Annotated in this window: 56 protein-coding genes (2 of these 56 cut by a window edge); 41 read left to right on the top strand and 15 right to left on the bottom strand. The window is 52.2% G+C overall.

Annotated features, from left to right (window positions below; translation table 11 throughout):
* Positions 1-257, bottom strand: partial view of a hypothetical protein gene (locus AAIG11_RS09750; RefSeq protein ID WP_343186057.1) — the start only. 337 nt of this gene lie to the left of the window's left edge; the window shows 257 of its 594 coding nt (coding positions 1-257); it begins with the start codon at positions 255-257; its stop codon lies beyond the left edge, outside the window.
* Between the two features lie 549 nt (positions 258-806).
* Between AAIG11_RS09750 and AAIG11_RS09745 the strand changes: the two genes are divergently transcribed.
* The 9 genes from AAIG11_RS09745 (at position 807) to AAIG11_RS09705 (ending at position 6,247) form a co-directional block, all read left to right on the top strand.
* Positions 807-2,234: an ATP-binding protein gene (locus AAIG11_RS09745; RefSeq protein WP_343186056.1), complete on the top strand. Its 1,428-nt coding sequence runs from the start codon at positions 807-809 to the stop codon at positions 2,232-2,234.
* Complete coding sequence (locus AAIG11_RS09740) at positions 2,231-2,386, top strand: hypothetical protein (RefSeq protein ID WP_343186055.1); 156 nt, start codon at positions 2,231-2,233, stop codon at positions 2,384-2,386. Before AAIG11_RS09745 ends, AAIG11_RS09740 begins: the two co-directional genes overlap by 4 nt.
* 4 nt (positions 2,387-2,390) lie before the next feature.
* Positions 2,391-2,615, top strand: a complete 225-nt coding sequence (locus AAIG11_RS09735; protein ID WP_343186054.1) for a DUF1659 domain-containing protein — start codon at positions 2,391-2,393, stop codon at positions 2,613-2,615.
* Between the two features lie 47 nt (positions 2,616-2,662).
* Positions 2,663-2,884, top strand: a complete 222-nt coding sequence (locus tag AAIG11_RS09730; protein ID WP_343186053.1) for a DUF2922 domain-containing protein — start codon at positions 2,663-2,665, stop codon at positions 2,882-2,884.
* 28 nt (positions 2,885-2,912) lie between these two features.
* Positions 2,913-3,065 carry a YvrJ family protein gene (locus AAIG11_RS09725; protein ID WP_343186052.1) on the top strand — a complete coding sequence of 51 codons (153 nt, stop codon included), beginning with the start codon at positions 2,913-2,915 and terminating at the stop codon, positions 3,063-3,065.
* A 99-nt stretch (positions 3,066-3,164) separates the two neighbouring features.
* On the top strand, positions 3,165-3,389 hold the full coding sequence (locus tag AAIG11_RS09720; RefSeq protein WP_343186051.1) for a hypothetical protein: 225 nt from the start codon (positions 3,165-3,167) through the stop codon (positions 3,387-3,389).
* Positions 3,390-3,489: 100 nt separating this feature from the next.
* On the top strand, positions 3,490-4,137 hold the full coding sequence (locus AAIG11_RS09715) for a sigma-70 family RNA polymerase sigma factor (protein ID WP_343186050.1): 648 nt from the start codon (positions 3,490-3,492) through the stop codon (positions 4,135-4,137).
* A 110-nt stretch (positions 4,138-4,247) separates the two neighbouring features.
* A complete protein-coding gene (locus AAIG11_RS09710) occupies positions 4,248-4,622 on the top strand; it encodes a YcbK family protein (protein ID WP_343186049.1) in 375 nt (124 codons plus the stop codon).
* A 137-nt stretch (positions 4,623-4,759) separates the two neighbouring features.
* A complete protein-coding gene (locus AAIG11_RS09705) occupies positions 4,760-6,247 on the top strand; it encodes a copper amine oxidase N-terminal domain-containing protein (protein WP_343186048.1) in 1,488 nt (495 codons plus the stop codon).
* A 68-nt stretch (positions 6,248-6,315) separates the two neighbouring features.
* Here the strand turns inward: AAIG11_RS09705 and AAIG11_RS09700 are convergent, their stop codons facing one another.
* Positions 6,316-6,795 carry an HAD hydrolase family protein gene (locus AAIG11_RS09700; protein WP_343186047.1) on the bottom strand — a complete coding sequence of 160 codons (480 nt, stop codon included), beginning with the start codon at positions 6,793-6,795 and terminating at the stop codon, positions 6,316-6,318.
* A gap of 352 nt (positions 6,796-7,147) precedes the next feature.
* Between AAIG11_RS09700 and AAIG11_RS09695 the strand changes: the two genes are divergently transcribed.
* The 3 genes from AAIG11_RS09695 to AAIG11_RS09685 all read left to right on the top strand — a co-directional run bounded on the left by AAIG11_RS09695 (position 7,148) and on the right by AAIG11_RS09685 (position 9,348).
* Positions 7,148-7,417 carry a type II toxin-antitoxin system RelE/ParE family toxin gene (locus AAIG11_RS09695; RefSeq protein WP_343186069.1) on the top strand — a complete coding sequence of 90 codons (270 nt, stop codon included), beginning with the start codon at positions 7,148-7,150 and terminating at the stop codon, positions 7,415-7,417.
* Positions 7,418-7,449: 32 nt separating this feature from the next.
* A complete protein-coding gene (locus tag AAIG11_RS09690) occupies positions 7,450-7,746 on the top strand; it encodes a helix-turn-helix domain-containing protein (RefSeq protein WP_343186046.1) in 297 nt (98 codons plus the stop codon).
* Positions 7,747-8,139: 393 nt separating this feature from the next.
* Complete coding sequence (locus tag AAIG11_RS09685; protein WP_343186045.1) at positions 8,140-9,348, top strand: ATP-binding protein; 1,209 nt, start codon at positions 8,140-8,142, stop codon at positions 9,346-9,348.
* 75 nt (positions 9,349-9,423) lie between these two features.
* Here the strand turns inward: AAIG11_RS09685 and AAIG11_RS09680 are convergent, their stop codons facing one another.
* The gene (locus AAIG11_RS09680) at positions 9,424-11,202 is read right to left on the bottom strand and encodes a GLUG motif-containing protein (protein ID WP_343186044.1); all 1,779 of its coding nucleotides are present in this window, start codon (positions 11,200-11,202) and stop codon (positions 9,424-9,426) included.
* Here AAIG11_RS09680 and AAIG11_RS09675 point away from each other — a divergent pair.
* Positions 11,201-11,518 (top strand): hypothetical protein, encoded by a 318-nt coding sequence (locus tag AAIG11_RS09675; protein WP_343186043.1) that lies wholly within the window; start codon positions 11,201-11,203, stop codon positions 11,516-11,518. The genes AAIG11_RS09680 and AAIG11_RS09675 overlap by 2 nt on opposite strands.
* A gap of 67 nt (positions 11,519-11,585) precedes the next feature.
* On the opposite strand, the gene AAIG11_RS09670 is transcribed toward AAIG11_RS09675, so the two are convergent.
* The 4 genes from AAIG11_RS09670 to AAIG11_RS09655 form a co-directional block, all read right to left on the bottom strand.
* A complete protein-coding gene (locus tag AAIG11_RS09670) occupies positions 11,586-12,842 on the bottom strand; it encodes a TIGR02679 domain-containing protein (RefSeq protein ID WP_343186042.1) in 1,257 nt (418 codons plus the stop codon).
* A 22-nt stretch (positions 12,843-12,864) separates the two neighbouring features.
* Positions 12,865-17,187, bottom strand: coding sequence for a TIGR02680 family protein (locus AAIG11_RS09665; protein ID WP_343186041.1), 4,323 nt, complete (start codon positions 17,185-17,187; stop codon positions 12,865-12,867).
* Between the two features lie 74 nt (positions 17,188-17,261).
* Positions 17,262-18,494: a TIGR02678 family protein gene (locus AAIG11_RS09660; protein WP_343186040.1), complete on the bottom strand. Its 1,233-nt coding sequence runs from the start codon at positions 18,492-18,494 to the stop codon at positions 17,262-17,264.
* A 133-nt stretch (positions 18,495-18,627) separates the two neighbouring features.
* Positions 18,628-20,127, bottom strand: coding sequence for a TIGR02677 family protein (locus AAIG11_RS09655; protein ID WP_343186039.1), 1,500 nt, complete (start codon positions 20,125-20,127; stop codon positions 18,628-18,630).
* A 286-nt stretch (positions 20,128-20,413) separates the two neighbouring features.
* Between AAIG11_RS09655 and AAIG11_RS09650 the strand changes: the two genes are divergently transcribed.
* From AAIG11_RS09650 to AAIG11_RS09635, 4 genes are read left to right on the top strand one after another with little or no spacing between them, the layout of a single operon-like run.
* Entirely contained in the window at positions 20,414-20,881 is a 468-nt protein-coding gene (locus AAIG11_RS09650; RefSeq protein ID WP_343186038.1) for a nucleotidyltransferase substrate binding protein, read from the top strand.
* 5 nt (positions 20,882-20,886) lie between these two features.
* Positions 20,887-21,309: a nucleotidyltransferase family protein gene (locus tag AAIG11_RS09645; protein WP_343186037.1), complete on the top strand. Its 423-nt coding sequence runs from the start codon at positions 20,887-20,889 to the stop codon at positions 21,307-21,309.
* Entirely contained in the window at positions 21,306-21,851 is a 546-nt protein-coding gene (locus AAIG11_RS09640) for a VanZ family protein (protein WP_343186036.1), read from the top strand. Before AAIG11_RS09645 ends, AAIG11_RS09640 begins: the two co-directional genes overlap by 4 nt.
* 51 nt (positions 21,852-21,902) lie before the next feature.
* Positions 21,903-24,935 (top strand): CotH kinase family protein, encoded by a 3,033-nt coding sequence (locus AAIG11_RS09635; RefSeq protein ID WP_343186035.1) that lies wholly within the window; start codon positions 21,903-21,905, stop codon positions 24,933-24,935.
* Here AAIG11_RS09635 and AAIG11_RS09630 read toward each other — a convergent pair.
* Complete coding sequence (locus AAIG11_RS09630) at positions 24,917-26,344, bottom strand: ATP-binding protein (RefSeq protein ID WP_343186034.1); 1,428 nt, start codon at positions 26,342-26,344, stop codon at positions 24,917-24,919. The genes AAIG11_RS09635 and AAIG11_RS09630 overlap by 19 nt on opposite strands.
* Before the next feature lie 313 nt (positions 26,345-26,657).
* On the opposite strand from AAIG11_RS09630, the gene AAIG11_RS09625 reads away from it, so the two are divergent.
* Positions 26,658-26,780 carry a hypothetical protein gene (locus tag AAIG11_RS09625; protein WP_343186033.1) on the top strand — a complete coding sequence of 41 codons (123 nt, stop codon included), beginning with the start codon at positions 26,658-26,660 and terminating at the stop codon, positions 26,778-26,780.
* Positions 26,781-26,921: 141 nt separating this feature from the next.
* On the opposite strand, the gene AAIG11_RS09620 is transcribed toward AAIG11_RS09625, so the two are convergent.
* The 4 genes from AAIG11_RS09620 to AAIG11_RS09605 all read right to left on the bottom strand — a co-directional run bounded on the left by AAIG11_RS09620 (position 26,922) and on the right by AAIG11_RS09605 (position 30,695).
* Positions 26,922-29,006, bottom strand: coding sequence for a CotH kinase family protein (locus tag AAIG11_RS09620; protein ID WP_343186032.1), 2,085 nt, complete (start codon positions 29,004-29,006; stop codon positions 26,922-26,924).
* A gap of 103 nt (positions 29,007-29,109) precedes the next feature.
* Positions 29,110-29,799, bottom strand: a complete 690-nt coding sequence (locus AAIG11_RS09615; RefSeq protein WP_343186031.1) for a DUF4956 domain-containing protein — start codon at positions 29,797-29,799, stop codon at positions 29,110-29,112.
* Positions 29,800-30,561: a VTC domain-containing protein gene (locus tag AAIG11_RS09610; RefSeq protein ID WP_343186030.1), complete on the bottom strand. Its 762-nt coding sequence runs from the start codon at positions 30,559-30,561 to the stop codon at positions 29,800-29,802. It abuts the gene before it with no gap.
* Positions 30,558-30,695, bottom strand: coding sequence for a hypothetical protein (locus tag AAIG11_RS09605; protein ID WP_343186029.1), 138 nt, complete (start codon positions 30,693-30,695; stop codon positions 30,558-30,560). Before AAIG11_RS09605 ends, AAIG11_RS09610 begins: the two co-directional genes overlap by 4 nt.
* Before the next feature lie 149 nt (positions 30,696-30,844).
* On the opposite strand from AAIG11_RS09605, the gene AAIG11_RS09600 reads away from it, so the two are divergent.
* The 3 genes from AAIG11_RS09600 (at position 30,845) to AAIG11_RS09590 (ending at position 33,939) form a co-directional block, all read left to right on the top strand.
* Entirely contained in the window at positions 30,845-31,651 is an 807-nt protein-coding gene (locus AAIG11_RS09600) for a DNA/RNA nuclease SfsA (protein ID WP_343186028.1), read from the top strand.
* Between the two features lie 273 nt (positions 31,652-31,924).
* Complete coding sequence (locus tag AAIG11_RS09595) at positions 31,925-33,274, top strand: hypothetical protein (protein ID WP_343186027.1); 1,350 nt, start codon at positions 31,925-31,927, stop codon at positions 33,272-33,274.
* Between the two features lie 20 nt (positions 33,275-33,294).
* Positions 33,295-33,939: an L-fuculose-phosphate aldolase gene (locus AAIG11_RS09590; protein WP_343186026.1), complete on the top strand. Its 645-nt coding sequence runs from the start codon at positions 33,295-33,297 to the stop codon at positions 33,937-33,939.
* Positions 33,940-34,204: 265 nt separating this feature from the next.
* Here the strand turns inward: AAIG11_RS09590 and AAIG11_RS09585 are convergent, their stop codons facing one another.
* Both AAIG11_RS09585 and AAIG11_RS09580 read right to left on the bottom strand, forming a co-directional pair.
* Entirely contained in the window at positions 34,205-36,673 is a 2,469-nt protein-coding gene (locus AAIG11_RS09585) for an HD domain-containing phosphohydrolase (protein WP_343186025.1), read from the bottom strand.
* 419 nt (positions 36,674-37,092) lie between these two features.
* The gene (locus tag AAIG11_RS09580; protein WP_343186024.1) at positions 37,093-38,274 is read right to left on the bottom strand and encodes a copper amine oxidase N-terminal domain-containing protein; all 1,182 of its coding nucleotides are present in this window, start codon (positions 38,272-38,274) and stop codon (positions 37,093-37,095) included.
* A gap of 463 nt (positions 38,275-38,737) precedes the next feature.
* Between AAIG11_RS09580 and pyrR the strand changes: the two genes are divergently transcribed.
* The 7 genes from pyrR (at position 38,738) to AAIG11_RS09545 (ending at position 44,312) form a co-directional block, all read left to right on the top strand.
* The gene (gene pyrR / locus AAIG11_RS09575) at positions 38,738-39,283 is read left to right on the top strand and encodes a bifunctional pyr operon transcriptional regulator/uracil phosphoribosyltransferase PyrR (protein WP_343186023.1); all 546 of its coding nucleotides are present in this window, start codon (positions 38,738-38,740) and stop codon (positions 39,281-39,283) included.
* Positions 39,284-39,603: 320 nt separating this feature from the next.
* Positions 39,604-40,359 (top strand): orotidine-5'-phosphate decarboxylase, encoded by a 756-nt coding sequence (gene pyrF, locus AAIG11_RS09570; RefSeq protein ID WP_343186022.1) that lies wholly within the window; start codon positions 39,604-39,606, stop codon positions 40,357-40,359.
* 46 nt (positions 40,360-40,405) lie between these two features.
* Positions 40,406-41,032: an orotate phosphoribosyltransferase gene (gene pyrE / locus AAIG11_RS09565; RefSeq protein ID WP_343186021.1), complete on the top strand. Its 627-nt coding sequence runs from the start codon at positions 40,406-40,408 to the stop codon at positions 41,030-41,032.
* A gap of 244 nt (positions 41,033-41,276) precedes the next feature.
* On the top strand, positions 41,277-41,888 hold the full coding sequence (locus tag AAIG11_RS09560; RefSeq protein ID WP_343186020.1) for a hypothetical protein: 612 nt from the start codon (positions 41,277-41,279) through the stop codon (positions 41,886-41,888).
* Positions 41,885-42,124 (top strand): hypothetical protein, encoded by a 240-nt coding sequence (locus AAIG11_RS09555; RefSeq protein WP_343186019.1) that lies wholly within the window; start codon positions 41,885-41,887, stop codon positions 42,122-42,124. The genes AAIG11_RS09560 and AAIG11_RS09555 overlap by 4 nt, the downstream gene beginning before the upstream one ends.
* 567 nt (positions 42,125-42,691) lie before the next feature.
* The gene (locus tag AAIG11_RS09550) at positions 42,692-43,672 is read left to right on the top strand and encodes a hypothetical protein (protein WP_343186018.1); all 981 of its coding nucleotides are present in this window, start codon (positions 42,692-42,694) and stop codon (positions 43,670-43,672) included.
* On the top strand, positions 43,665-44,312 hold the full coding sequence (locus tag AAIG11_RS09545; protein WP_343186017.1) for a response regulator: 648 nt from the start codon (positions 43,665-43,667) through the stop codon (positions 44,310-44,312). The genes AAIG11_RS09550 and AAIG11_RS09545 overlap by 8 nt, the downstream gene beginning before the upstream one ends.
* Here the strand turns inward: AAIG11_RS09545 and AAIG11_RS09540 are convergent.
* Positions 44,305-46,029, bottom strand: coding sequence for a histidine kinase N-terminal 7TM domain-containing protein (locus AAIG11_RS09540; RefSeq protein ID WP_343186016.1), 1,725 nt, complete (start codon positions 46,027-46,029; stop codon positions 44,305-44,307). The genes AAIG11_RS09545 and AAIG11_RS09540 overlap by 8 nt on opposite strands.
* Positions 46,030-46,204: 175 nt before the next feature.
* Between AAIG11_RS09540 and AAIG11_RS09535 the strand changes: the two genes are divergently transcribed.
* From AAIG11_RS09535 to AAIG11_RS09475, 13 genes are all read left to right on the top strand, one after another.
* The gene (locus AAIG11_RS09535) at positions 46,205-46,582 is read left to right on the top strand and encodes a YegP family protein (protein ID WP_343186015.1); all 378 of its coding nucleotides are present in this window, start codon (positions 46,205-46,207) and stop codon (positions 46,580-46,582) included.
* 106 nt (positions 46,583-46,688) lie between these two features.
* Entirely contained in the window at positions 46,689-47,441 is a 753-nt protein-coding gene (locus tag AAIG11_RS09530) for a LolA family protein (RefSeq protein WP_343186014.1), read from the top strand.
* 37 nt (positions 47,442-47,478) lie between these two features.
* Positions 47,479-47,838: a DUF4870 domain-containing protein gene (locus AAIG11_RS09525; RefSeq protein ID WP_343186013.1), complete on the top strand. Its 360-nt coding sequence runs from the start codon at positions 47,479-47,481 to the stop codon at positions 47,836-47,838.
* An 85-nt stretch (positions 47,839-47,923) separates the two neighbouring features.
* A complete protein-coding gene (locus AAIG11_RS09520) occupies positions 47,924-49,192 on the top strand; it encodes a copper amine oxidase N-terminal domain-containing protein (RefSeq protein WP_343186012.1) in 1,269 nt (422 codons plus the stop codon).
* Positions 49,193-49,858, top strand: a complete 666-nt coding sequence (locus tag AAIG11_RS09515; protein ID WP_343186011.1) for a COG2426 family protein — start codon at positions 49,193-49,195, stop codon at positions 49,856-49,858.
* A 55-nt stretch (positions 49,859-49,913) separates the two neighbouring features.
* Complete coding sequence (galU, locus tag AAIG11_RS09510; protein ID WP_283409144.1) at positions 49,914-50,804, top strand: UTP--glucose-1-phosphate uridylyltransferase GalU; 891 nt, start codon at positions 49,914-49,916, stop codon at positions 50,802-50,804.
* A 29-nt stretch (positions 50,805-50,833) separates the two neighbouring features.
* On the top strand, positions 50,834-52,567 hold the full coding sequence (locus tag AAIG11_RS09505) for a glycosyltransferase family 39 protein (protein WP_343186010.1): 1,734 nt from the start codon (positions 50,834-50,836) through the stop codon (positions 52,565-52,567).
* A gap of 280 nt (positions 52,568-52,847) precedes the next feature.
* On the top strand, positions 52,848-53,852 hold the full coding sequence (locus AAIG11_RS09500) for a glycosyltransferase family 2 protein (RefSeq protein WP_343186009.1): 1,005 nt from the start codon (positions 52,848-52,850) through the stop codon (positions 53,850-53,852).
* Positions 53,849-54,247 carry a GtrA family protein gene (locus AAIG11_RS09495; protein WP_343186008.1) on the top strand — a complete coding sequence of 133 codons (399 nt, stop codon included), beginning with the start codon at positions 53,849-53,851 and terminating at the stop codon, positions 54,245-54,247. The genes AAIG11_RS09500 and AAIG11_RS09495 overlap by 4 nt, the downstream gene beginning before the upstream one ends.
* 28 nt (positions 54,248-54,275) lie before the next feature.
* Positions 54,276-55,688, top strand: a complete 1,413-nt coding sequence (locus tag AAIG11_RS09490; protein ID WP_343186007.1) for a sensor histidine kinase — start codon at positions 54,276-54,278, stop codon at positions 55,686-55,688.
* A complete protein-coding gene (locus AAIG11_RS09485) occupies positions 55,688-56,395 on the top strand; it encodes a response regulator (RefSeq protein WP_425499419.1) in 708 nt (235 codons plus the stop codon). Before AAIG11_RS09490 ends, AAIG11_RS09485 begins: the two co-directional genes overlap by 1 nt.
* 151 nt (positions 56,396-56,546) lie before the next feature.
* Positions 56,547-56,993, top strand: a complete 447-nt coding sequence (locus AAIG11_RS09480; protein ID WP_343186006.1) for an NAD-binding protein — start codon at positions 56,547-56,549, stop codon at positions 56,991-56,993.
* 66 nt (positions 56,994-57,059) lie between these two features.
* Positions 57,060-57,527, top strand: the 5' portion of a protein-coding gene (locus AAIG11_RS09475) for a potassium channel family protein (RefSeq protein ID WP_343186005.1). Its footprint extends 183 nt past the window's final position; 468 of the gene's 651 nt are visible here — the first part of the coding sequence; the start codon lies at positions 57,060-57,062; the stop codon falls past the right edge of the window.

Here is a 57,527-nt window from a genome sequence, read left to right as displayed (position 1 = left end):
TAAGCGTCTGCCAGGGCATTGAGAAAAGTGGTGGTGGTCATGGGAAGCTGTTCCCGCTGGCCGCTTAAGAGGCAGACTTCCAGTGCGGTGCCCATGGCGGGCACATGCACCGGCATAAATCCGGTGATGGAATCAGGCTGTTTCAGCAAGGCTTCCAGCGGCTGTTCCTTTGACGGGCGGGCTGAACGGCGTTTCTTTCGGCCAGGGCTCAGGGTGTAAAGGGCCAATGGGTCTTTCAGTAAAGGTGTGGCTTTCAAGGGCGTCTCCTCCTTCTCGGTGGCGCAGGGTGTCATGTATAAGGGCGCCATGTAAAAGGCGCCAGGTATCAGAATCTGAATCAGAATCTGAAGCGATGCAGGAATACAAGTGGGTGGCTTTTTCATCATACCAGAACATAAGTTCGAAATCAAGGCGTCGCATGATGATTTTTGAACCACAGCGCCAGGGGCTTTTTTCGTTTCAGGGAGACTTATCAAAATCGAGTTGTGAGTAGTCTAATCATAACTCGACAAAATAGACTTACATAAGGGACGATGGTGAGAAAACCATTTTCTCCATCGTAAAGTGGAATGCCGAAACGGGATGGTCTACGTTAAGGAAGATTGGGTTGACCAGATGGAGGTGGAGCATAGGAGAGAAGATGAGTAGGAGAAATTGCATGATGGTTTTAGGGAAATTTCTTCAGTAAAATTTAAGTTGAATTTCTTAAAAACAATAAAATTTGCTTAAAAAATAGATTATTTGTATAAATTATTGATATTTGCATAAAATCATAGTATGATTGGAGGTGAGAAGGAGGGATTTCCATGTTGGAAGAGGAATTGGTTCAATTAGTCAATAAAATCACTTCTCAGAAATGTGAAAAACAGCATATAGAACTCAAGAAAGCATTAGGTGGTACACCGACTAAGCTTTATGATACGTTATCCAGCTTTTCAAATCAGATTGGCGGCGGAATTATCGTTTTTGGAATTGATGAAGATGCTGGTTATGAGGCGGTAGGTGTTTATGATGCCCAAGATCTTCAAAAAAAAGTTGTGGAACAGTCTTTGCAAATGGAGCCGGTTGTTAGGCCTTTGTTTACGGTGGCAACTGTAAAAGAGAAGATCGTCGTAAGTGCGGAGATTTCAGAATGTGACATTTACGATAAGCCCTGCTTTTATAAAGGGGCAGGAAGGCTGCGGGGGTCTTTTGTTCGTGTTGGTGATTCTGATCAGCCAATGACAGAGTACGAAATTTACAGTTACGAAGCCTTTAAAAGAAGAATTCATGACGAACTTCGCACTGTTGATCGGGCAACCATGGCTTATTTGAAAAAAGACAACATGACTGAATATCTATTAAAACTACGCAGACAAAAAAACAATCTTGCTAACCTTGAGGATCAACGAATACTCGAAACTCAAGGCATAAGTCAAGATGGTTTGCCAACTTTGGCAGGATTGATGCTTCTTGGTGAATACCCGCAAGAATTCTTTCCACAGCTAAGCGTCACTGCGATGGTGGTGCAAGGAAAAGAGATGGGGGAACTTGGTGATGATGGAGAACGATTTGTAGACAATAAACGAATCGAGGGCACCATATCTCAGATGCTTGAAAGTACATTGGCTTTTGTCCGAAGGAATATGAAAGTCAAAACCATTGTTACAGAAGAGGGGATGCGGGCAGACAAACCAGAGTTTCCCATTAAGGCAGTAAGGGAAATAATATTGAATGCATTGATTCACAGAGATTATAGTGTCCATACAGAACGTTCGCCCATAAGGTTGGTCATGTATGAGGATAGATTGGAACTGGAGAACCCCGGGGGCCTGTACGGTAGAATAACTGTCGATGATTTAGGTAAAGCAGCTGCAGATACAAGAAACCCTTATTTAGCAGGTGCATTGGAAATAATGATTGATACTGAGAATCGATTTTCTGGGATTCCGACTGTTATCGCTGAACTTAAAAAAGCTAATATGCCCGCTCCTGTATTTATCGATCGGCGAGGTGCATTCAAGGTCATTTTCTATAAAAAGACAATCGTTCAGGATAAAAGTGCTGATCTTGCACAGGAAATAATATCCTATTGCAGGACGCCAAGAACAAGAGAAGAGCTCGCTGAACAGTTTGAATTTGAAACACCCAGCTATTTTATTAAAACCTATCTATATCCATTAATTCAGGCGGGAAAAATTAAAATGTCATTACCTGATAAACCAAAGAGTAAATATCAGAAATACTTTTCATGAAGAAAAAGGATCTTCTTATCAATAAAAAAATCAAAGCCCACGGCACTGAACCCACTGCGCCAGGGGCTTTTGACGTTTCAGGAAGAATTTTATTGCAAAAATCGGGCTATGCTTTCCTGGCTGCTGCGATTTATCCAGTAGAAGGGAGGTGAGCACATGCCGATTCAAATCATCAATGAACAGGCCAGACTGCGACTGCGGTACATCGACAGCGTGGATGGCGAAGGAAACGAGAAGCTGAGCACCAGAAGCTTCAGCGGTGTTAAACCCACCGCCGCCGATGAAGAACTGCTGGAAGCGGCCCAAACCATGGCGGCCCTGCAGACGAAGCCGGTGAAGCACGTGATTCGTGCGGAAGAAAAAGAAATCATCGAAGCGTAGTCATTTCATTTGAAGAGTGACGAGGCGACAGCAAAGGAGGTGAAGGAATGAATAAGCGACTGGAACTGAACTTTCGCAAAACCGACGGTAAAACTGCCCGGATCACCCTCCAGGAACCCCGGGAGGATCTGACGGAAGCAGAAGTGGAAACGGCCATGAACAGCCTGGTGATGCAGGACGTGTTTGCCCCTGCCGGTGTTTCCCTGGCGGTGCCGGTGAGTGCCCGCATTGTCACCACTGAGTCTGAGGTCTTTGACTTCGAAGGGTAGGTAAGGTGGGGAAAAGGAGGTGCATTCCATGAACGAGCTGCTGAACCCTGTGGCTAATTTGGGGTTTCCCATTGTGCTTTCCGTTTACCTGCTGGTAAGGCTGGAAGGCAAGATCGATACCCTTTCTGCCAGCCTGCAGGACTTGGCCCGTTCCATTGAGGGGATGACAACCGGAAAGTAAAATGACAGATGGTGGTGCCAGTGGGCAGGAGAAATTGGGCAGGAGAAATTTCTCCTGCCTTTTTTAGTGCTTTTCTTTCTTGGTTACATAGGAAATGCCATGCGCAAAAAAACGGTGGATAACGTTGACGTATTGGTTTTAAGCTTTTTATTCACTATTCCCTATCACCTGTTCACTGCAAAACCCTGTCGCCTGTTCACTGAAAAACGGTTGTCGGCAGTTTTGTTCAGTTCAACGCTATTGGATGCTGAATGGAGTGATTTGGTAACTGACCCAGGGAAAACAGGTGAGCGATGGGTGGGTAGCAGCGAAAAGTGCAGCTGAATGAAAGGGAACACGTGTTCGAATTATTGTTCTGACCATGGTAAAGTGGGCTCACCGGTAAAACATGCAGGAACGCGTTCCTTGAGAAAGAGGCACAATGATGAATGATTTATCACCCACCCAACCCATGGAAAGAGAGGCGGCGGCTCAACTGGCAGAGGCGGCACGGCAGCAGCAGCCCGGCGCCCGGGAAAGCCTGCTTCAGCAGCTGTACCCTATGCTGGCGGCAGTGGTGCACCAGTACCCCAAAGTGTTTCCCAGCCGTGAGGATGCCCTGCAGGAGGGGCGGCTCATTATTCTGGAGGCGCTGTACAGCTACCGGCCTGAGCTGTCGGTTCCCTTTCTGGCCTATGTACGCCAGCGACTCTGGTACCATTTTATGAATCAGGCACGACGCAAGCAGCCCCTGCCCATTCTGGACAGTGCAGGGGGCGTGACCGGCGGCGGTTCTGGGCGAGGTGCAGGGTCGGGGGACGACAGGGAAGAAAGCTGGCTGGCCCGGCTTCCCGATGAAGGCCCCCTGCCGGAGGAAACTTTGTTGAACGAAGAGTTGCACCAGTGGCTGGCGGAAGCGGTGACCAATTTGGGAGAGGAAGATCGCCTGCTTTTTCAGGAGCACTACGGCAAGCAGAAGACCCTGCGGCAGCTGGCAGCAGAAATTGGCAGGCACCCCGTTACCCTCTCCCGGCAAAAGGCGGCCATGCTCACCAGACTGCGGCAACAGCTGCAGCCAAGAGGCAGCCGGTGATGGCTGGCAAAGAAGGGGTCCTTTCCTCGTCGTTCCATGAATGAACCCAATGGGGGAGTGAATGAAAACAGGTTAACAAGATAAAGAAGAACCAGTAGGGAGGATACACGATGACAACCATGAATCGAATCCAAATATCAGCGAATTTTCACCTTCATGAGTTTGAATGTAAAGATGGCAGCCATCAGGTGCGGCTGCATCCGCTGCTGCTGGAAAAGCTGCAGCAGCTTCGAAGCAAGGTGAAGCGACCGGTGATCATCACCAGCGGCTACCGAAACGCCAGTCATAATGCCCGGGTGGGAGGCAGTCCCACCAGCCAGCACCTGCTGGGTACGGCGGCAGATATTCGGGTGACAGGCGTCAGCATCCGGCAGCTGACCTTAACAGCTCAGGAGACGGGATTCACAGGCATCGGCATGTATGACACCTTTGTGCATGTGGATGTGCGGGCAACCCCCGCCAGTTGGGACCATCGTACAGGATGACTCGCTTTCTGATGAATGATTTTTGGCGGTTAGGAAATCCAACGGATGGGTAAACAAGTTACAGAAAATTGATTCAAGCATCGCTGCATCCCAGAGGTCTGTCCAATGGGATGCAGCAAACAGAGAGGGGTGACCACTTGAAAAAAGCACTTCACCGGAACAGCTCATTTTTGTGGGCAACACCAAATGACCAGGCAGCACCAAAAACCTTGAGTGGCAAGCTGAAAAGGGGATTACTGCTGTTGATTGTGTTGTTATTGACCATGCTGCCGCTAACCGGCTGCACCGACGACCTGCAAGGGTTGGAAGCGGCTTTTGAAGCCCTTGAAGAGCGGGCGGAAGCCGTGGAGGATCGTATTTTTGAAATTGAGTGGCATTTGGATTATGAGCAGTCACTCACCTTTGAAAGGCGCATGGAGCAGGCCATGGAGGCACTGGAAAAGTCATTTGAGTCAGAAGTGATGGCACTGCTGGGAGAAGACATGACTTACGAAAAGCTGGACAGGATGAGCGAAGCGGAAGTGCTGGCACTGCTGAATGAAGAAAGTGCGGCCAATCTCATCAACTTGCTGGATCAGCTGATTGACCGGCTTCATGTGACCATTGACGAAGTGGAGCATGCCTTGCTCCCCTACCGTAAAACCATTCGATTAACCATTAATGAGGCAGAGGGCCTTGTTAACGGCCGCATCCAGCAATTGGATCAGGCGCCTGTGATCACTGATGGCCGCACGCTGGTACCCCTTCGTTTCATTGGCGAAGCCCTGGGGGCATCGGTGGAGTGGAGTCACACAGAGCGGCGGGTGGTTTATACCCTGGGCGACCAGGTGCTTCAGCTGACCATTAACAGCAACGAGGCAACCCTCAATGGGCAGCCCATCACGCTGGAAACCGCCCCGGTGATTTCCGGCGGCCGCACCTTGGTGCCCCTACGAGTTGTCAGCGAAACCCTGGGATTTGACGTGGAGTGGATTGGCAGTAAACGCATGGTGGTGATTACCACCCCCTTTGAAGAAGCGGAGGATCCCTGGAGCCTTCCCCCTGAAACCCCTGCAGCTGTCAGCTACCTTCATGGAGTGGTAATCGATGCTTACTGGCTGGTAGAAGACCCCGCCATCACCCTGCTGGTGAAGGGTGAAGAAATGACCTTTGAAGCCCACCCCTCCACTTACTGGGATGTGGTGGAAGACTGGGACTATTACTCTCACTGGGGGCTGTTTCACGCAGGATTCAGCGAGGAAATGACACTGGTGTCCCTGGAGTATCTGGAAGGTGTCGAAGAATACATTGGCATTTTCGCTGATTATGAAGACGCGAAAACCCTGGCAGATGTGCTGGCCCTGGAAGGGAACCTGCTGACATTTATTGGTGTGGAGCACCTGCTGGACAGCGACGACCCCGACGCTTTGGCCGGCTTTGACACCATCATCAACACCCAGTTAACTCCGGCAAATGGAGAAACCATTCAACTGTCGGATGATGTGGTGGTGTATGTGGAAGGCGAAGATGGCCTGTTCCAGGTGGGAGACGTTGAAGCGGCGATGGGAGAAGCCTATGACTATGTGGAACTGTACGATCTTGACGGCGATCTGATTTACGACATGGTGATTGTGTGGCTCATTTAGAATAAGGATACGAGGAGAAGCAAGAGACCACCGGAACAGCAACCGGTGGTCTTTTTCAGTTCACTGGTTTACCTGCGCAGGGTAGCCACCAAACGATTGGGCTCCAACAGCAGCATCAGGGCATCCTCCATACGTGTCACCGCCAGATCGGCAACAGCAAGCAGCGGCCCATAGACGCCTTCGCCGCCGATGATGGCCACTGAAAGGGCGGCTTTTTCCAGCATTTTCATATCATTGGCCCCATTCCCAATGGCGATGGTCTCCTGAGCACCCAGGGATTCGACGAAGCTCTCTTTTTCCTGGGCGGTATGGGCGCCGCTGATGACTTTGACAGTGACAGCATCTCCCAGTAACTGCTGTACTTGTGGTGCTGTCTGGTGAGTATCGGCAGTGATCACATAAAGCTGTACATGAGGGGCCAGCTGGGTCAGCAACTGGTGAACAGACGGAGAGATTTCACCGCCAACGGCCAGGGTTCCGTTGAGATCAAACACAACCTGGTGGATGGTGTAGGTCTTGTCGCCGGGAATCTGTAAATGGAGGGGCATCGGCATTCTCCTGACTGTGTGGAATGTGCACCTTATCATTGGATGACACTAATGTATGCCATTGTTGGGCAAAAGGCAAGTGGGATGACACATGAAGCCCAGGAAAAAAATGATTCAGTGTCGCGTGGGAGATGAATTGAGAATCAGAATGAATCGGTTATCGTTTTGTAAGGCAATTGAATTTATAGAAAGTGGCTCAATACCTGCGATGTATAGCGATGTATAGAATTGACAGCACATCAAATATGATGTACACTAAATATACACCCAATATGATGACAGGAAGGACCCACCTAAGATGAAGGTCTATACGTATCATACGAATGGCGAGAAAGACTTAATCAGATAATTTCTGGATGATCTTCCTAAAAATGAAAGTGCCGAAGGATACTACATAATTGAACAGCTGGAAGCAAAAGGCATAGACTTCATGAGCTCTATTAATACGAGGCAGCTTGAAGGGAAATTGTGGGAAATAAAATTTCAGCGTCATAATAGGATCATGTACATATTAATAGATGAGGATCACATTTACTTACTGCATGCTTGTAAAAAACAAAAAAATAAAGCTGAAATGATTGACTTGAATAAGGCGAAAGCAAGAGCTAAAGAAATTTTATAGGATAGAGTAGATAAAGAGTTGAGGTGATTTCAATGCCATTTAAACAAATAAATGCTAAAAGAGTTATCGGGGACAAAATGCGACAGGATTCGGAGTTCGAGAGGGAATATCATAAAATCAAAGAAGAATATTTCCTTATTGATCAAGTCAAAAAAGCACGGCAGGCAAGTGGGATGACGCAGAAAGAGTTGGCAAGAAAAGTAGGGGTTAGTCAACAGGTAATCTCCAGATTTGAAAATGAGAAACATGTTCCTAAGCTGGATAACTTCCTTAAGATCTTGAATGGACTTGACTTGGAAATATCCATTAGAAAAAAAGCAGTACTGTGAAAATCCATTGGGAATCAACCATCTTTGAAATGAAAACAAAATGATAGAAAACAGCCTGAATCCACAAGAGGGATTTCAGGCTGTTTTTTACGCTTATAAGGGTGGGTAGTGTATCTTCCCGCTGAAGCGAGCCTGCAAAGATACGTAGGGGTGGATTTGCTTTTCTCGTTATAGTGTTGTCACGGTATAACGTATCAAATATATAATGATTTGTAAAGATAATCTGTTGCATGGCAGCGTTTCAAGGAAAGTTATTCCATCCCTAAATCATCGAAAATACAAGGTCTGCTTTTTAGAAAAAGAACTAAAAAAATATACTTATTGTTGATATCAAAAAAAACTTTCACAATTAAGGTGGTTATGCTATTATAAAGAAAAAAAGGGGGTGTTCCTGTGATCCCAAGAACAGCGTATTTGAACCAACTAATTGCCCATCGAAATCAAAAAATCATTAAAGTAGTTACTGGCGTCCGCCGTTGCGGTAAATCCACGTTGCTATCCCTTTATCAGGATTACCTTAAAAATAGCGGTGTAACCGATGAGCAAATCATTTCGATCAACTTGGAAGATATGATGTATGAAGAACTGCTGAATTATAAAGCGCTTTATCGCTATGTGAAAGACCGGCTTTGCGAAAACCAGTTCACCTACGTTTTCATCGACGAAGTTCAGAACTGCGAGTCTTTTGAAAAAGCCGTCGACAGTCTCTTTATTCAAGAAAAAGTAGATCTGTATATAACCGGCTCCAATGCCTATATGCTTTCTGGAGAACTGGCAACGCTGCTCTCTGGCCGTTACATCACCATTGATATGTTGCCACTATCGTTCAGGGAATACAGCCAAGCTGTTTCAGAATCTGAAAAGACGTTGCCGGAAAAGTTTAACGACTATCTACATCTGGGTTCTTTCCCTCATGTCGCTTTGTTGGAACGAAGCGTGGCCATGATCACTCCTTACATGGAAGGCATCTATAACACGATTTTGATTAAAGATGTGGCACAACGGGAGGGGATCAGGGATGTTTCTGTGCTGGAAAGCGTTATCAAAACCCTGGCCAGCGGGATTGGCAGCCCAGTCTCTATCAAGAAAATTGCAGACACCTTATCTTCCGGTGGACGAAAAATATCAGTCAATACGGTAGACAATTATGTCCGTGCGTTGACCGACAGCTTCATTTTTTATCGTGTGGATCGCTACGACATCAAGGGAAGGCAGCACCTAAAAACTCTTGGCAAATACTATATCGTTGATACCGGAATGCGCCAGATTTTACTATCTCAGGGGTCGCCGGATATTGGACATCTGATCGAGAATGTGGTGTATCTTGAACTCCGTCGTCGGGGGTACCGTGTGAACATCGGGAAGTTGGCGCAGCAGGAAGTGGATTTTGTGGCTTCCGGGCCTGAAGGTAGAATGTACTATCAGGTAGCCGCATCTGTTTTAGATGAAAGCACACTACGCCGCGAGTTAGAACCCCTTGAAAAAATCGATGACAACTATCCCAAGTTCTTACTTACCCTTGATGAAATTGGAAGCGGCAGCGATCACAGTGGCATTCGTCAGTTGAATCTTCTGGCATGGCTTTTGCAAATTAATAGATGAGGATCATAATGACAGAAAACAGCCTGAATCCACAAGAGGGATGTCAGGCTGTTTTTTTAACGCTTATAATGCTGATTAGTGCTTCTCTCCACTGAAGTGCGCCTGCATAAAGGAATTCAGCCAATACTCCTTTAGTTCCTCGACCGCAAGAAGGGCATTGGTCATCAGCGCCAGCATGGGAGAAGGAGACTGGAAGGACTGAAGGGCCAGTACTCTCCTTTCCGTTGATGAGAGGGAGCTGAAAACCAGTGGAGTGGGTTCGGTCGTCTCAAGTGAGAGGATTTCATCAGCCTTTTCCTGATGGCGGGTACCTTTGGATGTGCGGGAGCCGCGGCCTGTGTTGCCAGGGTGATCGCTGCTATCATCCCTGTCGTTGGAGTCGTTGGGTTTTTCCGGCGGAGTTCCGCTGTCATCCGGGTTTGGCTGGACATCAGGATCAGGCTCAGGAGTGGGGCTGGGCCTGGTGTCATCATCTGGTTGACCTGGGTCGGGTTCCGGGTGACTTGGATCTGGCGCAGGTGGATCAGGTTCAGGATCTTCACCTTCATCTGGATCAGGCTCAGGTACTGGCTCAGGCTCTGGATCAGGTACTGGCTCAGGCTCTGGATCAGGTACAGGCTCTGGCTCAGGTGCTGGTTCTGGAGGTGGTTCAGGCAAAGGAATCGCCTCAAGTGCCTTTAAATAAGGATAGCCGTCATTGATCAGAGAATCCAATCCCCACACAGATTCAAAGTTCCAGGAGGGCATTCCATTGGAAGTGAGAGCAGTGGTAAAAGTGGCAATACGCTTCATTTGGGTGGTGGTTCTTCCTGTTCCAAGCTCATTAAGGTACAGGCTGCGACCAGAAAAGGGCTGATCATAAAAACTGCTGATGACACTGGAAGCGCCACCCTTATGACCAACAAAACCACGAAATGTGGGGTTATCAGCAAGGATATCGGTGGAAGGTGGGAGGTGAACCACCACATAACTGCTGTTTACATGGCTGTTTTCCAGAAAGCCGACGGCACCGCCTATCCAGCGGCTGCTACCCCTCAGCGTGCCACGGCAAAATGAATCCATGATGCTTGTGTTTGCTTCAGCGTGACCTGCAATGCCTCCCAGTACATGGATGGCTTCACCGGTGACGAAGGTGCTGCACTGTGAAAGGTGCGTGTTGGAAACTAGACCGACTAAGCCGCCTGCGCTCCGCTCGCCAGCAAAGGTGACGGAAGCAGTAGAATTTTGTATCTCACCATCGATCAACTGGCCGGCCAACCCACCCACATTTCGCCGGCCTGTCACAGAGCCGCTGACCCTCACCTGAATCACTTCAACTCCAGTGCCCTTGCCCAGCAGTGCTCCCACCTGGTCGTACCCTTGAACGGTGGCATTTTCCAAATGAAGGCGCTTCAGGCTGCCGCCGGTCATGACGCCAAAAAGGCCGACGTGGCTGGTTCCTGCACCGCTGTGAATGGGCTGTTGAATGGTGAGGCCGGTGATGGGGTAATGGGCGCCATCATAGTGACCCCGAAAAGGGAAGGCGCTGTTGCCGATGGGTTCCCAGCCGACTCCTTCATTCCAGGGAGACTGGCCCAGATCGATGGGGGCAGTCTGGCGGAAATGAAGATTTTGTTGGAGTTCCAGGGATTCATCTTCGGCGGCTGCAATGACCAGTCGAATCTGAGAGAGATCTTCCGGGGTGGCGATGAGGTAGGGGCGCTCACTGGTGCCGTCACCGCCAGAAAAAGCCAGCTCATGGGAAGTAAGACGGAAGGGGGGAAATTGTCTTTGTGGGATCTCAGTTGGCCCATAAACTGCTTCAGTAACAGAGAAGTGGGGATTTTCATGGGCATAACTGAAAAAAGGAGGCATGCTGGAAGGAAGTTCAAAGAATTCAAAACAAGATGCGGAAGTGACGAATGTGAAAAAGGTAAGAAAGAGGCAGAAGGCGAAGCCGGCAATAATCCGCAGGTCCCTGAAAACAGGTGCTGCTGTCAGGAAGCGCGATAAAGACATTGAAAAAGGTGGCAGTGTGGACAGTGAAGTGTTCCAATGGGAGGGTACTGTGGTATTTCGACTGTCGGTGGATGGGTGGTGTGGCATTTGTCGCGTAAGCCTTGATGCAAACATAGCTGTCAACCTGGGTGCAATCATGGACGCCGGTCCTCCTGTCGTGGGTTCATGGTGATGTCAACGTCTGCATACGAACCATTCGACAAAAACAGTTAAAATCCTTTTGACAATTCGGATTTTTTTCATCGCATCAGCAGCTGAGGCAACAGATATTCCTGATACCCGGCCTGTCGGTGGGTGGCCAGCAGTTGTCCCATGGCCACCAGCTCAGGGTGACGAAGCTGTTCCAGCTGGTTTAATCGCTTGGGAGAAATGGTTTGCCGGGAGCGGGCCAGGTGGTAGTTTTCGGCAGTGTAGCCCACCAGCTGCAGGGTGGGATACCGGTTGAGCAGGCGCTGGGCGATGAGCAGGCCTTCCGGGTCGAAGTCGCCGGAATAGCGGAGGGTGATGCCATCGGCAGTGAGGCGGTCCAACAGCAGGTAAACCACCCAGTTGATTTGGCCGCTGGTGCACAGGGCGGCGGCCTGGGGGTGGGCCTGGGTGAAAGCATGAAAAACCGCCGGGTTCTCAGCGCAGAAAACCTGGTGATGAGGGGCGGTGATATGGGCCATTTGGGTCAGGTTCTGACGAGTGAGCACCAGGGGCTCCTGTCGCTGGTGGAAAGCCTGCCACCCCAGGGAGGCTCCCTGGGCATTAATTCCTTCCAACCCATAGGTGAGCACCGTGCGGTTGCCGATGTCGGTGAGAATGTTCCCCTGTTCCAGCAGCAGGGACTCAGCTTCTGCCGACTGGGGATAGGGGAGGTTTTCACGAAAGCTGAGATAGTAAAGGAATGCCCGGCGCAGGTAAGTGCCAGGGTCGAGGGCGTGGGGGTCTTTGGTAACTGCGGCGGCAGCTACGGGGAGCACTACGCCCTGGGGGTGGGCATGGCAGTGGGCTACCAGGGCATCCAAATGGGTCAGCAGTTGGCGCAGTCGGGAGGCGTTTTGGTGGTACAGGCTGCGCAGCCATTTGGCAGTACCGCCGGCAGGGTTGTCCAGGGCAGTTGTCAGCCATTGGGCCAGCAGGGGCTGGCGAAAAGCAGCGGTGACTTCGCTGAAAAACTGGGCTTGGGCAGTGGCGGCGGCTTCCTGCTGCTGTTGTCGGGAAACCAGGGGGCCGTCAAAGTAGCAGGCCAATAAGCCTTCCAGATCCATCCCCTGAAACCGGGTGGTCTGGAAGGCTTTTTCAAAGGCTTTCAGGGAAATAGACAGGCTTGCCTGACGAGACATGTCCTTTTTTAGGAGGCCCTGAAGAAACTCCCGCTCTTCGGGGGTGGGGTTGGTCAATACAAAGCGCCCTCCAACGGTTCCCAGAGACTGGTACCGCTGGGCCAGCCCTTCCATGATGCGCCGGGTTTCCCGGCGGCTTTTCAGATAATCACTGCAGGCCTGATTCATGGGCGGTGCCTCCTTTGATGATTCATGTGGGTGCATTGGCCGCTGCTGCCTCAGGTTGCACCAACAGGCGCTGGTGGCCGTTCCAGCGGTAGCGAAGGGTAGTGACAAAGGTGACGTTTTCCGGGCGGATCAGCTCATACACAGCCAGCTGGGGAACGGTGTCGTAGTCGCCGTAAAGCACCTGAGAGTTGGCAATGAAGCTGAGCTCCAGCTCCTGCACCAGCAGGCGGAACATATCGCGGATGTTCTTTTCATCCACTCCGGCAAAGGCTTCGTCCAGTGAAATCACCTTGGGGCAGTCGATGGCGCCTCCCTGGTATTTGGCGTAAACGGCAGAAAAGAGGGGCACGTACATGGCCATGGCTTTTTCGCCGCCGCTGAAGGTGAAAAAGGCGTTGTTGGTGAGTTCTTTCCGTTTTTCCCCTTTTTTGGTGTAGCTCAGCTGAAATTCAAACCACTTTCGATAGTCCAGCACTTCCCGCATCAGGGAGAGGAAGCCCCGGGGGTCTCCTTTTTCCTCAGACCGCACCTTGGCCTCTCTGATTTTAGACCGGAAGTGGCGAATGAGGCGGTCTTTCTGTTCCCGGGTCAGCAGGCTCTGGTCTCCCCGAAGCAGGTCCACCAGCTCCCGGGTACTCAGCTGGTCTTCGGTTTCGGCCTGGCGGGTGACCCATTTCAGATGAAAGGTGAGGCCCATGGAGGTGTCCATGTGGCTCATCAGCGTGTCGATTTTTTTCACCCAGCCTTCGCTGTGGTAGATCTTGGCGTTGATTTTTCGGCTGACAGACTTGATGAGAATTTCCTCAAAAAGCTCCCGGTCCTGCTCGCTGAGCAACTGGGCCTGCTCTTTCATTTGCGCCTGTATCCACTGGGAAAGCTGGTAAAAATGAATGGTGCGTCCTTGCACCCGGGCTGTCAGGTCGATGCGCTCCAGAAAACTCCGTTCTTCTTCTGACAGCACCTGCTCCTGCTCCTCCCTGGGGTCTTCCTGCTGGAACAGCAGGGACCCCTGCAGGTGATATTCTGCCAGCTCTCCCTGTTCTTTCAGCAGAGCAGCGGTGACAGACTCCCGGCGGCTGAAGACGGTTTTGCCTTCTTCCAGCACATTGCTCCACATCTGAAGCAGGTGTTTGGCGGTGGCTGCCATGTTGGTGCCTGCCTCGGGGTCAGGGCTGTCAGCGGCCAGGGGTTCGTGGGGGACTTCGGGTGAGCCAGATTCCTCGGTGGTCTCAGGTGTATCCACATACCCCAGGCGCCATTCGGCTGCGAAGGCGGTTTCATACAGCTGGCGCCGCCGGGTGAAGGTGTGCTGACGGCTCAACAGGGTTTCCAGTTCTTGGTGCAGCTGGTGGCCGGTGGCTTTGGCAGCGGCCAGGTCGTCACTGAGACGCTGGTACTCCTGGGGGAGGGTTTTCAAGGCCTCCCGGCAGGCGGTGAGCTGCTGGTGTATGGCCTGGAAGTCAGCGGTGGCCAACTGGGCTTCAATGGCCTGGCGGCGTTCCTGATGTTGCCGCAGCTGTTTTTCCAGCTGAAAGAGGTCGTCTCGCAGGTCATCCTGTCGGTTGCGGCAGTCTTCCAGCTGCCGGGCCAGCAGGTGCAGCTGTTGCCGGTGATGGCGGCACTGCAGGTGGTGGCGGGTGAGGGCATCGAAGTGCTGCCGGTAGGCTTCCATGGCCTCCAGGGCGGTTTCGTAGGCCTGTGTGGTGCGGGGAAGGGAAAGGCGGCTGAGACTTTGGCTCACCTGAGCCTGCAGGGTTTTCAGTTTTTGGTAATGGCTTTCAGAGACGGTTTTCAGCCGTTGTTCCTGCTCTGCCAGGTCTTGTTGCCGGCGGCGGGCGGTGATTCGGTCTTCATGGGCCACGGCCAGGTTGTCGTCGGTGGGAAACTGGCCCCATTCTTCCTTCATGAGGGAGAGGTGGTCTTCCATGGCAGCCAGTTGATTTTTAAGCTGAACTTCTTCTTCCCGCAGGGTGTGAACTACTTGGGCCTGGGCGTCGATCTGCTCCTGTAGGTAGCGGCGGCGGGAAGCTGCTCCAATGAAACGGGAAGGGGCGGTGCGGCTGGTTTTGCCCACCAGGGGACCGGTGCCATAAAGCCCTGTTTCCGGTGAAAGGTGAAAGCGGTGGTCTTCCGGGTCCAGCAAAATACTCTGAAGAATTTCCTGCACCAAATGGGGGGCAGGGGCCTGGGTATCGGGGGTGAGGCAGGCGCTGAGATTATGGCTCAGCAGGGCAGGCTGGGCAAAAAGGTACCGGTCGCTGTGGCCGGGATCCATGGCCAGCACGGTTTCCCGATGCTGGGGGTCTACCACCAGGGCGTCCAGCAGGCCCAGGGAATCCAGGGCTTCTTCCAGTGAACCCCGCAGGTCTTCAGGGAACTGGGGGTCGAAATCCAGTACCCGGTACAGGGGCTGGTGGGGAATCTGCTGCTGGGTGAGGCGCTGCCGATTGGCGGTGACTGCGGCGGTGCGGGTGGGGGTTGGTTCCTTTTGGGCTTTCAGGGCCTTCAGGGTTTCCAGGGCTTCCTGAAGCTGCTGCTGGTGCTGGGTATGGCGGCTCTGCAACAGGCTTTTTTCTGTTACCCCCTGACCGTGAGCGGCCTGAAAGGCCAGGCGGGCAGGCTCCAGAATCTGATCGAAACGGTGGGGCTCCCCATATTGAAAAGCCCGTTCGGTGACCAGATGCAGGACAGAACGTTCCATAGTCAGCCCCTTCAACTGACCGTGCCAGGTAAAGACAGCTTCAGCAAACTCTTCTTTCACCTGGTTCATTTGGCCTTCGGTGGCGCTGACCTCCCGGTCTTGCTGTTCCCGGCGGCGGGTGGCGGCCTCGGCTTCGGCCAGAGATGCCTCATAGGCGGTGGTGGCCTGATCTTGCTGTTGCAGCAGGGTGAATCCTTCTTTCACCTGCTTGGTGTATCGGCCAATGGCCTGCCGGTGGTGCTGGAAGGTTTGGTCGACGGCTGTGTCTGTAGCGGGGTCGGCTTCTCCCTTTGCGTCGGTGTCCGGGTCTCCACTTGTTGCCTGGTAAGGGGCGGGGGTTTGCTTTTCGTAGTCGGCGGCGAAAAAGGCGTGCTCGTCGAAGGCGGTGTCGTCTTCAAGGGAGGCCAAGTTTTCCAGGCTTTCGGCAATGGCTTTTTTCCCCTGGTAAAGAGCGTTTTCTTCCCGGCGCTGCTGGGCTGTCAGCTGGTGTTCTTGGCTTTTGGTTTCTTCCAGGCGGGCTTCTTTCTGCTGTAACTGCCCCTGCTTTTCGGTGATGTGGGTGGTGAGGGTGGTGTTTTCCTGGCTGAGGCGGTTCAAGTCGTGGTCTTGCAGACTGGCCAGCAGTTGTTCCTGTGAGTCTTGCTGGTGCCGGTTTTCCTGCTGTTGGTGGTGGAGGGTTTCCTGGCGGCTTTCATTTTCCCGGCGCTGCTTTTCCAGCTGTTGGTGGTGCTGTTGGTTGTGGTTTTCTTCCTCCAGGGCTTTCAAAAAACGCTGGGCCTTGGCAGCCAGCAGGTGTTGGTTGTATTTGTCGTAGTGGTGCTGAATGCGGCCCAGGGCCTTGTGGGAGGCTTTCAGGGCGTCGATTTTCAACTGAATTTCATCCATGTTTTCAATGGCCTCTGACATGGGGCGCAGGTCTTCGTCGGTGAGGGTCACCAAAGAGTTTTGCATGATTTCGTACATGGTGGTGGGCTTGAACTCTTTGGACAGCTTGGGGCTGCGAATCTGAATCAGCAACTCAATGAGCTCATCAAAATCGCTCAGGTCTTTGTAGCCAAAAAGATGTTCATTGACGGCGGCTTTGTAGTCCCGTTGGCGGGTGAAGAGCAGGTTGCCGGACCCCAGGCGGTTTTCCAGTTCCTTTTGGGTCAGGGGAATTTTATCTCCCAGGTCTTTGTAAAGGGAGAGGTCGTGGCCGGACCCCAGGCGGCGGTTGTCCAGCACCAAAAAATACCAGGTTTGCAGGGGGGCGTTGCGCCGGGCCCGCATGCCCATGCCCAAAGTGAGGTACCGACCTGCGGCGGGCTTGGTGAACTCCAGAAAAAGGTAGCCGGTGCGTTCTTCCAGATCAAGGCCGTCGCTGAGCAGGTAGCTTTCCATGCGCCGGGCTTTGGAACCAAAGGGGTCCAGTCTTTCGGGGCTTTTGTTGCCATCGAAGAGGAGGGGTACCAGGCTTTGCATGGTGACGGATTTACCGGAACCATTGGCTCCCCGCAGCAGCAGGCGGCCGTTTTCAAAGTGAAAGGTTTCTTCATCGTAGTACCAGAAGTTGATGACACCTGCCCGGTGAATCAGCCAGGATTCGGGGGCAGGGGTTTTGACGGGGTTTCCTGGAGTGCCAGTGGAATGAAGGGGTGTGGACATGGCCAGGTTCCTTTCCGGGTTTCAGATGATGGAGGGGCCATGGAGCCCATCAAGGGGTGTTCCTGTGGGTGGCTTTAGGCCTGGGCAGCTTTCCCTGAAGGGGGTGTTTCCTCGGTTTCGCCGGCTTCTGCCGTGGCGGGTTCGGTGTTGGGTTCAGTGGCGGTGGGAGGCAGGTAATCTGCCGGGTATTCTCCCGTCATTTTTCCCAGGGCAGGCAGCAGGATCACCTCTTCTTTCAGGTGACCGGTGGTGGCCATGCCGAAGCCAGTCATCATGGCCAGCACTTCGGTGGACAGCTGGCGCTGGGTGGCTTCCCGGTAGGCTTTGCTCCAGCCGCCGGCATAGCGGGTGGTGATGGCCATGAGCAGGTCTTCCCACTGGCCCCGGGAAAGGTGAATCTCATCCCGTTGGTTGGGGGTAAGGGTGCTGTCGGCCAGTTGGCGGCGTACTTCGCTTCCCAGCTGGAGAATGATGTCGCTCAGGTTTTTTCGGTTGGGAAAGCTGTCTTTCAGACTGCTTTGCTCCGGGAAAAGGACCATGGCGGTGTTTTTATGGAGGTGAAGGCTGGCCTGCAGGTGTTTTTCCAGGTCATTCTGAATGACGCTGCGCTGGTTCTTGATGTAGAGAAAATCCGGGTCGTCGTCGGATTCCTGATACACCACGGGTTCCATGACCAGTCGGCGGTACACCCGGTGGCGGCGGATCAGTCCCCGGTCGGCTTCGCTGCCCTGCCATTCCAGCTGCTGAAAGTCTTCCAGGGTTTTCAGGGGGGGGATATCAAAGGGGAATCGGCGGAGAAAGTACTTGGAGGTGCCGGTGTTTTCATACAGGACTTCCTGGGAGGCTTCTGAAGCGGCAAAAAGGGAATCGTCACCATCGCTGGTCAGAATCATGCCTTCTTCCTGTAAAAAATGCAGGACTTTGATGAGGGCCCGGCGCTGGGAGTACTGGGTCCAGTCCAGGGGTTCCGGGGATTCTTCCTGGGCGGTGTTGCCCCGCAGGTAGTCAGTGACCTGGGAAAGCACAAACTGTTCCTCTGGCTCCAGGGTTTCCAGAAACATGAGGGTGTAACAGAGAAGGACATAGCAAAAAGGGCTGTCGAAGGTGTCGATGCCCATCCAGGGGTGGCTTTTTCCCGGCACTTTTTCCACTTTGATCAGCAGGGGATTAATGATCACGCTGTACCCCAGCTTTTCCCGAAAGAAGTCCCGGTAGGTGAGGTACCGGTCTTTCAGGGTGAAATACAGGTCAGGGTCTTCTTTTTTGCGAACCCAGCGGCGGTTCAAGAGGGTGCGAATTTCTTCCATGGGCGGGCTCCTTTGGCTGAAATGACGAAAAGGCGGGTGGGTCAGGGGTCGGATGGATCAGGTGGAGCAAAGGGCTGTTGGCTGTCTGATGGTGCATGACAGATGACGGGGTTGGCGGGTAAGGGCACTGAGATCAGCCCATCCTTGTATCTTCAGCAGTCACATTAAAGTCCAGCACATAGGCGGGCATCTCCAGGCTGCCGTCAGATGATTCCAGGCGGCACCGCCGGGTTTCTCCCGGGTTGGCCAGGCGAAACTTCAGCCCGTGCTCGGTAATGGCAATGCCCCCCTGCTCCTGAAGGCCACGGGAGAGCCACGTGAGCAGACTGCGGCGGACGCTGGGGTCAATGACTCCCAAAGTCTCAAAGGCGATTTCTCCCTGCTGCAGGCAGTTCATCAGCACAGCCTGTTCCTGGCGGCGCTGGGCCAACACCTGCTCTCGCATGGCTTGCTGTTCTGCCTGGCGGTCAGGGATGGCGGTTTTCAGCATTTTTTCCCGGTACTGGCGCACCCGGGGGGTAAGGCGGTGAAAGAGGGGCGGTTCTTCGTAAACAGAGCGATGGATGCTTTCTGTCTCCCGCACCAAATCTCCGGCAAAATGCCGATAGCCTCCCAGGCCAAACACTTGAGAGGCCAGCTGATGGGCGGCATCAAGGGTGGGCTGTTGCTGAAAGAGGGTGGCGATCTTCCGGTATTCTTCCCGGCGGCTGGTGTACTGGCTGCTCATTTCAAGAATGCCGGCGGCATAACGGGTGATGCGGCGAATAATTTCGTTGGTCATGGTAAGAATGGTCTCCACTTCGCTTTCCCGGGCGGCACTGCCCTGAAAAAAACGGTGGAGGCTCTGGTATTTGCCCTGAAGGTTGGTGTACACATCTTCGGCTCGCAGCTGCTCTGCATCCACCCGGGGAATACTCATTTCATAATGGGTAAGACGCTGCCACAGGGTAGCCTGCATCTCGGGGGTGACCTGGCGCAGCAGGCCTTCGATCTCTTGGGAGTGGTGCTGCAGTTCCTTGATAAAATGGCGCAGGTAGTCCACCAGCTTTTCTTTGTATAAGAGGAAGCTCTTGGTTTTCATCAGCTCTTCTGCCCGGGCGCTTGACCAGTCTCGCAGGTAGTCCTGGTAATCCTGGTTCAGCCGTTGAAAATCATGGCTCAGTTGCTGCCACCAGCCGCCCAGTACGTTGGTGTCGCTGGTGAGCATCTCAGGCAGACGCCGCAGGGCTTCCTTGATCCGTTCCAGCAGGGTGGGGTCAAGGGAGCTGCCTTCGATAAAGAGGTTTTCCAGGCGCAGGGTCATTCGTTCAATTTCGATGGCATATTCGGTCATTTGGTACCGGTACTGTTTATTGACAAACTGCTGGTAGGTGCTGACCTTGGCAGTGTCCTGCACGGCGTTGAGGTTCCGCCATTCCCGCAGGGCTTCCAGGTCTTGAAGGCACAGCTCCAGGGTGTAGTCCTGAAAAGCGGCTTCCCGACGCAGGTGCTCGAAGACATCTTCTTTGTGAAGCCACAGGCGATATTGTTGGACAGAAATGTAGAAAAAGCGCATGATGGCCCGGTAGCGCCAGGCGTTCTCCACAGAAAGGTATTTGGTTTCGGTGATGGGTTTTAGGGTGCGCTGATCCAAGGGTGGCAACCCCCTTTCAGAATGAAACTCTATGGCTACTTTACCGCAAACCAGTGGCATTTTCAAGGCTGGCAGATGAATTGAGGCAAAAAGAAGGGTGCTGAGAGGCGAAGGCGTGTGGAAGGTGGAAAGTGGAAGGTAGAAAGTGGAAAGTGGAAAGTGGAAGGTAGAAAGTGGAAAGTGGAAAGTGGTTAGTGGAAAGAAAATCAGGAAAGGGGAAAATATGGTACAATAGTCGGTAGTAACCAGGCATCACAGGGAGAACCAAGGGGGGAGTGGATAAGCCATGTCACAGCAGGATATTCGGTGGGTCCAACGGCTGCATAGCTTTCAGAAAGCGTTGAAGCAGCTGGAAGAAGGCGTCCGGCTGCATCAGCAGCGGCCTTTAAGCCATCTTGAAAAACAGGGACTGATTCAAGCCTTTGAATTTACCCATGAGTTGGCCTGGAAAACGTTGAAAGATTTTTTGCAGGCCAGAGGAACGGTTGATATTTTTGGGTCCAGAGATGCCACTCGAGAGGCTTATGGACTGAAACTCATTGAGAATGGACAGGTGTGGATGGAGATGATTCAAAGCCGTAATTTGTCAAGTCACACCTACGATGAAGCCACTGCCGACGAAATCATTCGCCAGATCACCAGTGCATATGCCATTCAGTTCCAGCAACTTCAGGATAAAATGAATATCCTGGCCATCAGAGAAAAAGCAACAACCCACGAATCAGGCAGTGTTAAGCTAGACAATGAAGGATGAGCCCCATGCCCTACGGACTTGATGAACAAGTGATTCGACAGATGAGGCGTCTCTTCCAAAAGGAAGGGGCAGTTTGTCGTGTCATTCTTTATGGCTCAAGGGCCATGGGCACTTTCCACCAGGGGTCTGATATCGATTTGACCATTGAAGGGCCTTTGCTGGATTTCGACTTACTGCTGCGGCTGAAAGTGGAAATGGAGGAACTGAATCTTCCATATCGGGTGGATTTGTCGATTTGGGATCATCTTCAACATGAGGCGTTGAAAGAACACATTCGCCGGGTGGGTATTGTGATTTACGAAAAAGGTGACAAGATGGATAAATATAAAGATGAAGATGACTATGAAAATGAAAATGAAGGGAAAAACAAGGAAGAGCATGAAATAAAAAACCAATCTCACACATGGAAAAGTGAGCGAAAAATATGATCAAACAACGGAACATGTCCAATGTCCCCTGGCGGGCGGTGATTTCATGGGCTTTGGTCATCTCCTGGATGGCCCTTATTTTTTACCTGTCGGCTCAGCCGGCGGTGGACTCCAATGCATTGAGCACCGGGATCACCCAGCGATTGATGACAGTGCTGCAACAGGTCTTTCCCTGGTTGGTGGAGAGAATGGAGACCTGGCAGCTGAACCGGTTTGTTCGAAAAAGCGGTCATTTCTTCGCCTACATGGTGTTGGGGCTGCTGGTGAGCAATGCCCTTCATCACAGCGACCCCCAGTACACCGGCAGAAATGAAGATGCCAGGCATCCCTGGAATCGTTGGAAGCATCGGCATCTTTCACAGCCGCTGGTGGCACTCCTCATCTGCTTTCTCTATGCGGTGAGTGATGAGGTGCACCAGCTGTATGTGCCGGGGCGTGGCGGGCAGGTGTCGGATGTGGTGCTGGACACGGCAGGAGCCCTCGCGGGCATCCTATGCTACTGGCTTGGACGTTACCGGCATCGTCGTACCGCTTTCAAATAAGGTAAACAAAGAAAGACAGGGTGGAAAACACACTGTAAGGGAGAGGCATCAATGAAAGAAACAGTTTCCAAAGAAAAGCAGCATTGGCGCCACAAGGGGCGGCTGCTGCTCACCATACTGGAAGAACAAATGTATCGGATTTATCGGAAAAAACGGGCCCTTCCCCTTGCCGTTGCCCTGGGGCTGGCGGCTTTGCTGCTGGTTAGCCTGGTGCTGCTGACAGAACGGGACGGAGTGCAGGGGCATCTGTTCATCAATGAAGTGATGGCCTCCAACGGATCAGTGCTGCGGGATGAGGATGGCGATTACGCCGACTGGATTGAGCTTTACTACACTGGTCGCCAGCCCCTGGATCTCACCGGCTTTTACCTTTCCGATGATTCGCTGCATCTCATGAAATGGGAGTTTCCCCAGGGGGAAATCCAGCCCGGGGAGTATTTACTTATCTGGGCTTCCGGCAAAGATCAGGTGAGCCCGCTGGGGCAGCTGCACACCAACTTTCGCATCGGCGCATCAGGGGAAACCCTGACCCTAACTGCTCCCGACGGGGTGCGGATTATTGACCAGGCACCGGCAGCGGCCATGCTCCGGGACGTTTCCTGGGGACGGCGCACCGACGGTGGTGAAGACTGGCAGCTTTTTCAGGAAAGCACCCCTGGCAGCAGCAACGAGGCGGGGGTTTCCTACATGACCATCCTGGATCCTCCGGTGTTTTCCCACCAGGGCGGGTTTTATGAAGCAGCCTTTCAACTGAATCTCAGCCCTTCCCAGCCAGGGGTGAAGCTGTACTATACCCTGGATGGCTCGGTGCCTGACCCGGAAAATACGGGGGGCAGCATCTTTCAGGTGCGGCAGGAGTATCCCTTCGGAGAAACCCTCACGCTGGTTACCCGAACCCATCTGTACAGTGAAAAGGGCATACATATCAGAAATGCCCATGAAAACACCGGCGAATATGCCAGCGAAAACACCAGTCAGCAAACCGGCGAATATGCCAGCGAAAGCACCAGTCAGCAAACCGGCGAAATAACCGGTGAGCGAACCAGTGAGATCTTGAGGGAGGCGCCTGTTGATCAGCCGAAAGCAGCCATTTCCGGCAGCGAAGGGCTGCCGGCGGAGGGGGTTTATCTGGCAGGCATCAACACCCAGTTCATTCCCCAGCCACGACCGGTGCCGGAAGAACACTTCACCGGGCAGGTGGTGCGGGCCGTGGCGGTCACTGAAGATGGTCGGCGCAGCCCCGTGGTCACCCATACCTACTGGGTAGACCCAACCGGGTGGGAACGCTACTCTTTGCCGGTGGTGTCCGTGGTCACAGACCCGGCCCACCTTTTTGATGTGAACAGGGGAATTTACGTGGCGGGCAGTCACTATGAGACCTGGCAGGAAGCCCGCCCTGAGGCGGTTCCCGACGGTGATACCCCCGCCAACTACACCCAGCGGGGTCATGAGTGGGAGCAGCCTGCCCACGTGGCCTTCTATGAAACCGACGGCACGCTGGGCTTTGCCCAGGACATGGGCATCCGCATTCATGGGGGGTGGGGACGCAGCTACCCCCAAAAACCCCTGCGGCTGTACCCCCGGCACGACTATCATGAAAACAACCGCATTGTGTATCCCGTGTTTCCCGGCCTCACTGCCCAGGGAGATGCCAACCGGTTCATCACCGACTTCAACCGGCTGCTGCTGCGCAATGCAGGCAACGACTTTTACCGCACCTACCTGCGGGATCCCTACATGCAGCGGTTGGTGGCACACCTGAACCTGGACACCCAGGCCTACCGGCCGGTGGTTCACTTTGTCAATGGGGAGTACTGGGGCATTATCAACCTGCGGGAACGCTTTGACGCCAATTTCATTGAGAGTCATTACGGCGTGGCGCAAGAGGATGTGGTGATTCTGGGCGACGGCGCCCAGGTGGATGAAGGCCGTGCCGGTGACCGGGTGGCTTTTTTGGCCCTGCGCCAGTTTATTCGCAATGAAGACATGACCCGTGATGCCAACATGGCCCATGTGGCGGCCCGCATGGATCTGGAAAACTTCCGAGACTACTATATCAGTCAGATTTTCTTTCGAAATACCGACTGGCCCCTTCAGAATGTGCGCATCTGGCGGAAACGCACTGAACCCATTGGTGCCAGTGATGGTGAAGCAACTGAAGCAACTGAAGCTACTGAAGCCAATCAGGTTGATGGAGCCGATCAAGGCCATCTTCCCGTTGGTCACGATGGGCGATGGCGGTGGATGCTTTACGACACCGATCACGGTTTTGGCTTTGCCGGCGGCCTTCAGGCTTACACCCACAACACCCTGGCCTATGCCATGGGGCTGGAAGGTCATGAAGAATGGAGCAATCCGGAATGGAGCACGGTGATGTTCCGTAAGCTCCTGGAAAATGAAGGTTTTCGTCAGGACTTCATCAACACCTTTGCCCACCACCTGAACACCACCTTTCATCCCCGGCGGACGCTGGAGATGCTGGCGGAAATGCAGGCAGTCATCATGCCTGAAATGGCGGAACACCGCCAGCGCTGGGGCTTTGGTGGCGTGGGCTACAATGTGATGGAAACCTTCGCCCGGCAGCGTCCCAACGATGTGCGCCAGCATGTGATGGAAACCTTTGAGCTGCCAGGGCTGACCCGGGTGACGGTGGTGCTTCCAGAGGAAGGGCATATCACTCTTGGAGGCCATCCCCTTACCCGTGAAACGCCGGGAGCGATGGCCGGAACCATGGGCAGCCCTGCAGTTAACGCAAGTATTGCCAGCAGTGACGGGACAGCTGAAAAAGGCGCCCTTATCTGGCAGGGCACCTACTTTCAGGGTGTTCCCCTGGAGCTGGCGGTGGTGTCGGGTGATGGTCGCTCCATAAAAGAATGGTACGCCTTTGAAGATGTGAAAGCATTGGAGGATTTTGTCAGCGGAGAAGCAGGTGGCATCCACCAGGGGATTCCGGCAGTCCGCTTGCCTGAAGTGGTGGGGGAGGCAGCGGTGGCGCCGGATGAACCGTTGGCGGCAACTCTGACTCTGGTGCCGGGGAACCGGCCCCTTTATCTGGCCCCTGTCTTTCAGGGTGCCGGTGAATGATTGAGAAGTTGGGGCAGGTCTATTAGATGCAGGTGTGGGGTGTTCTGTGACATGCGGATCAGGTCTTCAGAAAAACCGTTTTTTGAGAAGAGGTAGTAGTAAACATTTTCGGAACTGACAGCTTTTCCAGCAGTAGCGGAACTTCCCTTCTGCTGCAACTGGAGAAAATTGGACAATGTCATCGGTTGATTACGATACTTGCATTCTCCCAACAACCAGTGTTGTCGATCCAGGTCAAAGGCCAGCAAATCAATTTCCTGATTTTTGTGCCACCAGCGACCTGCCCGTACAAAGGTGAATGGCAAGCGGTTACTTTTATTTAAGTGGCGGAGATAGAACAGGCAGGCTTTCTCGAAACTTTTTGAAACAAAGTCATTGAGAGAGGGTGCAACAACTTGTTGGTAAATCTGATGGCCGCTGCCAGCTTCCAGCTCGGAAAAGTAAGGGAAAACAAAGGCGTACCAGAAGCGAAAATAATGATCCGACAATTGGTACAGGCCGCGTTGAACGTTGGCCTGGTCCTTTGGGCTGGAGACGGTGGGAAATTCCCGGTAGATGATGTGCAAATCCAACAGATTCTTTAAATAGACAGAGAGTTTGCTCTTGTCGATTTGGGTTTTTTGATGGATGCCATTCAGTCCGGTATTGCCAAGGGCAATGGCCTCAATGATGGTATTGTAAACGGTCGTTTCCCGCAGCTCCTGGCGAAGGAGAAACTCAATCTCACTGTAGAGAATACTTCCCCGGGTGAAGATATGTTTGAGAATGTTTTCCTCCAGGGTCAGCCTGTCATCAAACTGTTTCAGATAATGGGGAATGCCTCCCAGGATTCCATAGGCGGCCACCTGGGATTCAGGAGAAAAATGGGGAAAAAATTGAATGGCCTCGTAAAAGTCCAACTCTTTCATTTTTAAGATCCCTGTGGCCCGTCCATAAAGGGGATTTTTTTCAGCCAGGATTTCTTTTTCAATAAATGCCATGGCACTTCCACAGAGAACAATCATGACATTTTCCTCTTTCAGCTGCTGGTCCCACAGCTTCTGAAGTATGGAGGGAATCTCATGATTGTTTTTTACCATATAAGGAAACTCATCAATAATAAGAAGTTTTTTTTCTGTGCCGGGCAGTTGGGTGATGGCAGAAAAAGCCTGTTCCCAGTCGGCGAAGGTATCGACATAAGCCGCCGCCGGGTGCTGCTGGGTGAGAATGCGGGAGCTAAAGGCTCTCAGCTGTTGCAAATCAGTGTATTCCGTACAGGTATAAAAGCAGTGGGGTTTCTCCTTGCAAAAGGCATGAAGGGTTTCGGTTTTGCCGATACGACGTCTTCCATAAAGCACCACCAGTTCCGCTTTTTCGCTGGCGTAAGCAGCTTCTAAAAAGTCCAGCTCTTCTTTTCTTCCGATAAACATGTCCGCACCTCCCGATCTCGTCTCTTAAAGCATCGCAAACCATCTTTCTTATCGAAATTGCAACGATCTTTCTTATCAAAATTGCCGGGGGCAAACCCTGCATACCAAATGCATTTTATGAGAACTCGAATTATTAGAATCACGATTATTAGAATTGCGATTATTATAATTATGATTCTAAAGCTTGCAATTTTAGTATAACGCAGCCCGCAGAAACCTGTCAACTGTCTGTCAATGCAAGAACAAAACTATCTGCAGCAGTTTTGTAGTGAACAGGTAATAGGGTTTTGCAGTGAACAGGTGACAGGGAATAGTGAATAAAAAGCTTGAAACCATTACGAAAGCGCTATCCATCGTTTACTTCACATGCTATTTCATTAGCCACAAAAAAATGCCGCTATCAGCGGCGTATGAGGATGAAGACAAAGGGATTTAGCCAGGGCAACTGACTCCAATTTACCAAATCCTTGTCTTCATCATATGTTGTCTACAGTCTGATATGCCGCTATCAGCGGCATGGCGGACAATAGATAAATTGGGATGAAGTCAGAAAATCTGGTGAAAGGCAGCAGGAGATCTATTGGCGAAAAACCGGACGCAGTGTCAGCGGCTGGGAAGGGTTCTGGGGTGTCAAGGTGATGGCGGAGTCATTGAGACTGCCGGCGGTGAGTTCGCTGCCAGGGGTGAGGCCGCCACCACTGATTTCCCAATGGCTGAACTGCCAGCCAGCCGCCGGGGTGGCGGTGAGATGCAGGGGAACGCCGGCAAACCATTCTCCCCGGAAGACGCCGTCGGAATCCTGATAAGACACCAGCTCAGCAGCAGCGAGGGTGCTCATGGTAACTTCACCCTGGTGAGTCAGGGGGAGATCCAATGCCACAGGCACACTGCCTGGCAGTCCAAAATAGGCGGCGGTGTGCTGCCGCAGGTAATCCGGCCGCAGGGCGGCATAGTCATGGATCACCTGAATTTCCCGGTGCCAGCTTTCCATGTCGCCGTACTGGGGCCACCGGTGAATGTTTCGGGGCATTTCCTCCCCCAACTGACGGGTGAAAAAGTCGGCTTCTGACTGCACGTGAGTGGTGCGGAAGACGGTGTTCAGCAGGTCGGCCAGACGGCTGGAAAAACCGTTGCGGAAGGCTTCACTGCGGGAAAGCTTGTGAAAAAGCGCTGATTCTTCCGCCAGCCAGCTGACAGTGTCATGGGTCTCATAGCCGTAACCCAGAAAATCGAAGGCGTAGTCCAAATCAAAGAGAATCCAGCGCCAGCGGCCGTCATGGCCGTAGGGGGCATCGGGCTGGTAAGCGGTGGTGCGCTTTCGCCACACCCGCATGTTGTTGGAAATCCAGTCAGTGTTGGCGGCGTAAAGCTGAGTGGCGAGGTGGTCGTACCAGTGGTCCATGTCAATCAGGGTGGCTGCCAGCTGAAAACGCTCTTCTTCGCTGAGGGCAAAACCGGTGATGCGGCTCATGTGCTGCTGGAACTCTTCGATGTCCACTGCTGTTCCCACTTCAGCCTCCCAGTCCCGTTCGTTGACGAGCACCAGGTCTTCAGGGGCGATGTTGTAATGTTCTCCCAGATAGTATTCGTCAAGCCTTTCCCGCAGGTGGTGAATGCCCCAGTATTCCCCGTTGAGGTAAACCACTGTGGGGCGCACCGCCTGGCTGTCCACCCGCAGGGGGTTCACCAGGCGGTGAATCAGGGCATCCCGAAAGAGGGAGTGGGACCAGTCGTTGCCGGAGTTGCGCAGCAACAGGCGTTTGTAGCGGGTCATGGCGGTGCCGTCGCCGGTGCGGGTGTGCCCGGGAAAAATCGGGTAGTCAAACCAGCTGGCGGTGTCGTAGCTGTCCCGGGCGTAGAGGCGCAGGTTTTTCTGGGCCCAGGCCCGGGTGAAGCCGCCGTGGATGCGTACCCCAATCTGCTGGGTAAAGGCAGGGGTACCGTCGGGTTCCAGCAGGGTGACATGGGCCGGGCGTTCCCAGTCTCGTCCCCGCTCCAGGTAATTGGCAGGGGAGTTTCCCAGCACCCGGGCTTCCGGATTTTCCTGCCGCCACTGGGTGAAAATGTCGCCGGGCACGTAAATGCCGGTTTCGTCATCAAAAAAGCCTGCAGGGTCGGTGATGAGGAGCACCGCGGGCATGGCCGGGTCACCGGCGACAGGCGAAGCCGTCGGCAGGGCATCGCTGCCCATTAAATAGGTGTGACCAACCACAGGGCTGGTCTCCCCTTCCTCATTCACTGCCATGGCCCGCACCACCGGGTGACGTACCCACCGGCCCTCAGGGGGCATCCATTGGTACCGGTCGTAACCCCATTCAGGGTAGAGCTCGTCGGAGGTGGTGGGAATCTGCATTAGCACCGGGGTGTCATCTGCCTCCAGCACCAGGGGTTCTCGGTATACAGGAGATTCGGTGGTGGGCAGGCTGCCATCCAGAGTGTAGTGGATGGTGGTCTCCGCCTGTGCCGACAGGGTCAGGGTCATTGGGCTGTTGTAAACCCCGGTGGTATGGGAAAAGACAGGAGGCACCAGGGTGTGGTTTTCGATGGTGTCTTCCGGCGGAGATTCAGGTAAGAGAAAAACGGCAGCGGCAATCAGAATCATGGCCGCTGCCGCCAGGATGAACAGCATCATTCGATTTTTAGTGGAACCGGTGGATCTCATGGGTCATTCCTCATTCCGCATTCCATTTTCACGACACTTTTGGTTCACTATTCCCTGCTACCTATTCATTGAAAAGCCGCAGTCAGCGGCTTTGATCTATCCCTTAATCATAGCTCTGTTCATCCAGCAGCAAGGCCACGTTCAGGTTGCCGTTCCGTTCCCGGACTTCGTCGATCATTTCCTTTTCGCTGATGCCCCGTTTCACCCGCACGCTATACACCACTTCAAACATGGTCCCCAGGCTGACGGTGCGCACACTGAGAAAGCTGTGCTGGTCGGTGTATTTGTTGAGCACATCGTCATAGAGCCCTTCGTAGTTCAGGTTTTCCGGCAAAGTGATTTTCAGCAGCTTCAGCTTGTCTTCATTGCGGCCGTAATCGGTGGTTTCCAGCAGTACCACAATGAGGGACAAGAGCACTGACAAAATGACAGCGGCGGTGAAGAGGCCGGCACCGCAGGCCAGGCCCACGCCCATGGAGAAAAACACATAGGCCACATCCCGGGGGTCCCGGATGGCGCTTCGGAACCGGATGATGGAAAGGGCCCCTGCCAGGCTGAAGGCCCGGGCGATGTTGCTGCCGATGACAATGATGATGACAGAGATGGTCACACCCACAATCACCAGCGTATGCACAAAACTCTGGGAATAAAAACGTCCCCGGTGGGTACGGATATAGCTGTAGGTAATCAATAATTGCAGGGCAAAACAGATCAGCACGGTGAAAATCACTTCAACCGCCGTCGCCCGGGCCCCCACTTCGTGGAGCCGAAAGAGTTCTTCCAATCCATTCATTTAAGCATGCCTCCTGTCAGATTCTACCGCGGTGTCGTTGACTTCCGGCGGGCTGTAGCTGGTGGAATATTTGGAGAAAGCCTGCTTGCGGCAGGATAGGCGGGAGAGGGTTCCGGCCAGCCACAGGGGAATGGTGCCACTGGACTTCACCTCCAGCACCACCCGCCCTGTGGGCAGGTACAGCTCATCGTGGGCAGGGTCGCAGCCCAGCTGTGGTTCCAGCAGGGTGGTGCGTTTGGTCAGCTGCCGGTCCATGGTGACCCGCAGGTCTTCATCAAAAATGCCCACATGGGCTTGGCGTATGTAAGCAATCACCACCCGGGGTTCCAGGCGGTAGTGCTGCCGCAAAAAGCCGATTTCCCGCAGCACGTGGGCTTCCAGGGGAAAGGTTTCGCAGAGGTCTTGCAGGGTAATACGGTCTGCCAGCCAGTCATAGACGCTTTTCAGGGTGAGTTTGGCCCGGCGTTTACTCACGAACCCCTTGAACTTTTTCTTGATTTCAAAAAAACAGGGATCCATGAGGGTGGGCTGGTTGTAGACCCGCAGCCGCAGTTTCTGGCGAAACTGTTCTGCCCGCAGGTACTCATCATGAAACAGGTTTTCCCGGGTATCAAAATAAAGGCTGCTGATCCGGTAGTGGGCCGCCTCGTTGGTGTGGCGGTCCCGCTTCATGTGAGGCTGAATAGCCTCCAGCATTTGGGCGGCCGTCTCCTCAGAAATCACATATTTAAATTCATGGCGGTTGAAAAAGCGCTCGTTCATGAAAAAGCCCCTTTCCGTCCCCGTTGCCACAGGGGCGGCTCTTTTGCATCACCACCATTATAAGGCAATTGGCGCAGGGGGGCAAGGGAAATCAGGGAAGCAGCCAATGAGATTTCCAGGGTTGACGCTGTCATAGGGCTGTGAGATCATGAGCGAGAGAACATCAATGTTACCCAGGCAGACAGGCCAGATGGTTATCCTGATCATCAAGCTAAAGCAGGTCAGCCAGCCATCCAAGTCATCAAGCTAAGGCAAGTCAGCCAGGAAAGGAACTGAGAGATCAATGAAATACATGAATCCGGTGGTGCCGGCCACCTTTTTAAAACGCCCCAACCGGTTTGTGGCCCATGTGATTTTAGCGGACGATGTGGCGGGAAAAGAAGAAGTGGTGCATGTGAAAAACACCGGACGCTGCCGGGAGCTGCTGGTTCCGGGAGCACGGGTATACCTGGAGGATTGCCGCAGTCACCCGGGGCGAAAGACCCGGTACTCCCTGATTGCCGTGGAGAAAGACATCGCTGATGGGCAGAAAGAACATATTTCTGCAAACAACGAAAGTGATTCTGCAGAGAAGAAAACCATGCTGGTGAACATGGACTCCCAGGCTCCCAATGCAGTGGTGGCAGAGGGCATTCTGGCAGGAAAACTGCCCCTGATGACTTCAGTCACCAGCCTGCGCCGGGAAGTGACCTTCGGAAATTCAAGGTTTGACATGCGGGTGGAGGGAATCAACGAAAAAGGGGAGCCGACGACGGCTTTTGTGGAAGTAAAAGGGGTGACGCTGGAGCAGGGTGGTGTCTCTGCTTTTCCCGATGCTCCCACTATTCGAGGGCGACGCCACCTGCTGGAGCTGGCAGAAGCCGTTGCCCAGGGATATCAGGGCGTGGTGGTGTTTCTCATGCAGATGAAGGGCCCACGGCTCTTTGTGCCTCACTGGGAGCGGGACCCGGCCTTTGCAGCGGCGCTGGTGCAGGTGCAGCAGGCGGGGGTGCAGGTGCTGGTCTATGATTCCTTGGTGACACCCGCCACCATGGAGCTGGGGGGTATATTGCCCATTGACCTGAATCAACGCACTTTTGTGCAGGCATAGGAATTAGCAGGGGCAAAAAGCTGTGGATAACGCTTTGGCAATGGCTTTAAGCTTTTTATTCACTATTCCCGCTAACGATTCACTGAAAAACTAACACCAGGCGGTTTGGTGCAGGAATCATCTGAGAAGCTCAGGAAAGAATTGATTAATCATTCGGAAAATGTTAAGATAGACTCAGCATAAGGGTTGTCAGATGTCCGACAAATTCGGACAAGTGGAGACCCGTACAGGTAAAAGAAGTTCATTTTCAGCCAATTTCAAGGAGGTTATGGGATGAAAGCAACGGGAATGGCAACAGAACCAATCAGCAAGAACCGATGGAAGCAGCAATGGGCATGTGTGTTACTGACGGTGTGCCTGCTTTTCTCATCGGCAGTGATGCCGGTGATGGCACAGCCCCTGCCGGTGGAAGCACCGGTGACAGCGGTACTGTCCACTGAAGCAGCGGCGAATGTCTCGCAGCAGGTGGCAGCATATGAACGGTTTATGGACCACCAGTATGGTATTAAATTGTCAGCATCAATGACCCCCCAAACCTTTGCCGGATTATTGAACCGTGTGTCCCGACAGGAGGTGGCCCCGGCCTCAGCTGATGCTGAGCTGCTCACAGTCTTTGACGCCGTGGAAATGGCAGTGGCCGCCGCTAATCAAAAGCAGCTGGCCGGCACTTATCCTGAAGCCAAGGTATGGGCCAGTCTGGCAGCCGCTGGAATCGCCGATGAACTGGCAGATATGCCGGCAGATCACTCCCTGGCAGCCCTGGCAGTGGCCCTTGATCTTCAAATGATTCCTGCTGACCTGCTGGTCGGTCTGAACCTGTCAGAAGAGCAGGCTCCCAGCGACGTGACCACCCTGCTGGCAGGAAAAGTGGTGGAAATGAACGGACGCTACAAAAACTACCTGGGACAAATCAGTGACCCGGCCATCTTCGGAAAGATCTACACTGCCTGGGAAGCCCAGACATTGATTGAAGCCACTGAGCTTCGGGAACTGATTAACCAGGTGCTGGAAGCCGACGTCATCACCGGGTACAACGTGAAGGACCTGCAGTTCGACCCCCGGTTTGACCCTGAGCTCACCATCACCTACGGGCATTCCAATATCGTGCATGCCCTGCAGCTCATTGGCCTGCTTCGCAGCGAAGGCATCAACGCCCGGGTACAGCTGGAGCCCAAGTCATCTGCTTACATCTATATGAAAGAATGGGGCGAGCCTCAGGAAAGCCCCGGCTATCAGGTGGCCATGATTGAAAACGGCAATTACATCGCCTATGCCAAAGAGTACGACATCAGCTTTGAATTCTTCACCAAGCAGGAAAAAGAACGGTTCCAGGACATTATCTTTGCCTATGCCAAGCGCAATCAGGAAGACATGACCGGTCTCATTGCCGGCTCGTGGTGGCAGCCCCTGTTCTACTCCCTGACTCCGCTGGAAGACTACCTGGTGATCACCAATAATTATATTCAGGCAGAAGGCAAGCTGGCCCAGAGCTTTTCTTTACAGGAAGATTCAGAAGCAGTGATGACAGCGATTCAGGAGTTGGGAGCGGACATGGATGTGGTGACTTACGACTTTTGGGTGGATGAACCCTTCTTCAATTATCTCACCGGAGGGTACCAGTAGCAGGAAGGAAGACAATTGACATGCGTATGCAACAAGAACGGGAAATGATTGTGGAATACGGCCAAAAGCTGGTGACAGCAGGCCTGACCAAGGGAACCGGCGGCAACATCAGTGTGTTTTGTCGGGAAGAGGGCCTGATGGCCATCAGCCCCAGCGGCATTGATTATTTTGAAACCACCCCTGAAGATGTGGTAGTGATGAACCTCCAGGGGGAAGTGGTGGAAGGGGAGCGAAAACCCTCCAGCGAGGTGGACCTGCATCGCATCTTTTATCAACAGCGGGACGACATTGATGCAATCATCCACGCTCACACCATGTATGCCACCACCATTGCCTGCCTGGGCTGGAATCTGCCGCCGGTGCACTACATGATTGCCGTTGCGGGAAAAGACGTGCGCTGCGCCCCCTACGCCACCTTTGGCACCGTGGAACTGGCAGAAAATGCCTTTGAAGCCATGAAAGACCGGCGGGCAGTCTTGCTGGCCAACCATGGCCTTTTGGCAGGGGCCGGTGATCTGCTGAATGCCTTTAACATTGTGGAAGAAATTGAGTATTGTGCAGAAATCTACTACCGTACCAAAGGCATTGGCGATCCGGTAATTTTGCCTGATGAAGAAATGACATTGATGCTGGAGAAGTTCAAGACTTACGGACAGCGGAAGTAAGCATCACTGATAAGTAAGCATCATTGAAGCGGAAAGACAGCAAATGAGGGGAAGCGCAGTTGCATCTCAGTAACAAGCAATGAAAACCCCAAAGCCAACGCATCAAAAAATATGAGGCCGCCGGCATCCCAGCATATGGGAAGCCAGCGGCCTTACTTCTGAAACCAAACGTTTTTTAGCAAATGACACGTGCCAACCATGGCGGCTGCCCAGGGAGTTGCCGTGACCACCTGTGATCATAGAGTTTTCAGATGTGCCGACTGTGTCACGTCTCCGGGTTATCAGGTGCATTTTCCGCATCAGCTCCGATGACTTTTTCGACAAAGACTGCCACCAGATGGGGGTCAAACTGGGTCCCGGCACAGCGGTACAACTCTTTCGCCGCAGCTTCTGGCGTCAGCGTATGACGATAACTCCGCTCGCTAATCATGGCATCATAGGCATCTGTGATGGCGATGATCCGGGCCTGCATGGGGGTGGCCTCACCTGCCAGGCCACGGGGGTAGCCGGTACCATCCCACCGCTCGTGGTGGCACAACACGTATTCTGCCATGTCCACCATGTCATTGACAGAGCTGAGGATACGAAACCCAATCTCCGGGTGGCGCTTAATCTCTTCATATTCTTCTTCTGTCAGCCGGCCAGGCTTGTTGAGAATTTCTTCATTAATGGCAATTTTGCCAATATCGTGGAGCAGTCCCATGGTTCGAATCTGCTCTACATCCCGCTGAGAAAAACCCATCACTTGGGCCAGTGCCATGGAAAGCTGGGATACCCGTTTAGAATGGGCTTCTTCCCTTTCATTCTTTTCGTGGAGGGTTCTAATGATGGCATTAATGGTTTTGCTGCGCATGCTGGGGCCTTCAAAAAGCTTTTTTTGATACATATGGTCTTCTGCCCGATTGAAAATTTCCTGCATGTCTTCGTTTGGATCAGTTTTGACTTCCCAGCCAAAGGAAATCGACAGCTCCAGCGACCCAATTGTCTCCACGGCCGCCAGCTTCTGGATCCGATCCACCAGTTTTTCAGCCTGTTCCCCCGTCATACCCGGCACCAGCAACACAAACTCATCACCGCCGATGCGGGCAATGATTTCGTCGGGTCTGCAACCACGGGTCAGCACTTCCGCCAGTTTCTGAAGCAGTTCATCTCCCTTGGCGTGACCAAAAGAGTCGTTAATCAGCTTCAATCCATTCACATCTGCCATAAGGAGACACAGTGGAAGATTACGCTCCGTATCCAGGCGTTTCAGTTCCTCCTCAAAGAACCGACGGTTGTATAAGCCGGTGAGCTGATCGCGGTAGCTCAAATACTCGATTTCTTCCTGGTAGCGTTTTTCCTGGGTGATGTCCCGGGTAATGCCAATCACTGCTGTTGATTCCAGGGGAACAAGACGCATTTCAAAAATGCGGCGCTCCCCCCTGAGGGGGATCTCAAATTCAAATCGTTCCAACTTGCCACTTTCCAGTGATTTCTGGATAGAAGCCAGACACGCTTCCGCCAGTTCGTGGGGAAGCACGTCTTCCAGCAATTTGCCGATCAGTGACTGGGTCGGCATCTGCAGATGGGTGTGATCACTGGCCTGACAATCAATGAACTGACCCTTAGGATCAAAGGTGAAGATAATGTCTGGCAACGCCTGGACAATGGCCCTGTTTTTCTGCTCACTCTCCGCCAGCCGCCGCTCACTTTCCCTGATGCGATCCAGCTGTTCCCGCAGCTCCTGCTCCATGGCAGTGAGCTCTTCCATGGAAGCTTCCATCTCCATGTTCAGTGACTGCAGCTCCAGCTGTTTTAGCTGCAGTTCCTCATTGGCGCTTCTCAGGGCACTGGTGCGTTTGTGAACCAGATACCGCAGAAAAAGAGACATCCCCAGAAGCACGACAACCATGCCGCCTGCCACCAGCAGGAAGCGATGATACCTCACCAGATTCTGGCGAAAATCCTGCTCTTCATACACCCCCAGCCATTCATCATAAATGGCCTGGTACTCGCCGGTGGCCTGGACGATTTTTAGACCGCCGTTTAGGAGCAGGAGTAAATCTTCATTGTCCCGGCGTACCGCCATGGAATAGTCATTGGGGATCAGTTGCAGGCCTTGGGAGCGAAGCTGGGAAAACCCCTGTTCTTCCATGGCATAGATGCCAGGCAGCTTCATCAGCCCGGCATAGTCGTAAGTACCGTCTGCCACTAAAGAAAGGGCTTCATTGACGGTAAAGACTTCTATTAACTGGATCTCCAGTTCCGCCCCTGCCAGGTACTCTGCCACAATATCTCCTTTTTGCACCACCACCGTCTGGCCCTGCAGATCTTCCAGTGATTCCAGCACCGTGGCTGAACGGGTGAAGATATCACCACTGGTCACACTGTGACGGGTGGTAAAGGCATAAGTCTGGGCGCGTTCTTCTGAGTAGAACATGCCGGAGATGGCATCGATTTCTCCCGCTTCCAGAGCCTCCCGGGTACGTGACCATTCATCCAGTCGAATTTCCACCGTCAACCCCATGGCTTCTCCCGCCGCTTTGGCCAAGGCAATATTAAAACCCTGAGGATTACCGTCAGTATCCAAATAACTGTAGGGTGGATAGTTGATATCATCTCCCACCACAATTCGGTTGGAGTTATTGTTGAGTCTGGTATTTCCAGGCATGGCTGCTGCGCCGTATCCACTTAAGAATATGGTGATCAGCATGCCCGCAACAACTAATCCTGCCCAGTGTTTGCTTCTGGTCATGTGCCACGCTCCCGTTAAGAATTTTTGCTCTTTCCGGATTCTGTGCTTCTGTTCTTTTCTTTAGTTATACTTACCCACCACTCTTCCTCCCACACCATTTTTCTGGTGTGATCTCTTTGGTCATCGTGTTTTTCATCTCAAACAAAGGACAAACAAATGGCCTCCTGGTTTCACCTTAATCCTGGTTTTACCTTAATATAGGGAATGAATGTTAATTTGTGAAATGCGGATACCATCATAGCGCTGACAAGAAACCGCCTGCAATGAGTCTTTCAACTCATCGCAGGCGGTATTATGCTGATAGATTATAAGCAGGATTCTCTTCTTGCTGGCTTTGATGTATAGCTGGCATTCCTGCTTTCATTATCCTTATTTTGTTTTTCTTATTCACTATTCCCGATCAACTATTCACTGCAGTTCTAGTGCATGACCTCCTGATTATCAATAACAATCTGGTTTTCAAACACATAAGCGTTGTTCATGGGAATCACATCGCGGAAAAAAGTGAGGGGCACAAAAGTGCGGCCTTCCCGCAGCGCCGGCGGTGTACCCAATCGAATGGGAGAATCCTGGCTCATATCCACATAAGCGTCGGCACCAATGGTGAGGGAGTGACTGTCGGAAAGGGTGACAGTCTGGGTTTCAGCCAGCCAGTGTACCCGATAGCCCAGGGATTCGGCAATGATTTTCAGCGGCACCATCACCACCTGGTCATCGGTGGCCCAGGCGGCGGGAGCATCGCGAAGAATGGCGTTTTCCACCACCAGATCCATGCCTTCAAGGGCAGGCATCCAGTCGGGTTCGTGGGTGATGGGGCGGGAAGCCGCATTGCCATCTTCTGCCGGCTTTACAGGTTCAGTTTCGTCCTCAACCGCACCTTCACCTTCACTTTCGCCTTCATCTTCTCCGGCGATCTCATCTGCGGCTTCGTTTTCATCATTTTCGTCTTCGGTAACATCAGCATCATTCAGTTCCGCCGACAGCACCACCACACGTTGGGGGCGGGTTTGGGCAGGAATGCTACGGGTGGAAGCACCGTAGGCCACTGCCAGTGTATGGCCGGCGAGAGACTCTGTGAAAGGCTGACCATCGGGAGTTTCCACCTGGGTATCCTCCGTGATTACCAGCATCAGTGTTTCGGTGGCATCCACCAGGTCGCTGCCAAACTCCCCTACAAACAGATTGGTGTCTCCCGGGTTTACTGCCAGGGCCACAATGGGATACTGGGGAGGATAAATGAGAATCATGGGGGCGTTCAAGTCATAAAAGCCGGTAACCGTGTCGCCTGCTTCGGGGGCTTCGTCACTGAAGAGGAAGGTATCAGTGGTGATGGTGAGCCAGGTTGGGTTCTCTTCGTCCTCCAGTACGATGTAATAAGCATCGGGGAGTGACTGCATGGGCCGTATTTCTCCCACGGTGCCTGTGATGGAGCCAAAGGCGGGAACGGGCTCCCGCTGGGTGAGGGCAGAAAAACTTTCGCCGGCCAGGTTTTCACCAAAGGCGGTGAAAGTTCCAAGGGGCAACAGCAGGGCCAGTGCCAGTAAAACGGCCAGGGGTTGAAACGATTTTTTTCGGTGCTGAAGATTGGAAATCAAAAACATGTGAATAGCTCCTTTCCATATGATCGCAAGGATGACATTTCTGTTGAAATCAATGTAAGTTGCGATGATGATTGGGGGGTGTTGCATTTCACCCGACATTCTTTAAGACGGGGCATCCAATAAAAAAGTTGCATCAGTTAATGACTTTCTTTCAGTTTCCCCCCAGAGGGGAACCTGAAGGGAACGGTTCAAAGGAATGGTTATGAGAAGACATCAATGCAGGCAAGTAACGGAAGTGCTGGTGGAGCAGGGGGACATCCTCGGGCATCCTTGACACCCGCAATGAACCCTGATAGAATGAGGTAGTTTATCTTTTAAAGTGATTCCGTGAGATCACAAAAGAGCCATCATTGCATTGGCTGGCAGGCTTGCCTGGCAGCACCGGAAAAGTATTTCCCGGAATAAGATGACAACGGCTTGCCTCACGGTGAGTCTTTTTTTGACGGCAAAGGAGGAAATGTTAATGGAATGGCAGACGAAGTCGGTGATTCTGGATGGCGAAAAAATGGGACGCTCTTTGACGCGAATGGCCCATGAAATAATCGAAAAAAACCGGGGGATTGAAGAAGTGGTGCTGGTGGGTATTCATACCCGGGGGGTACCCCTGGCCCGGCGCCTGCAGGAAAAAATAAGCCAGATCGAAAGTGTCACCGTTCCTCTGGGAGAGTTGGATATCACCTTTTACCGGGATGACCTCACCACCCGTTCAGATATGCCAGTGGTGAAACCCGCTGAACTACCCTTCTCCATCACAGGCAAGGTGGTGGTGCTGGTGGATGATGTGCTTTACACCGGCCGCACCATTCGGGCTGCCATGGATGCCCTCATGGATTTGGGACGAGCACAGAAAATACAGGCGGCGGTGCTGGTGGACCGGGGACACCGGGAACTGCCCATTCGGGCAGACTACGTGGGGAAAAATGTACCCACCTCCCATCAGGAAATGATTGCTGTGCAACTAACAGAAACTGACGGCACCGATCAGGTCACCATTAAAACCGCGCCATAGCCACAAAAAACTTCATCGTGCATCCCTTTAAACCAAGTCCTGTGAGGCTGGAAAGGCGATGGTATGTGATTGCCGTTAGTTCGGCCCGTGCCCCTTTCAGCCGCAGGAATGCCAACTGCCCATGAAAGGGGTTTTCGTTTTTGGAAAAGACGGCTGGAAGCAACAAAGAGGTGCAAAGCAAAATAGCTGTCATAAAAGAAGCTGTTCAAAGTTGTATTAAAGCAAATTGTTCAAAGCTGCTTAAAAGGGGAATGTCCTTTTAGAGGCGACACAACTGTCGGAGAAAATGAAGGCGGCAGCACAGAAAGGAGCGTTTATCAATGTCATCAAATGTCATAAATGACCTCGCACAAAAACAAAATAATGCCCGGGAAAAACTCATTGTTGCTTTGGATAAGTCAGAAGCCGGGGAGGTGAACCAGCTGGTGACCGCCCTGGGAAAGGAAATTATCTGGTACAAAGTGGGGATGGAACTGTATTACAATGAAGGCAACGCCATGGTCAAAAGCCTGCTGAATCAGGGAAAACAGGTGTTTCTGGACCTGAAGTTTCATGACATTCCCAACACTGTTGGCCAGGCAGCCCGAGCCGCCACCCGACTGGGGGTGGGCATGTTCAATGTGCACGCCGGGGGCGGCCGGGAAATGATGCGGCAGGCAGTGCTTTGCAGCCGGGAAGAAGCGGCCCGATTGGGACTAAAGCCGCCGGTGGTACTGGGGGTCACTGTGCTCACCAGCATGAACCAGGAAGCCTTCGAAACCGATCTGGGATTCACAGGCACCATCGAAGACAAGGTGGTGAAATGGGCCGTTTTGGCTCAGGAAGCCGGACTGGACGGCGTGGTGGCCTCAGCCCGAGAAGCCGCCCTCATCAGAAAACAGTGTGGCACCGGTTTTCAAATCGTCACCCCGGGAATCCGACCCGCCGGCAGTGCTTTGAATGACCAGGCACGGGTGATGACCCCTGAAATGGCCCTTGAGGCAGGGGCAGACTATCTGGTGGTGGGCCGTCCCATCACCGCCGCTGCCAACCCCGCTGACGCGGCCCGAAGCCTTTTAGAAGCCATGGACAGGTAAGCAATCCTCATACCATTCACTATTTTGAAACCAGGGAGGCATATTAATGAAAGAACACATGAATCAGAAGCCTATGAATCAACAGCCTGTGAATCAGGAACAAATCAATCAGGAAGCCGTCAAAGCCATTTTTATCGAATCTCAGGCACTGTTGGAAGGGCATTTTCGACTCACCTCCGGCAAACACAGCCGCCAATATGTGCAGTGCGCCCAGGTGCTGAAATATCCCTGGCACACTGAAACCCTGGTGGGTGCTTTAAAAGCCAAGCTGACAGGCACCTGTGATCTGGTGGTGGGGCCGGCCATGGGCGGCGTCATTGTGGCCTATGAAATGGGACGCCAGCTGGGGGTACCGGCCCTCTTCACTGAACGGGAAGACGGCAAGATGAAACTGCGCCGGGGATTCACCATCCAGCCAGGACAACGGGTGCTGGTGGTGGAAGATGTGATCACCACCGGTGGTTCGGTGCAGGAAGCCATTGAATGCGTGCAGGAAGCCGGGGGGATTGTGGAAGCCGCCGCCGTGCTGGTGGATCGCAGCGGCGGCAGTCATGTGCTGCAGGTGCCTGTCACCTCACTGCTTCAACTGACCATCGAAACATTTGACCCCGACAACTGCCCCCTCTGTGTGGACAGCCAGCCGGTGAAACCGGGGAGCCGTCTACTGCCGTAGCATAAGTGCCGTTTAATCACATCAGACTGGATTTGATTTCTGATGCCCTGGCCAAAGTCCTTTGTCTTCAACCTCTAGCCGCCCTGGGCGGCTTTTTGGGTCTATACTCCCCTTTTGGCAACTTATCAAATGATGACATTCAAAGAGCCCCCGAAAGACCGGCGGCTTCCCGCAACTATGGATGAAAAGGATACAGGAAAATGATCCTGCCTTTTGGGAGAGTCAAAACCAGGGAGGAATGCACGTGAGTAAGAACATGAAACGCATCATATCCATGGTAGTTGTCATTGGATTCGTCATTGGATTACTGGTGGGTGGTACACAGGTATTTGCAGAAACCAAAGTACCGCCGGGCCAGGCGCGTAAAGAGGTCGTCAGCCGGTTGCAGCAACAGGCAGTCACACAACAACAGGAACATGAGAAAGAGAATGATGAAAAGTTCAGAGAGTATGGCCCAGGGGCCGGTCTTCCTCCAGGACTTCAGGGAAAAGGAACGCCGCCGGGTCTGTTAAAGCAGGGCTTTACATTGCCGCCGGGGCTGATGGAAAAGGAAGAGCTGCCGCCGGGAATTCAAATGCGCTTCAGGGAAACGTTGCAGTGGCAGCAGCATTGGGGGCCGGAAGGCGAATCAGGTGAAAACTATACAGTGGCAGAGGCTGTCAGTCAAACAACGCTGATGCAGGCGCTGGCAAATGAAAAAGTTGACGTCATCAAACTGACAGAGGGGATCGTACTGACGGAACCGCTGGTGGTGAACCGGGAAGTGTGGATGGATGGCAACGGACAAGCGTTGGGGGCTGGTGCAGACTACGACGGTTGGATGATACACGTGGGGCAGAGGGCCTTCTTTATATGAAAAATGCAGTGCTGGATGGACTTGGTGAGGAAGAGGAGCATCTCTCGGGACTTGTCAAAGTGGCCATTGACGGCATTGCCAATTTCACAGGCAACAATTTTCGAAATGCGCCCTTGGGGATGCTGTTCCTGGTGGAAACAGAAGAGGACTGGAATAAAGTGGATCATGCCGCCATCCTCAAGAACAACCGTTTTCATCAGGTGGATGAGCCAGTGGCCCATGAATTGGTTCCCTGAAACAGCACTCAAAAAATGAACTCAGTAAATGAACTCAAAACAGCACTCAAAAAAATGAGCATATTATTTTAAAAAAAGTCCCCCAAAATAATCAGGGGTCACGAATAGTATAGCGAAAACCTCACAAGGGGACTTCCGTCCAATAGGCGTTCTTTATCTCGACAGGTGCCATCAGCGCACCTGTCCCTTTTTTGCGCGCTTTTCTGTACTTTTTGCACAGAGAACTTCCTGATTACGGGATGCTACGCCAAAGCTCTCATACTTCATGGATGATGACAGCAATGGTAAAAAAAGGAAGATGCCTTTGTGGATAACCTGTGGAAAACAGCGATCTTCCTGTGGAAAATGGGGAAAAAGCTGGGGATAACCTCGGCAGTTCGGTGGACAAAATTGTGGAAGCACCAGAAAAACCAGAAAAAGAAAGCGGATGAGGGGCGTGAAGACGAAATTTTCGGGTGACTGGTGCTGGAGAACTGTGGAAGCCTTGAGGATACTTGTGATAAGATAGACACAACAGCGTCATCCGACGATGAAAGAAATGGATCCCCGACGACAGGAGGCACAGGCATGTATACCACCACATCATTAGTGGGCGCGATTCTGTGGATGGTGCCTCTGATGTTCATCATCTGGGTTAACTTTCGATGGCATCATCGCCATGGGAACATCAAGTGGCTGAAATGGTTTCATGTTGCCTCGGTGGCAGCCGTTGTTTTTTTGATGACAAAGCTGATGATCATTGCCATGCTTGAACTGCCGATGCGGGCCACTCATGAAAAGGTACAGTGGGTAGCGCTGGCGCTGGCCATGGGGGCCCTGGTAAAAGCCGGCATTTGTTGTCTGACAGAAGAAACAGGCCAGGCACAAGCGTCGCAGCAAAGCACTCCCCTTGAAGCGGTCTTTCAGTCTATGGAAGATCAGGTCTATATTTATGACAGTGCATTCCGTTTGTCGGCAACGAATCACGGTGATATCCACTGCCTGAAGGCAGCACCGGTGGTAGATTTGAGGGCCTGCTTAAACCAGTATGAAGCAGAAATTAATCCGGAGCAAAAGGCGGTGCTGGAAGATTTTTTTGAGCATCGAAAACCGCATCAGTCGCTGAAGCACTTTAAAATCATGATTCCAAGCCGCAAAGGCTATTTCATTTTATCAAAAGTGTTTGATGAAGATGAAGACTGGGTTGGAACTGTTTTACTGATTCATCAGGCAGCAGAAGAAATAGAACTTATTGAATCTATTCAGGAGCAAAATCAGCAGCGGTTGGAACTGAACAAAAAAATGGAAGCATCCCTCAAAAAACTGGAAGAGTTTGGTTATGAAAAAGAAAAAGACCGGTTGCTTCAGGCGGTTAACCAAAGCATTATTGAAGCGACAAACCAGTACATACGTGATATTCAGGGGATACGAAGAAACCAGCAGATAACACGCAAAGAAAAAAAGGAACGGGTGGCCAACATCAACCAGGGTGTGGGTGAGTTATACAAAAAACTGCGCCTGGTTGTCAGGCAGATGGTAACGAAAGAGAAGGTGACCTCAAATGATTAAGGTGCTATTGGCAGATGATCAAATTCTTTTCTTAACCATGCTTGAAGAAATTGTGAAGGCCGACCAGCGGTTTGAAATGGTGGGATGCGTGCAAAATGGCCATGAAGCTGTGGAAATGGCCGATGTGCATGAACCTGATGTCGTCCTGCTGGATATCCGAATGCCGGAAATGGATGGCCTGTCGGCGCTGAAAAAAATAAAAGAAGCCCACCCGTTGATGAAAGTGATGATGCTCACCACTTTTGAGGACCCCTTTAGTATCAATGACGCATTTCTGGCCGGAGCAGACGGCTATTTGCTGAAGAACATGAAACCGGCTGCACTGCTGTCATCCATTTTTTGTGTGGCTCACGACATGCTGGTGGTTCATCGTGAAATCTATGAGACGGGCTTGAAACGTGACAGTCAGCTTTGCAGCGACGCTAAGATGCAAATGGAAGTTGAAGGGGTGCAATTTAGCAAAACAGATCTTCAAATTGTGAAGTGCATTGCGGAAGGGAAGACCAATAAAGAAATTGCAAAAGCGCTCAGCTATAGCGAAGGGACGATTAAAAACAGGGTGTCACAGCTGTTGTCAAAAACCGGTTTGAGCGATCGCACTCAAATATCCATCTACGCCCTGAAAAACAACCTTATTTAACAACCACACCGGCGGGTAAACGGCCGTGAATATGAAACCCACCGTCATCTCCAGACCCGAAAGAAACGTGCCCTCCCAACCGTGAGATCCTTTTCTGAATCCCTGAAAGACCCATACTTTCTTTGATGGCAGGGCACCCACAGCCATCATCGATGGCATAAATCTCGAAGTGATCTGGATGATACCGTAAAAAAAGATGAAGGGTGGCAGCATTGCCGTGCTTGATGGCATTGGTGACAGCTTCTTGGCACAGCCTGTAAACTGCCTCGTTTTCAGCAGGTTTTAAGGGGTAAGGATTCCCGTGACAGTTTAAATCCAGTGTCATGGTGCCTGCTTCCAGGTTGGTAATCGCCTCGATGAGGTTAGGGATGTCCGGACAACTGTTGTCGATCATGGAATGATTCAGGTCGGAGAGGCTGTTCAATAATAATTCCTGGGCTTGATGAAGCTTCTCGTCAATTTCAGCCATGTTTTCTTCCAGAAGGGCCAATTCCAACGTACCCATGACAACGGTCAGGCTGTGACCAACGATGTCATGCACATTTTGAGAAACTGCAGCGCGGGCGCGAAACATCGCCAGCGCTTTTTCTTTTTCAGTCAGATCCAGAAGCTCATCGTGGATGCCTGCCAGTGTGGTCTGTGATGTTTGAAGCTGATGCTGGAGATCAATGATTTCTGTGATATCAATAAACAACAGCACATACGTGCCGTCATCCAGAGCAGCGATGCGCCATTTATGATAGACGCCGTTGAAATGGGTGATAAGGGGCATGGGGGCTTCGTTGAACTGGGCAAGGAGGGTCGACAGGGCCTGTCTGGAATCTGCCAAATCTTCGGGGAAGATGGTTTCAGGAAGTGTTGAGAGGTATTCCTGCGAACCTGGAGGAAGCCCCCTTTTTTGGGCAACCCGGTTGGTATTCAGGATGCGAAGCTTATCATCAAACTGAATAATGCCCGCATCAATATGGTGATAGAGATGCTGGTAAGAGAGGGGCACGATATCAAGAAAATTATATTTGATGGCGGGAATGGCAAACAAGGTCATGGAAAGAGCCATGGCAATGGGTGTCACATCAAAGGGGCGAAAGGGAAAGATCCAGGGAATGTCTGTGAACTTGAAGGTAATGTAATAAAAGTTCACGAACAGGGGCACGATGGCCAGCACTGAAAACAGCCGGCTGATGATGCGCTTTTTCCGGTGAAAGCTGGGTTCAAAAGAACGCCGCACCAGCAGGACCATACCCACGATAATGTATAAGTAAAGAATGATCTGACTGGGTAAAAAAAACGGGCCGAAACGGGTGCGGTCATAAGTGAACACGGTATAAAACTGCATATGCAGGGGGTTGGTTAACACGACAAGAAAACTGACCACCGGATGGATTAACAAAAGAGTGAGCAGCTTCCGGCCAGGAAGCGCATAGCCGGCGAAGAGGATGGCAAAGAGAAGAATGGAAAAGCCTAAAAACTGAACGCCAATGTACTGGATAACAACAAAAATCCACCGGGAAATTACGTTGGGGGTAACGGTTTTAAAAACTTTCGAAACCGTCCACAGCATGAGTAGTCCCAGGATGGAAAGGTAGGCATACAGAAGAGGCGATTTTTTGGAACGGTAGTAAAAATAGAATGCCAATAACAGCATCAACACCGATGCAATCAGGTTTGAAGAGAGAATCGTATACTTACCAAAAGCCTGTGCAGGAGTAAAGGTCATGTTTCACCTCACTGGAGTCATGGATGATGAAAAATGGAGTGACCATTTCCCATCATCCATGACTTTTTTATGGACCATCAGCACTTTCATCATGACGCAACAATAGATAATAATCATTATAATGCGTGCAATTCAAAAAATAAAGCACCTTCGTGAAAGAGGTGAAATTTCAGGTATGTGTGTTTTTCAAATCAAAAAAAACCCATCGGGCCGCTACTACTTTGTTTTTTTAGAGGAGATGCATGTCAAAGAAAAAGAAGGTTTTTACATTGTTTCAAAAAGCTATACAGACCGGGCATTGTTGGAAGACAGCATTGTCCAGCTCCGAAAGTTCAGCGACATATCTGAAATCATCACCGATGAAAACAAGCTGCGGTATCCGTGTTTTTTCGTAAAACAGGACAGCTGCCATCAGTTTTACTTTCATGCCTTTGGAATAAAAGGAGATCTGGTCATGACCAGCATGTCGTTTCAATCGCGGCAAGCATGTCATAAAGGTATTCATATGATTAAAATGAAATCAAAAGAATCCAGAATCATTGATTTAACGTAAAGATAAAGCTGAAAGGGAGCAGGCATCCAGCGACAGGAGGTGAAAGCCCAAAGAATCCTGATAACGACCCATTCATGAAAAAGCAATATACCAGAGGAGGTTGAAGATGATTATGAAACAAAAACAGGTGATGAAGGCAACCTATTGGATCGCAGTTCTATTACTGGTGGCAATGATTCTGGGAGGCTGTGGAGGTTCACAGCCGACTGAACAGGCCCCAGTGCCCCAGGAGACTGCAGCTGGGGCGGCTGAAAGTGCATCGGCAGAGACTGCTTCAGCACAGCCGGCAACGGCGTCGGGAGATACAGCTGGTGACAGAGACACCGTCATCAGCAAACTGGCTTCCATGACGATGCCCACAGAATTAAGCTACGATATGGTTTATTCACTGGAAGGGTACACCATGACCACCCAGATTTGGATGAAAGGTGACAAGAGTCGCATGGATGCCACCAACCCCTCAGAGGGCAACTATATCATGCTGGAAGACGGCGAGTACACCTACATGCTTCAGCCTGACGAAATGACGGGTATTCGCATGGATCTGGATGATGAAGATGATTACTATGAAGATGACTTTGATGAGGATTTCATGGATGCAGATTATGACTGGGGCAGCATGACATTTCTGGGCACAGACACCATCAATGGGATGCCCACCTACGTGTTTCAGGATGATGGCGACTATGAAAACGTAAAGGTGTGGATTCATGCCGACTATGCACTTCCTGTTCGCATGGAAGGAGAAACAGACGACGAAACGTATGTGATGGAAATAACCAATTTAAAAGTGGGCGGCGTGGCTGATTCTGTGTTCAAAGTACCGGCAGGTTACGACATTATGGAAATGAACTGGTAGATGCCGATCAAGACAAACTAAAATGGAGGGCAAGAAAATGAGTGAAGAAAATAAATTTACAGCAACAACGCCGAAATCATCTCTTGGGATGGACGAGAACGTGGCAGCCCTTTTAGCCCACGTGTTTGGAATTGTCTCAGGCATTCTCTTTTTAGTGCTGGAGAAAGAAAGCAGGTTTGTGAAATTTCACGCCATGCAAGCTATCCTGCTCACCATTGTCAGTATGGTGGTCTACACGGTGCTGGGGCTAATTCCTGTGATTGGATGGATCGTGGGGCTTTTTATGCCGTTGGTTTTCCTGGTTGCGTGGATCATACTGCTGGTCAAAGCCTACAAGCATGAATGGTTTAAGTTGCCGGTGATTGGTGATATTGCCGAAAAACAGGCGAAAGTATAACCCGCCATTCTGCAAAATCATCAGCTTGCCGAATCATTTGAGAAAAGAACAGCATATTGAACCATAAGGACAAGGAGGAAAAACATTGAAAAGAAAATGGTTTAAGAAGGGGTTGACAGGATTCGTTCTCATGGGACTCATTCTGATGGCCATGACCCTTTCCGCATCGGCGGACACCCAGGCCATTGAAGGACTGTGGGAGCGAAGTGACGGGCAGGTTCTTAGAATTACAGGTAGCGAAGGATTTTTTCATGAAATTAACAACTCGGCTTGGAGAAACTATCCTGTGACAGTGGGTGATCAACAGCTGCGAAATATTGTCAGTAACGGTGAAAACGAATGGGTTCTTGATTCACTGGGGTATTTTCAGCAGGCTGGGAACCGTCTCGTGGCATGGTCTGAAACAGCCACACTGACCCTTCGGGAAGACAACCAGTCAATTGTGATCAACTCTATTACTGTCCATCCTTTTACTCAAAAGACTCAAAGAGGCACCACCATGTACCAGCGACTGGGCGACGAACAGGCACCGGTGGAAGAAGATCCCATTCCTCCTGTTGCGGAACCCTTTGAAGAAGAACCGCAGCCGGCCCAACCCGTCATTGAACCTGTGGAGGAAGAAGTGGTTCAGCCGGTTCAGATCGTCACCGAACCAGGCGACAGCAACAGTGAAGTCTTTGATTCCGGTGTGCGCATGGGATGGTCCCGTACCGCCAATGCACTGGGATACCGGGTATTCCGCTCCACAAGCCGGGATGATCTGGGTATCTCTGTCACCGACTTTTACATCACTGCCACACGGTTTGTGGACGTGAATGTGGAGCCGGAAACCGAGTACCATTACACCGTGCTACCTGTACTGGCAGAAGCAAGGCCGCTGGAAGGCATTGAAGAGCGTCTGGGAGATGCCATTGCCAAATTCTCCAGAAGAACCGGCACCAAGATCACCCATGTGGGCAGTGAAAAAAGCTTCATCATTTTGCAACTGGACAACCCCATCATGATTGTGAACGGTGTGAACCAGGAAATTGATCCCGGCCGGGGCACCACCCCCATCATTATCGCTGGGCGCAGCATGGTACCCATTCGAGCTATTGTGGAAGCCATGGGAGGCAATGTGGGCTGGGAAGGCAGTGAAAGCAGAATCAGTCTCAACGCCCGGAGCCAGGTGGTGGAAATGTGGCTGAACAAAAATGAAGTGCGGAGGAACGGCGCATCAGCCCGAATGGACGTGGCACCCGTGTCCCAGGGCGGCCGCACCTTTGTACCCGTCAGGTTTGCCTCAGAAAACCTGGATGCCAAAGCCGACTGGATCAACAGCACCCGGGAAATTGTCATTGTGTATACCAGGTAATTGTCTGAAGCGCTAATCTCCGGGTTGGCGCTTTTCAGTGTTTTCAGTGGAAAATCCATCAAAATCATGATACAATGGGCCTGTAACGGTATCATGCTCATCAGCTTCATCAATCCGCGGGACTCCACCGGCGGCTTTTTCACTGAAAAGAAACAACTAATAGAGGAACGGAGCGCTGAACTTCATATGGAACATCTATTCACTTGGATACGAAACGAATTTTTAGTGTTTTTCATGGCAGCTCTGCCCATCATCGAACTGCGGGGATCCATTCCCTTTGGCCTTTCTTTGGGTTTTTCTCCCTGGCACGCATTTTTCATCAGCCTGGCAGGCAGCCTGCTGCCGGTGCCCTTTATTGTTTTTGGAATCCGACCTGTTTTTGACATCTTGTCCCGGCTGCACCCTCTGCTGGACCGGTTGATCCACGGCCTCACCAGCCGCACCATGGCCAAAGGTGAGCGGGCCCGGCGGTTTGGCTTTGTCGGCCTGATTTTTCTGGTGGCCATCCCCCTGCCTGGCACCGGTGTCTGGACGGGCTCGCTGGCGGCGGTGCTGCTGAACCTGCGATTCAAGCTGGCTTTTCCCGCCATCTTCATCGGAAATGTCATCGCAGGGCTGCTGGTGCTTTCTGGCAGCACCGGATTACTCCGGCTGTTTCAACCGTAGAAATGGATCTCATGCAAGCCCCTTGTTAAACAGAACCCATAAGGAGTGAAGCGCCATGATTGTTAAAAAAGCCATTATACCGGCAGCGGGTCTGGGCACCCGTTTTTTGCCCGCCACCAAGGCCCAGCCCAAAGAAATGCTTCCCATTGTGGATAAACCCACCCTGCAGTATATCATTGAAGAAGCGGTGGCCTCCGGTATCGAGGAGATTCTCATCATCACCGGCCGTAACAAGCAGTCCATCGAGGATCATTTCGATAAATCCATTGAGCTGGAGCTGGAACTGGAAAAAAAGGGGAAGGATGAACTTCTTAAAACCGTGCAGCAGATTTCTGAAATGGTGAATATCCACTACATTCGCCAGAAGGAACCCAAGGGCCTGGGGCACGCCATTTACTGTGCCAGAAGCTTCATAGGCAATGAACCCTTTGCCGTGCTGCTGGGAGATGACATTGTCGATGCAAAAACCCCCTGCCTGGCCCAGATGATTCAAATCTACAACGAATACAAAACCACCGTATTGGGCGTGCAGGAAGTGCCCGAATCTGAGGTGGACAAATACGGCATTATTGAAGGCAAGTGGATTGAAGACCGGGTGTACAAGGTGAAAGACCTGGTGGAAAAACCCGCAGTGGATGAAGCGCCCACCAATGTGGCTATTTTGGGCCGCTACATTATCAGTCCTCAGATTTTTCCCATTCTGGAAAACACCCAGCCGGGCAAAGGCGGCGAAATTCAGTTGACAGACGCCCTGCGCACCCTGGTGCGTCAGGAAGCCATGTATGCCTATATTTTTGAAGGCACCCGCTATGATGTGGGAGATAAACTGGGATTCCTTCAGGCCACGGTGGAATTTGCCCTGAAGCGGGAAGATCTGAAAGAACCCTTTATGAAGTATCTGAAGAAACTGACCCAGGAACAGGGCTTCTGCGACATTGAAGCATGAAACAGGCAGGTTCGTATGGAGGCAATCCCATGAAAATCAGCAAAGGCACTGACGGGCAGCAGCAGGCTTCCCGGAACATACAGCAAAAGCATCTTCAGAAGAACCCCTTTCAATGGCTGGACCGTTGGCCGGTGACCCCCGTGGTGACCGGTGCTTTTGCGTTTTTTGTCAGTCTCATCATCATACTGGGGGTGTTTGAACGGGGGCCGCTGTTGCTGGAATACCCCGCCACCCTCTTTCTTTTTTGGTCTCTCTTCACAGCGGCGGTCTTTGCCCTGCTCTTGTGGGGTGTTGAAAAAATGCCCTGGCTCCACCGGCCCTTTGTATTTCCGGTGCTGGTGACCGGGCTGGCGGCAGCTCCCCGGTTTGTGTGGATGCGGCTGGTGGAAACCACCCCCCTCTGGGATTTTGCCCGTTACCTGAACTATGCCCGGTCCATTGTGGGAGGCGATCCCGGGGCCATTGCCCAGATTCGGGGGGTCTTTCCCCACCTCACCGGCTACCCGCTGATCTTGTCCTGGGTGATGCAGCTATTTGGCACAGAAACCGCTGTGGCCCGTTGGTTTAATTTTTTCTGCGGGCTGGTGACAGTGTTGCTTCTCTATGAACTGGGAAAACGGGCCTTCTCCCCCCGGGTGGGCCGGGGCGCGGCCCTCCTGTTTGCCCTGTGGCCGGGGCAGATTTATTACGGCAATGTACTGGGGGGAGAGCACCTGTTCACCATGCTGTTGGTGGGCGTGTTGCTCCTTTTCGTCATGGCCACCCATCTGGAATCGGGGGCCGGCATTTTTCCCAAAGCCTGGGGACTGGCCCTGGCTGCAGGGGCACTCCTCTCCCTGGCCCATGTGGTGCGGCCGGTGGCATCCCTGCTATTCCCTGCCTTTCTCCTATACTTAGGCCTGAAACCCTTTGATGGAGAGTTGCAGGGCCGAAGCATCCGTGGAATACACCATTTGGAAAAAGGGCGGCCCGACACGGCTGAAAGCCATACTGCATCGGATGACGTTCAGGAGGCGGCCGCTGTCAAAAAGCCAGTGACTTCGAAAAGGAAACCCCTGCAAGTCTGGCAGCAGATTCTTCTGGGCCGGGGAATCGTGCTGGCATTGGTGGTGGCCGGTTTTCTATTGACCCTCACCACCCTCAACGCCATTTATGAGCCCCAGGTGCTGGTGCCTCTGGGAAAAACCGGTGCCGGCTTCAACCTTTATGTGGGGACCAACCAGGCCTCCCGGGGTATGTGGAGCGCCGACGACTGGGCCATTATCGAAGAATATGATTATGACTTTGACCGCATTCACGAAGAAGCCTGGCGTCGGGGAATGGAACGCATTCGGGAAGATTACCGGGATTTCTGGCTGCTGGTGGAGCGAAAATTTGCCATTCAGTGGGCGGTTTCCGACTACGGGTTTTACTGGGGCATGCTGGAGCTGGATCGGGTAACGGCAGTGAGCCTGTGGGCGGAAGAATACCGACAGGAGCTGCAGGTGCTTTCCCAGGTGCACTATTTAAACCTCATGTGGCTTACGCTGGCAGGGCTGTGGCTTACCCGGCAGCGCCGAATGGCCTCCTTTAATGCCTTTATTGCCATTTTATTTTTCGGCTTCATTGCCATGCATGTGCTCATTGAAGTGCAGTCACGGTATCATCACAGTCTGGTGCCCCTTTTCATGCTTTCCGCTGCCTATGGGGGCGGGCTGCTTCTTGATCACTTGTCCAGTCAGCTGAAAGGAAAGGCTGTCGGCAAGCAAGTTGCCAATGAATAGTCAGTGTCACCGAAACAGTCAGTTCAGATAAGGGAAACAGTCAGTCTACCATAATGAAACAGGCAGTGTGAATCACCGGGGCACCATGGGGTGCCTGCGGTGCCCATAGCGCGGTTCGAGCCACTGGACAGAAGCCGACGGTTGGGGTAAGCTGAGAAGGGCAACAACATGAATGTCATTCACAGGTGTGGTGGATCAAATCAAGTGGTTGTGAATCAAGTGAATAAAAGCTGAAATGAATAGAAGATGGCTGCAGAATACAGCGCAGGGAGCGAAAAACATGACAAAACCCCTGATTTCCATCGTGGTTCCCATGTACAATGAGCACGACGTGGCTCGAGAGTGTCACCGACGCCTCACCCAAATGCTGGACGACCAGCGGGCAGTTTTTGCCGGTGAGCTGCTCTATGTCAACGACGGGAGCACTGACGATACCCTTGATATCTTAAAAGAACTGGCCACAGCCGATGAACGGGTGCGGGTCATCGGCTTTGCCCGAAACTTCGGTCACCAGATTGCGGTGACTGCCGGCATTCACAAGGCACGGGGGGAAGCTGTGGCGGTGATCGATGCCGACCTGCAGGACCCGCCGGAGCTGATTCCCCAAATGGTGGCCAAATGGCAGGAAGGCTGGCATGTGGTGTATGGTCAGCGGGAGCAGCGAGCCGGTGAGACCTGGTTTAAGCTGGTTACTGCCAAAGGGTTCTACCGTATTCTCAACCGCCTCACCCAGGTGGCCATTCCCATGGATACCGGCGATTTTCGCCTCATGGACCGCCAGGTGGTGGAGGTCTTTAAAAACATGCCGGAACATAACCGGTTTCTCCGGGGTATGGTGAGCTGGATCGGTTTTCGCCAGACAGCCTTCCTGTATCGGCGGGAAGAGCGGTTTGCCGGGGAATCCAAATACCCCCTTTCCAAAATGCTGCAGCTGGCCTTCGACGGCATTATCTCCTTTTCCCACAAACCCGTTTACTGGATTCGCCAGGCAGGCCTGTTGGTGACAGGCGTTTCCAAAATGCTGCTGCTGGTGTGGGTGATTGCCTGGCTGACTGGCAGTGCCGGCAATCTCTTTTACACCGGCGGCCAGAGCCTGCTGGGAATGCTGCTGGGAATGAACCTGCTGGCAATGGGCATTTTGGGAGAATATCTGGTGCGCATCTATGATGAAGTGCGGCGACGACCGCTTTACACCATTCAGGAAGAATGGCCGGAAGCAGCCCGGCGGCCCGGCCCCCGGGAGTGGGAAGCCCGCGCTTTTAGAGAAGGGGAGGAGCTGCCATGAGTCCCCGCATCCGTCATTATACGTCGTACCTGATTTTTGGAGTGGTCACCACGTTGGTCAACCTGGTGATCTATAAGCTTCTCATCGATATGGGGGTTCATTATGCCCTCAGCACGACCATTGCTTTCATTGTGGCTGTTTCTGTGGCTTTTTGGACCAACCGGATCTGGGTGTTTCAAAGCCGCAGCCGGGGGATGAAGGCCCTTTTTCGCGAAATGACTTCCTTCTTCAGTGTGCGCATTCTCACCTATCTGGTGGACGTGGTCGGCCTGGTGGTGCTCATTGAACTGGTGCACCTGGACGAGTTCATCAGCAAATTGCTGGTAAATGGACTGGTGATTGTGCTGAATTACCTGCTGAGCCGCTTTGTGGTATTCCAGACCCGGGCAGAGTGAATTGCCGGGAAAACGGAGGAAGAGAACGATGAACATGCGTCTGCCAGGATTCTTTTTTCAGAACATCCTCAAAACCCTGCTCACCTTTGCGCTGACCACCGGCTGTGCGGTTTTTGTCAGCTCCCTTGGGGTAGACAAGGAAAGCATGATCATGGTGTTCCTGTTGGGGGTCTTATTTACCACAGTTTTCACCAGCAGCTATGTATATGGTATCCTCATCTCTTTTGCCAGCCTGATGATTTTCAACTTCCTTTTTACAGAGCCACGCTACACACTGGTGATTTACAGCCGTAATGATATTATCCTGCTGCTCTTTTTTCTTGTCACAGCAGTGGTTTCCGGCATTATCACCTCGCGGCTGCAGCAGCAAATGGAACTGGCCGCCAGAAATGAGCGAACTGCCCAGACTTTGTATCAAATTGCCTCTGGCTTTCTCTCTGTCAGTGGAAACCACAATATTGTTCAGCGAGGCATTTCCTATATTTACACTTATGCCGACTGCGAAAGCACCGTGTCCCTCAGCAGAGACAACAGCTTTCATGCAGGCCGCCGGCCATTGCCCGACACGCCGCCGTTGACCTATCGTCTGCAAAGTGCGGCAGGGTCGCTGGGAACATTGCTGGTATACCCGTCGGCCACTCCTCTGGATGAACAGACAGAGCTGATCATTCAGGCAGTGGCCACCCAGCTGGGCATTGCCCTTGACCGGGAACAACTTTACAATGAACAGGAAAAAACCCGGTTAGCCATGGAAAGTGAACGGTTGCGGGCAACGCTGCTCCGGTCGGTGGCCCATGACCTGCGGAGCCCCCTCACGGCGCTGCTGGGTGCGGGAAGTCTGTTGGCTGACCAATATCACCATTTATCAGATGAAGAGCGTCAGAAACTGGCAAAAGATATCAGCGAAGAAATCATTTGGCTCACCAATCTGGTGGAAAACATACTGGACATGACACGGATCAACGAATCTCAGCTGGTGATCAAAAAAGAAAATGAAGTGGTGGACGATGTGGTCAGCGAAGCAGTTTCACATGTGGAACGCCTTTTGAGGGAACGTCGGTTTACAGCTCATTTGCCGGATGAAGTGATCATGGTGCCCATGGATGGCCGCCTGATTGTCAGAGTCCTTATCAATCTGCTGGAAAACGCTGTTGTGCATACACCGCCGGCGGCAGAGATCACCCTCTCCGTCACAGTCTCAGAAGAAGAACTGGTGGTGACGGTTTCCGACACAGGAGAAGGCATTAACGACAGCGTCCGCGACAGCCTGTTTGACCGGTTTGTTACCCATGATAAAGCTGTTTCAGACAGTCGCAGAGGAATGGGACTGGGATTGGCCAACTGCAAGGCTCTCATCGAAGCCCACGGTGGCACCATCACAGCCGGTCCCAACCATCCCCGGGGATCCCGCTTTGCCTTTACCCTTCCCAGAGGAGTGTGATGACCAAGATGACCATGGAAGAAAAAACCACCATTCTCATTGTGGAGGACGACAAATATATTTCCAATTTCATTGCTGTGTCTTTGCAAAAAGCGGATTATCGGGTGCTGGTGGCAGGAAGTGCTGCCGAGGGCCTGTTTCTGTTTTCTTCCCATCATCCGGAAATTCTGCTGCTGGATCTGGGATTGCCCGACCAGGACGGACTGGAAATCATTCAGGAACTGCGCACCTTCTCTCAAGTGCCTATTCTGGTAATCTCAGCCCGGGGGCAGGAAAAAGAAAAAATTGAAGCCCTGGACAGAGGTGCCAACGACTACATGACCAAGCCCTTTCACATGGGTGAGCTCATGGCCCGCATTCGTGTCATTGAACGAAGCCTGGCCCGAATGACCACCCAAACGGTTGAAACAAGCTTTACCAGCGGCAGCCTCACCGTTGATTTTGAAAAACGCCTGGTGCTGGTGGCGGGGCAGGAAGTTCACCTCACTCCCATTGAATACAAACTGTTGCACCTGTTGATTGCCAATAAGGGAAAAGTGCTCACCCACAACTATATTCTCAGGCAGGTGTGGGGCTATGAAACTTGCGACACCAAAAGCGTGCGGGTCTATATGGCCAACCTGCGCCGAAAAATTGAAAAGAACACTGCCAACCCCCAGTACATTCTCACAGAAGTGGGTGTAGGTTACCGTTTTGCTGACGCATGACACCGCTGCTGAATGCTTGTCTGACCGCCTCCGAAAGTGATTTCGGGGGTTTTTTAGTGCTGTCTTAACAAAAAATTAACATCAGAGACAGAAGGATAACACCACCTTTATATCAAGTGACCTATGATCATAGAGGAAGGTGGTGAAATTAATGCAGATATTTCTTGGGTTGGCAGCTGTGGGCTTTGTCTTGCTGGGTTACCATGTGATGGCCCGGCTCGATATTTTTTTCGATCAAACAGGCTTTTCCCTTGACCTGAAAATGCCGTCGGTATCCATGGCATTGATCTATTTGGGAAACCAGCCCATGCTAGAGCTGGAATCAGCACTTCAAAAAGAAGAGATTCCCTACAGAATGGTCACAGAGCCTCAAATACCCGAAGATCTGAAACCCGTCGCCATCCTGGCCCTGTCGGAAAATGATCTGAACAATCTGCTGCTCTGTACCACTGCCAGGCATCAGTTTCCCGCCGTTTTCACCATTGCCCGCTGCAACGACAGCCTATACCGTCATTTATTTCAACAGGGCGGGGTAGACAAAGTCCTCATGGAGCCGCTGTCGACAGAAGCACTGCTCCATCATCTCAACATTCCTTAGGAGAGGGATTCATGATACCAGAATCATTTGCGGACATAAAACTGTTTGAAATGGGGAGAAAAGAACATGAAACAATTTGCTGTTATCGGGTGCGGACGATTTGGCTCAGCAGTGGCCAAAAACCTCTATAAGAATGGGTATGATGTGCTGGCCATTGATGAAAACCCAGAAATCGTTCAAAGTATTTCTGAGCATGTGACCCACAGCGCCAGCCTTGACGTGAAAGATGAACACGCCCTGCGGGCCGTGGGCATGCGCAACATCGATGTGGCCATCATCGCCATTGGCTCTGAGATCAAGTCATCCATTCTGGCCACACTGGTGGTGAAAGAGCTGGGGGTGAAATATGTGGTGGCCAAAGCACAGGACGAGCTTCATGCCAAAGTGCTCTATAAAATCGGTGCCGACCGGGTGATTTTTCCTGAACGGGACATGGGGGTGCGCCTGGCCTACAACCTGACCTCCACCAATATCCTCGACTACATCGAGCTGGCTCCCGACTACAGTATCATGGAAATTGTCACGCCGGAAAAA

Origin of the sequence: Anoxynatronum sibiricum, from assembly GCF_039414295.1 — a bacterium.
Classification (GTDB): Bacteria; Bacillota; Clostridia; order Peptostreptococcales; family Tindalliaceae; genus Anoxynatronum; species Anoxynatronum sibiricum.
The sequence above is the reverse complement of the archived record's forward strand: the minus strand, read 5'-3'. Positions and strand labels throughout refer to the sequence as shown.

Coding starts and splice junctions, on each gene's coding strand:
- pyrE (WP_343186021.1), top strand. CDS start 40,406: ATGAAAGAACACATGAATCAGAAGCCTATGAATCAACAGCCTGTGAAT.
- AAIG11_RS09745 (WP_343186056.1), top strand. CDS start 807: ATGTTGGAAGAGGAATTGGTTCAATTAGTCAATAAAATCACTTCTCAG.
- AAIG11_RS09620 (WP_343186032.1), bottom strand. CDS start 29,006: ATGAGATCCACCGGTTCCACTAAAAATCGAATGATGCTGTTCATCCTG.
- AAIG11_RS09660 (WP_343186040.1), bottom strand. CDS start 18,494: ATGGAAGAAATTCGCACCCTCTTGAACCGCCGCTGGGTTCGCAAAAAA.
- AAIG11_RS09550 (WP_343186018.1), top strand. CDS start 42,692: ATGTATACCACCACATCATTAGTGGGCGCGATTCTGTGGATGGTGCCT.
- AAIG11_RS09650 (WP_343186038.1), top strand. CDS start 20,414: ATGTCACAGCAGGATATTCGGTGGGTCCAACGGCTGCATAGCTTTCAG.
- AAIG11_RS09735 (WP_343186054.1), top strand. CDS start 2,391: ATGCCGATTCAAATCATCAATGAACAGGCCAGACTGCGACTGCGGTAC.
- AAIG11_RS09670 (WP_343186042.1), bottom strand. CDS start 12,842: ATGAATCAGGCCTGCAGTGATTATCTGAAAAGCCGCCGGGAAACCCGG.
- AAIG11_RS09495 (WP_343186008.1), top strand. CDS start 53,849: ATGAGTCCCCGCATCCGTCATTATACGTCGTACCTGATTTTTGGAGTG.
- AAIG11_RS09630 (WP_343186034.1), bottom strand. CDS start 26,344: ATGTTTATCGGAAGAAAAGAAGAGCTGGACTTTTTAGAAGCTGCTTAC.
- pyrF (WP_343186022.1), top strand. CDS start 39,604: ATGTCATCAAATGTCATAAATGACCTCGCACAAAAACAAAATAATGCC.
- AAIG11_RS09525 (WP_343186013.1), top strand. CDS start 47,479: ATGAGTGAAGAAAATAAATTTACAGCAACAACGCCGAAATCATCTCTT.
- AAIG11_RS09490 (WP_343186007.1), top strand. CDS start 54,276: ATGAACATGCGTCTGCCAGGATTCTTTTTTCAGAACATCCTCAAAACC.
- AAIG11_RS09505 (WP_343186010.1), top strand. CDS start 50,834: ATGAAAATCAGCAAAGGCACTGACGGGCAGCAGCAGGCTTCCCGGAAC.
- AAIG11_RS09540 (WP_343186016.1), bottom strand. CDS start 46,029: ATGACCTTTACTCCTGCACAGGCTTTTGGTAAGTATACGATTCTCTCT.
- AAIG11_RS09545 (WP_343186017.1), top strand. CDS start 43,665: ATGATTAAGGTGCTATTGGCAGATGATCAAATTCTTTTCTTAACCATG.
- AAIG11_RS09700 (WP_343186047.1), bottom strand. CDS start 6,795: ATGCCCCTCCATTTACAGATTCCCGGCGACAAGACCTACACCATCCAC.
- AAIG11_RS09500 (WP_343186009.1), top strand. CDS start 52,848: ATGACAAAACCCCTGATTTCCATCGTGGTTCCCATGTACAATGAGCAC.
- AAIG11_RS09665 (WP_343186041.1), bottom strand. CDS start 17,187: ATGTCCACACCCCTTCATTCCACTGGCACTCCAGGAAACCCCGTCAAA.
- galU (WP_283409144.1), top strand. CDS start 49,914: ATGATTGTTAAAAAAGCCATTATACCGGCAGCGGGTCTGGGCACCCGT.
- AAIG11_RS09740 (WP_343186055.1), top strand. CDS start 2,231: ATGAAGAAAAAGGATCTTCTTATCAATAAAAAAATCAAAGCCCACGGC.
- AAIG11_RS09600 (WP_343186028.1), top strand. CDS start 30,845: ATGAAATACATGAATCCGGTGGTGCCGGCCACCTTTTTAAAACGCCCC.
- AAIG11_RS09605 (WP_343186029.1), bottom strand. CDS start 30,695: ATGACAGCGTCAACCCTGGAAATCTCATTGGCTGCTTCCCTGATTTCC.
- AAIG11_RS09715 (WP_343186050.1), top strand. CDS start 3,490: ATGAATGATTTATCACCCACCCAACCCATGGAAAGAGAGGCGGCGGCT.
- pyrR (WP_343186023.1), top strand. CDS start 38,738: ATGGAATGGCAGACGAAGTCGGTGATTCTGGATGGCGAAAAAATGGGA.
- AAIG11_RS09680 (WP_343186044.1), bottom strand. CDS start 11,202: ATGCCTCCTTTTTTCAGTTATGCCCATGAAAATCCCCACTTCTCTGTT.
- AAIG11_RS09595 (WP_343186027.1), top strand. CDS start 31,925: ATGAAAGCAACGGGAATGGCAACAGAACCAATCAGCAAGAACCGATGG.
- AAIG11_RS09725 (WP_343186052.1), top strand. CDS start 2,913: ATGAACGAGCTGCTGAACCCTGTGGCTAATTTGGGGTTTCCCATTGTG.
- AAIG11_RS09645 (WP_343186037.1), top strand. CDS start 20,887: ATGCCCTACGGACTTGATGAACAAGTGATTCGACAGATGAGGCGTCTC.
- AAIG11_RS09535 (WP_343186015.1), top strand. CDS start 46,205: ATGTGTGTTTTTCAAATCAAAAAAAACCCATCGGGCCGCTACTACTTT.
- AAIG11_RS09640 (WP_343186036.1), top strand. CDS start 21,306: ATGATCAAACAACGGAACATGTCCAATGTCCCCTGGCGGGCGGTGATT.
- AAIG11_RS09675 (WP_343186043.1), top strand. CDS start 11,201: ATGCTGGAAGGAAGTTCAAAGAATTCAAAACAAGATGCGGAAGTGACG.
- AAIG11_RS09610 (WP_343186030.1), bottom strand. CDS start 30,561: ATGAACGAGCGCTTTTTCAACCGCCATGAATTTAAATATGTGATTTCT.
- AAIG11_RS09480 (WP_343186006.1), top strand. CDS start 56,547: ATGCAGATATTTCTTGGGTTGGCAGCTGTGGGCTTTGTCTTGCTGGGT.
- AAIG11_RS09635 (WP_343186035.1), top strand. CDS start 21,903: ATGAAAGAAACAGTTTCCAAAGAAAAGCAGCATTGGCGCCACAAGGGG.
- AAIG11_RS09530 (WP_343186014.1), top strand. CDS start 46,689: ATGATTATGAAACAAAAACAGGTGATGAAGGCAACCTATTGGATCGCA.
- AAIG11_RS09555 (WP_343186019.1), top strand. CDS start 41,885: ATGAAAAATGCAGTGCTGGATGGACTTGGTGAGGAAGAGGAGCATCTC.
- AAIG11_RS09615 (WP_343186031.1), bottom strand. CDS start 29,799: ATGAATGGATTGGAAGAACTCTTTCGGCTCCACGAAGTGGGGGCCCGG.
- AAIG11_RS09585 (WP_343186025.1), bottom strand. CDS start 36,673: ATGACCAGAAGCAAACACTGGGCAGGATTAGTTGTTGCGGGCATGCTG.
- AAIG11_RS09590 (WP_343186026.1), top strand. CDS start 33,295: ATGCGTATGCAACAAGAACGGGAAATGATTGTGGAATACGGCCAAAAG.
- AAIG11_RS09690 (WP_343186046.1), top strand. CDS start 7,450: ATGCCATTTAAACAAATAAATGCTAAAAGAGTTATCGGGGACAAAATG.
- AAIG11_RS09730 (WP_343186053.1), top strand. CDS start 2,663: ATGAATAAGCGACTGGAACTGAACTTTCGCAAAACCGACGGTAAAACT.
- AAIG11_RS09720 (WP_343186051.1), top strand. CDS start 3,165: ATGCGCAAAAAAACGGTGGATAACGTTGACGTATTGGTTTTAAGCTTT.
- AAIG11_RS09710 (WP_343186049.1), top strand. CDS start 4,248: ATGACAACCATGAATCGAATCCAAATATCAGCGAATTTTCACCTTCAT.
- AAIG11_RS09485 (WP_425499419.1), top strand. CDS start 55,688: ATGACCAAGATGACCATGGAAGAAAAAACCACCATTCTCATTGTGGAG.
- AAIG11_RS09580 (WP_343186024.1), bottom strand. CDS start 38,274: ATGTTTTTGATTTCCAATCTTCAGCACCGAAAAAAATCGTTTCAACCC.